The sequence below is a fragment of the Kumtagia ephedrae genome (genome assembly GCF_003012745.1).
GTDB lineage: Bacteria > Pseudomonadota > Alphaproteobacteria > Rhizobiales > Rhizobiaceae > Kumtagia > Kumtagia ephedrae.
Genome location: NZ_PXYK01000005.1, coordinates 115,344 through 170,789, shown reverse-complemented (window position 1 = coordinate 170,789; position 55,446 = coordinate 115,344). Strand labels below are relative to the sequence as shown.

61 protein-coding genes (2 of these 61 running past the window's edge) are annotated in these 55,446 nt (G+C 66.6%); 13 read left to right on the top strand and 48 right to left on the bottom strand.

Annotation, left to right across the window (positions count from 1 at the left end):
* The 3 genes from C7I84_RS06935 to C7I84_RS06925 form a co-directional block, all read right to left on the bottom strand.
* Positions 1-470 carry the 5' portion of a DUF1007 family protein gene (locus C7I84_RS06935; RefSeq protein ID WP_106771426.1) on the bottom strand. 196 nt of this gene lie to the left of the window's left edge, so only the first 470 of its 666 coding nucleotides appear in the window; it begins with the start codon at positions 468-470; its stop codon lies beyond the left edge, outside the window.
* A 115-nt stretch (positions 471-585) separates the two neighbouring features.
* Positions 586-1,485, bottom strand: coding sequence for a LysR family transcriptional regulator (locus C7I84_RS06930; protein ID WP_106771425.1), 900 nt, complete (start codon positions 1,483-1,485; stop codon positions 586-588).
* 181 nt (positions 1,486-1,666) lie between these two features.
* Positions 1,667-2,860 carry an amidase gene (locus tag C7I84_RS06925; RefSeq protein WP_106771424.1) on the bottom strand — a complete coding sequence of 398 codons (1,194 nt, stop codon included), beginning with the start codon at positions 2,858-2,860 and terminating at the stop codon, positions 1,667-1,669.
* A gap of 543 nt (positions 2,861-3,403) precedes the next feature.
* On the opposite strand from C7I84_RS06925, the gene odc2 reads away from it, so the two are divergent.
* Positions 3,404-4,537, top strand: coding sequence for an ornithine/lysine decarboxylase (gene odc2, locus C7I84_RS06920; RefSeq protein ID WP_106771423.1), 1,134 nt, complete (start codon positions 3,404-3,406; stop codon positions 4,535-4,537).
* Positions 4,538-4,639: 102 nt separating this feature from the next.
* On the top strand, positions 4,640-5,326 hold the full coding sequence (locus tag C7I84_RS06915; protein WP_165816008.1) for a GNAT family N-acetyltransferase: 687 nt from the start codon (positions 4,640-4,642) through the stop codon (positions 5,324-5,326).
* A 52-nt stretch (positions 5,327-5,378) separates the two neighbouring features.
* Here C7I84_RS06915 and C7I84_RS06910 read toward each other — a convergent pair whose 3' ends face one another.
* The 34 genes from C7I84_RS06910 to flgB form a co-directional block, all read right to left on the bottom strand.
* Positions 5,379-5,660 carry an SCP2 sterol-binding domain-containing protein gene (locus tag C7I84_RS06910; protein ID WP_106771422.1) on the bottom strand — a complete coding sequence of 94 codons (282 nt, stop codon included), beginning with the start codon at positions 5,658-5,660 and terminating at the stop codon, positions 5,379-5,381.
* Between the two features lie 139 nt (positions 5,661-5,799).
* Positions 5,800-6,354, bottom strand: a complete 555-nt coding sequence (locus C7I84_RS06905) for a hypothetical protein (protein WP_245428336.1) — start codon at positions 6,352-6,354, stop codon at positions 5,800-5,802.
* Complete coding sequence (locus C7I84_RS06900; protein WP_106771421.1) at positions 6,351-6,758, bottom strand: hypothetical protein; 408 nt, start codon at positions 6,756-6,758, stop codon at positions 6,351-6,353. Before C7I84_RS06900 ends, C7I84_RS06905 begins: the two co-directional genes overlap by 4 nt.
* Positions 6,759-6,776: 18 nt before the next feature.
* Complete coding sequence (locus C7I84_RS06895; protein ID WP_106771420.1) at positions 6,777-7,331, bottom strand: rod-binding protein; 555 nt, start codon at positions 7,329-7,331, stop codon at positions 6,777-6,779.
* A 56-nt stretch (positions 7,332-7,387) separates the two neighbouring features.
* Positions 7,388-7,777 carry a hypothetical protein gene (locus C7I84_RS06890; RefSeq protein ID WP_106771419.1) on the bottom strand — a complete coding sequence of 130 codons (390 nt, stop codon included), beginning with the start codon at positions 7,775-7,777 and terminating at the stop codon, positions 7,388-7,390.
* A gap of 3 nt (positions 7,778-7,780) precedes the next feature.
* Entirely contained in the window at positions 7,781-8,533 is a 753-nt protein-coding gene (gene fliR / locus C7I84_RS06885) for a flagellar biosynthetic protein FliR (protein WP_106771418.1), read from the bottom strand.
* Positions 8,530-10,617, bottom strand: a complete 2,088-nt coding sequence (gene flhA, locus C7I84_RS06880) for a flagellar biosynthesis protein FlhA (protein WP_106771534.1) — start codon at positions 10,615-10,617, stop codon at positions 8,530-8,532. The genes fliR and flhA overlap by 4 nt, the downstream gene beginning before the upstream one ends.
* 87 nt (positions 10,618-10,704) lie before the next feature.
* Entirely contained in the window at positions 10,705-10,971 is a 267-nt protein-coding gene (gene fliQ / locus C7I84_RS06875) for a flagellar biosynthesis protein FliQ (protein WP_106771417.1), read from the bottom strand.
* 9 nt (positions 10,972-10,980) lie between these two features.
* Entirely contained in the window at positions 10,981-11,388 is a 408-nt protein-coding gene (gene flgD / locus C7I84_RS06870) for a flagellar hook assembly protein FlgD (protein WP_106771416.1), read from the bottom strand.
* A gap of 4 nt (positions 11,389-11,392) precedes the next feature.
* Positions 11,393-11,830, bottom strand: a complete 438-nt coding sequence (gene flbT / locus C7I84_RS06865) for a flagellar biosynthesis repressor FlbT (RefSeq protein WP_106771415.1) — start codon at positions 11,828-11,830, stop codon at positions 11,393-11,395.
* Entirely contained in the window at positions 11,827-12,174 is a 348-nt protein-coding gene (gene flaF, locus C7I84_RS06860) for a flagellar biosynthesis regulator FlaF (protein ID WP_106771414.1), read from the bottom strand. The genes flbT and flaF overlap by 4 nt, the downstream gene beginning before the upstream one ends.
* Before the next feature lie 20 nt (positions 12,175-12,194).
* Positions 12,195-13,244 (bottom strand): flagellar hook-associated family protein, encoded by a 1,050-nt coding sequence (locus tag C7I84_RS06855; RefSeq protein WP_106771413.1) that lies wholly within the window; start codon positions 13,242-13,244, stop codon positions 12,195-12,197.
* Between the two features lie 2 nt (positions 13,245-13,246).
* Entirely contained in the window at positions 13,247-14,698 is a 1,452-nt protein-coding gene (gene flgK, locus C7I84_RS06850; RefSeq protein WP_106771412.1) for a flagellar hook-associated protein FlgK, read from the bottom strand.
* A gap of 59 nt (positions 14,699-14,757) precedes the next feature.
* Entirely contained in the window at positions 14,758-16,017 is a 1,260-nt protein-coding gene (locus tag C7I84_RS06845) for a flagellar hook protein FlgE (protein ID WP_106771411.1), read from the bottom strand.
* An 88-nt stretch (positions 16,018-16,105) separates the two neighbouring features.
* The gene (locus C7I84_RS06840) at positions 16,106-16,771 is read right to left on the bottom strand and encodes a response regulator transcription factor (protein WP_106771410.1); all 666 of its coding nucleotides are present in this window, start codon (positions 16,769-16,771) and stop codon (positions 16,106-16,108) included.
* Between the two features lie 225 nt (positions 16,772-16,996).
* Entirely contained in the window at positions 16,997-17,590 is a 594-nt protein-coding gene (locus C7I84_RS06835) for a transglycosylase SLT domain-containing protein (protein WP_106771409.1), read from the bottom strand.
* On the bottom strand, positions 17,514-19,103 hold the full coding sequence (gene fliK, locus C7I84_RS06830) for a flagellar hook-length control protein FliK (RefSeq protein WP_106771408.1): 1,590 nt from the start codon (positions 19,101-19,103) through the stop codon (positions 17,514-17,516). Before fliK ends, C7I84_RS06835 begins: the two co-directional genes overlap by 77 nt.
* Positions 19,100-20,461: a chemotaxis protein MotC gene (locus C7I84_RS06825; protein ID WP_106771407.1), complete on the bottom strand. Its 1,362-nt coding sequence runs from the start codon at positions 20,459-20,461 to the stop codon at positions 19,100-19,102. Before C7I84_RS06825 ends, fliK begins: the two co-directional genes overlap by 4 nt.
* A complete protein-coding gene (locus C7I84_RS06820) occupies positions 20,458-21,684 on the bottom strand; it encodes a MotB family protein (RefSeq protein ID WP_106771406.1) in 1,227 nt (408 codons plus the stop codon). The genes C7I84_RS06825 and C7I84_RS06820 overlap by 4 nt, the downstream gene beginning before the upstream one ends.
* Positions 21,681-22,310, bottom strand: a complete 630-nt coding sequence (locus C7I84_RS06815) for a hypothetical protein (protein WP_106771533.1) — start codon at positions 22,308-22,310, stop codon at positions 21,681-21,683. The genes C7I84_RS06820 and C7I84_RS06815 overlap by 4 nt, the downstream gene beginning before the upstream one ends.
* Positions 22,310-23,944 (bottom strand): flagellar basal-body MS-ring/collar protein FliF, encoded by a 1,635-nt coding sequence (fliF, locus tag C7I84_RS06810; protein ID WP_106771405.1) that lies wholly within the window; start codon positions 23,942-23,944, stop codon positions 22,310-22,312. The genes C7I84_RS06815 and fliF overlap by 1 nt, the downstream gene beginning before the upstream one ends.
* A gap of 130 nt (positions 23,945-24,074) precedes the next feature.
* A complete protein-coding gene (locus C7I84_RS06805; protein ID WP_106771532.1) occupies positions 24,075-25,070 on the bottom strand; it encodes a flagellin N-terminal helical domain-containing protein in 996 nt (331 codons plus the stop codon).
* A gap of 206 nt (positions 25,071-25,276) precedes the next feature.
* Entirely contained in the window at positions 25,277-26,266 is a 990-nt protein-coding gene (locus C7I84_RS06800; protein ID WP_106771404.1) for a flagellin N-terminal helical domain-containing protein, read from the bottom strand.
* 301 nt (positions 26,267-26,567) lie between these two features.
* A complete protein-coding gene (locus C7I84_RS06795; RefSeq protein WP_106771403.1) occupies positions 26,568-27,554 on the bottom strand; it encodes a flagellin N-terminal helical domain-containing protein in 987 nt (328 codons plus the stop codon).
* A gap of 181 nt (positions 27,555-27,735) precedes the next feature.
* A complete protein-coding gene (gene fliP / locus C7I84_RS06790; protein WP_106771402.1) occupies positions 27,736-28,467 on the bottom strand; it encodes a flagellar type III secretion system pore protein FliP in 732 nt (243 codons plus the stop codon).
* Positions 28,464-28,964: a flagellar basal body-associated FliL family protein gene (locus tag C7I84_RS06785; protein WP_106771401.1), complete on the bottom strand. Its 501-nt coding sequence runs from the start codon at positions 28,962-28,964 to the stop codon at positions 28,464-28,466. The genes fliP and C7I84_RS06785 overlap by 4 nt, the downstream gene beginning before the upstream one ends.
* Positions 28,965-28,975: 11 nt before the next feature.
* Entirely contained in the window at positions 28,976-29,680 is a 705-nt protein-coding gene (gene flgH / locus C7I84_RS06780) for a flagellar basal body L-ring protein FlgH (protein ID WP_106771400.1), read from the bottom strand.
* Positions 29,677-30,195, bottom strand: a complete 519-nt coding sequence (locus tag C7I84_RS06775) for a MotE family protein (RefSeq protein WP_106771399.1) — start codon at positions 30,193-30,195, stop codon at positions 29,677-29,679. The genes flgH and C7I84_RS06775 overlap by 4 nt, the downstream gene beginning before the upstream one ends.
* A gap of 10 nt (positions 30,196-30,205) precedes the next feature.
* Complete coding sequence (locus C7I84_RS06770) at positions 30,206-31,408, bottom strand: flagellar basal body P-ring protein FlgI (protein ID WP_106771398.1); 1,203 nt, start codon at positions 31,406-31,408, stop codon at positions 30,206-30,208.
* Complete coding sequence (gene flgA, locus C7I84_RS06765; RefSeq protein ID WP_106771397.1) at positions 31,408-31,863, bottom strand: flagellar basal body P-ring formation chaperone FlgA; 456 nt, start codon at positions 31,861-31,863, stop codon at positions 31,408-31,410. Before flgA ends, C7I84_RS06770 begins: the two co-directional genes overlap by 1 nt.
* A gap of 4 nt (positions 31,864-31,867) precedes the next feature.
* Complete coding sequence (flgG, locus tag C7I84_RS06760) at positions 31,868-32,656, bottom strand: flagellar basal-body rod protein FlgG (protein ID WP_106771396.1); 789 nt, start codon at positions 32,654-32,656, stop codon at positions 31,868-31,870.
* A gap of 11 nt (positions 32,657-32,667) precedes the next feature.
* The gene (fliE, locus tag C7I84_RS06755) at positions 32,668-32,976 is read right to left on the bottom strand and encodes a flagellar hook-basal body complex protein FliE (protein ID WP_106771395.1); all 309 of its coding nucleotides are present in this window, start codon (positions 32,974-32,976) and stop codon (positions 32,668-32,670) included.
* Positions 32,973-33,392 (bottom strand): flagellar basal body rod protein FlgC, encoded by a 420-nt coding sequence (flgC, locus tag C7I84_RS06750; protein WP_106771394.1) that lies wholly within the window; start codon positions 33,390-33,392, stop codon positions 32,973-32,975. Before flgC ends, fliE begins: the two co-directional genes overlap by 4 nt.
* 4 nt (positions 33,393-33,396) lie before the next feature.
* Entirely contained in the window at positions 33,397-33,777 is a 381-nt protein-coding gene (flgB, locus tag C7I84_RS06745; protein ID WP_106771393.1) for a flagellar basal body rod protein FlgB, read from the bottom strand.
* A 169-nt stretch (positions 33,778-33,946) separates the two neighbouring features.
* Here flgB and C7I84_RS29640 point away from each other — a divergent pair, with 169 nt between their 5' ends.
* Both C7I84_RS29640 and C7I84_RS06735 read left to right on the top strand, forming a co-directional pair.
* On the top strand, positions 33,947-35,221 hold the full coding sequence (locus tag C7I84_RS29640; RefSeq protein ID WP_133170067.1) for a hypothetical protein: 1,275 nt from the start codon (positions 33,947-33,949) through the stop codon (positions 35,219-35,221).
* A gap of 436 nt (positions 35,222-35,657) precedes the next feature.
* A complete protein-coding gene (locus C7I84_RS06735; RefSeq protein WP_106771391.1) occupies positions 35,658-36,212 on the top strand; it encodes an RES family NAD+ phosphorylase in 555 nt (184 codons plus the stop codon).
* 45 nt (positions 36,213-36,257) lie between these two features.
* On the opposite strand, the gene C7I84_RS06730 is transcribed toward C7I84_RS06735, so the two are convergent.
* The 4 genes from C7I84_RS06730 to C7I84_RS06715 form a co-directional block, all read right to left on the bottom strand.
* A complete protein-coding gene (locus C7I84_RS06730) occupies positions 36,258-36,893 on the bottom strand; it encodes a hypothetical protein (RefSeq protein WP_106771390.1) in 636 nt (211 codons plus the stop codon).
* Positions 36,874-38,238, bottom strand: coding sequence for a flagellar protein export ATPase FliI (gene fliI / locus C7I84_RS06725; RefSeq protein ID WP_106771389.1), 1,365 nt, complete (start codon positions 38,236-38,238; stop codon positions 36,874-36,876). Before fliI ends, C7I84_RS06730 begins: the two co-directional genes overlap by 20 nt.
* 118 nt (positions 38,239-38,356) lie before the next feature.
* The gene (flgF, locus tag C7I84_RS06720) at positions 38,357-39,082 is read right to left on the bottom strand and encodes a flagellar basal-body rod protein FlgF (protein ID WP_106771388.1); all 726 of its coding nucleotides are present in this window, start codon (positions 39,080-39,082) and stop codon (positions 38,357-38,359) included.
* Between the two features lie 3 nt (positions 39,083-39,085).
* The gene (locus C7I84_RS06715; RefSeq protein ID WP_106771387.1) at positions 39,086-40,897 is read right to left on the bottom strand and encodes a DUF1217 domain-containing protein; all 1,812 of its coding nucleotides are present in this window, start codon (positions 40,895-40,897) and stop codon (positions 39,086-39,088) included.
* A 140-nt stretch (positions 40,898-41,037) separates the two neighbouring features.
* Between C7I84_RS06715 and motA the strand changes: the two genes are divergently transcribed.
* From motA to C7I84_RS06685, 6 genes are read left to right on the top strand one after another with little or no spacing between them, the layout of a single operon-like run.
* Entirely contained in the window at positions 41,038-41,919 is an 882-nt protein-coding gene (motA, locus tag C7I84_RS06710) for a flagellar motor stator protein MotA (RefSeq protein WP_106771386.1), read from the top strand.
* Between the two features lie 26 nt (positions 41,920-41,945).
* Entirely contained in the window at positions 41,946-42,881 is a 936-nt protein-coding gene (locus tag C7I84_RS06705; protein ID WP_106771385.1) for a FliM/FliN family flagellar motor switch protein, read from the top strand.
* Between the two features lie 24 nt (positions 42,882-42,905).
* Positions 42,906-43,277, top strand: coding sequence for a flagellar motor switch protein FliN (gene fliN / locus C7I84_RS06700; RefSeq protein ID WP_106771384.1), 372 nt, complete (start codon positions 42,906-42,908; stop codon positions 43,275-43,277).
* Between the two features lie 19 nt (positions 43,278-43,296).
* Positions 43,297-44,298, top strand: coding sequence for a flagellar motor switch protein FliG (locus C7I84_RS06695; protein ID WP_106771383.1), 1,002 nt, complete (start codon positions 43,297-43,299; stop codon positions 44,296-44,298).
* A 17-nt stretch (positions 44,299-44,315) separates the two neighbouring features.
* Positions 44,316-45,395 carry a flagellar biosynthesis protein FlhB gene (flhB, locus tag C7I84_RS06690; RefSeq protein ID WP_106771382.1) on the top strand — a complete coding sequence of 360 codons (1,080 nt, stop codon included), beginning with the start codon at positions 44,316-44,318 and terminating at the stop codon, positions 45,393-45,395.
* Positions 45,392-45,823 (top strand): hypothetical protein, encoded by a 432-nt coding sequence (locus C7I84_RS06685; protein ID WP_106771381.1) that lies wholly within the window; start codon positions 45,392-45,394, stop codon positions 45,821-45,823. Before flhB ends, C7I84_RS06685 begins: the two co-directional genes overlap by 4 nt.
* A gap of 5 nt (positions 45,824-45,828) precedes the next feature.
* Here C7I84_RS06685 and C7I84_RS06680 read toward each other — a convergent pair whose 3' ends face one another.
* Together C7I84_RS06680 and C7I84_RS06675 are read right to left on the bottom strand one after the other, a co-directional pair.
* Entirely contained in the window at positions 45,829-46,578 is a 750-nt protein-coding gene (locus tag C7I84_RS06680; RefSeq protein ID WP_106771380.1) for a helix-turn-helix transcriptional regulator, read from the bottom strand.
* Positions 46,575-47,288, bottom strand: coding sequence for a helix-turn-helix transcriptional regulator (locus tag C7I84_RS06675; protein WP_106771379.1), 714 nt, complete (start codon positions 47,286-47,288; stop codon positions 46,575-46,577). Before C7I84_RS06675 ends, C7I84_RS06680 begins: the two co-directional genes overlap by 4 nt.
* A gap of 379 nt (positions 47,289-47,667) precedes the next feature.
* Between C7I84_RS06675 and C7I84_RS06670 the strand changes: the two genes are divergently transcribed.
* Positions 47,668-48,354 (top strand): D-lyxose/D-mannose family sugar isomerase, encoded by a 687-nt coding sequence (locus tag C7I84_RS06670; protein WP_106771378.1) that lies wholly within the window; start codon positions 47,668-47,670, stop codon positions 48,352-48,354.
* Between the two features lie 131 nt (positions 48,355-48,485).
* Here the strand turns inward: C7I84_RS06670 and C7I84_RS06665 are convergent, their stop codons facing one another.
* The 3 genes from C7I84_RS06665 to C7I84_RS06655 are packed head-to-tail and all read right to left on the bottom strand — an operon-like array spanning position 48,486 to position 50,849.
* Positions 48,486-48,971 (bottom strand): hypothetical protein, encoded by a 486-nt coding sequence (locus C7I84_RS06665; protein ID WP_106771377.1) that lies wholly within the window; start codon positions 48,969-48,971, stop codon positions 48,486-48,488.
* Between the two features lie 24 nt (positions 48,972-48,995).
* Complete coding sequence (locus C7I84_RS06660; RefSeq protein ID WP_106771376.1) at positions 48,996-50,054, bottom strand: D-TA family PLP-dependent enzyme; 1,059 nt, start codon at positions 50,052-50,054, stop codon at positions 48,996-48,998.
* A 39-nt stretch (positions 50,055-50,093) separates the two neighbouring features.
* The gene (locus C7I84_RS06655; RefSeq protein WP_106771375.1) at positions 50,094-50,849 is read right to left on the bottom strand and encodes an SDR family oxidoreductase; all 756 of its coding nucleotides are present in this window, start codon (positions 50,847-50,849) and stop codon (positions 50,094-50,096) included.
* Positions 50,850-51,099: 250 nt separating this feature from the next.
* Between C7I84_RS06655 and C7I84_RS06650 the strand changes: the two genes are divergently transcribed.
* Together C7I84_RS06650 and C7I84_RS06645 are read left to right on the top strand one after the other, a co-directional pair.
* On the top strand, positions 51,100-51,465 hold the full coding sequence (locus C7I84_RS06650) for a RidA family protein (RefSeq protein WP_106771531.1): 366 nt from the start codon (positions 51,100-51,102) through the stop codon (positions 51,463-51,465).
* Between the two features lie 39 nt (positions 51,466-51,504).
* Positions 51,505-52,740, top strand: coding sequence for an amidohydrolase/deacetylase family metallohydrolase (locus tag C7I84_RS06645; RefSeq protein WP_106771374.1), 1,236 nt, complete (start codon positions 51,505-51,507; stop codon positions 52,738-52,740).
* A gap of 896 nt (positions 52,741-53,636) precedes the next feature.
* Here C7I84_RS06645 and C7I84_RS06640 read toward each other — a convergent pair.
* The gene (locus tag C7I84_RS06640) at positions 53,637-54,050 is read right to left on the bottom strand and encodes a MerR family transcriptional regulator (protein ID WP_106771373.1); all 414 of its coding nucleotides are present in this window, start codon (positions 54,048-54,050) and stop codon (positions 53,637-53,639) included.
* Positions 54,051-54,544: 494 nt separating this feature from the next.
* A protein-coding gene (locus C7I84_RS06635) for a heavy metal translocating P-type ATPase (protein ID WP_106771372.1) crosses the window boundary here: on the bottom strand, positions 54,545-55,446 show its 3' portion. 1,360 nt of this gene lie beyond the right edge of the window; 902 of the gene's 2,262 nt are visible here — the last part of the coding sequence; its start codon lies beyond the right edge, outside the window — the gene reads right to left on this strand; the stop codon is at positions 54,545-54,547.

Below are 55,446 nucleotides of genomic sequence, written 5' to 3'. Positions count from 1 at the left end.
AAGTCGATCGCCGTGTAGAAGGTCGGGTCATAGACGCCGAAATCCACCTTGCCGGCGAGCGTGAGCGGCTGTTTCGGCGTGGATTCGAACAGGATGATGAGCTGCTCGCCCTCGAAGCTGGCGATCAGCTTCGGCGGCGGCTGCATCTCGACATCCTTGCCGTCGAGGGTGACGATCTGGAAATATTTGTACTCGGCGAGCGAGGAATAGACCGTGTCGGCGACGTCCTGCAACTCGGCGTCGTCTAGCTGGAGGTCGCCGTTCTTGTCGAACTCCATCAGCACGGTCGAGGAGAACAGGTCGTCGAAGCGCCAGAGATGGCGCAGCGACTTGACCGTACGGTCGGGATTGACCACCACGTCCAGCCGCGCTTCGGCGAAGACGTGCGGATGCACCAGCGCCGGCGCGCTCGAGGCGGCGAGGAACGCAGCCGCGGCCGTTAGCCTTGCGAATTGGCGGAAAAGTCTCATCCTCGATCCGGGCTGATTTGCGATCCCCGAGGATTACCAGAATCGGGGCGAAAATGGGACCGGATGTAGGGTGAGATTGACGCAGGGATGCGCTGCGGCACGCTCGCGGCCCGGCTCAAGCCGCCCCGTTCTTCCTGAACCACTGCACCAGGAAATCGACGAACACGCGCACCTTCGCCGGCAGATAGCGGCGGTGCGGGTAGACGGCGAAGATGCCGCCGCCGCGCGGGATGCGGTCGTCGAGCACCGAGATCAGCCGGCCCGCCGCGATGTCGGGCTCGGCGATGAAGTCGGGCAGCACGGCCCAGCCGAGGCCGGAGACGGCGGCGGCGCACGCCGCCGCCGGGCTGTTGACCTCGATGCGGCCGGTGACCGAGACCGTGAAGGTCTCGCCGCTCTCGCCGACGAAGGGCCAGTTCGACAGCCAGCGGCCGTTGGTGTCGATGACGCAGGGGCGGCTCGCCAGATCCTGCGGCCGCTCCGGCATCCCGTATTTCTCGATCACCTCGGGCGAGGCGCAGAGCCTTATCGAGAAGGGCGACAGCCGGCGGGCGATCAGCGAGGAGCTTTCCAGCCGGGTGATGCGGATGGCGAGGTCGAACCCCTCCTCGACCAGGTCGACGAAGCGGTCGTCGAGCTGGATCTCCAGCACGATCTCCGGATGCGCCTTGGCGAAGTCGATCAGCGATTGGCCGATCGGCGCATCGGCGAAGGTGCGCGGCGCCGACAGCTTTATGCGGCCGCGCACGTCGCCCGAGGATTCGCGCACGGCGTCGGCAAGGCTGTCGATCTCGCGCACGATCTCGGAGGCGCGCTTGTAATAGGTGTGACCGGCCTCGGTCAGCGAGAACTGGCGGGTGGTGCGGTTGAGCAGCAGCGCGCCGAGCTCGTCCTCCAGCTCGCGCACATATTTCGACAGCAGCGCTTTCGAACGGCCGATCTTGCGCGCCGCGGCGGAAAAGCCTTCGGCCTCGACCACGTCGAGGAAGGCGCGCATGCGGGTCAGCGTATCCATTCAGGCGTACCCAAGTGAAGGAATGCACGGCCCCCTCCACCACGCTGCGCGTGGTCCCCCTCCCCCGCTTCGCAGGGGAGGAACTGGCGGCGAGGCCGGCACGGCCTTGATCCTCCCCGTAAACGGGGGAGGGGGACCACGCGCAGCGTGGTGGAGGGGGCGTGCTCGTTGGTCGGTGACATCACTCTGCTCTCATCCCCGCAAGAATCTTCCGCCCCAGCCGGATCAGCCCGATGTCGCTGTCCCTGGGGCCGACAATCGACAGGCCGAACGGCGCGCCGTGGATGCGTCCCAGCGGCAGCGTGATCTGCGGCAGGCCGGCCAGCCCGGCGAGGCAGAGCAGGTGCAGCGCCCGCTCGCGATAGGCCTGCAACTCCTCCGGCGTCGCGTTCTTGAAGGGCGCGGCGCCGGGCACCGTCGGCAGCACCAGCACCCTGCCGTCGGCAAGCAGCGCCTCCATCTCGGCGCGGAACGTCTGCCTGCGCTCGCGCTCCGCCTGGACGGTGGCTTCGCCGATCGTCTCGCCATAGCGGAACCGTTCGCGCGTTCCGGCGCCCAGCGTATTCTCATGCGCGGTGATCCAGGCGCCGTGCGCCTGCCAGGCCTCGTAGGCCTGCAGATTGCGGAAGCAGGAATAGAGTTCATCCGGCGATGCGGAGAAGGGCAGGGCGCTCAGCTTTTCGACATGCAGCCCGACACGCTGCTTCATGCGTCCGTACTCTGCCGCCTCCGGCGGCCCGGCGAGCCAGGTCTCCAGGGGAGCCAGCGTGACGACGCGCGACAGCGGAGCGCGATAGCCGTCGCGGCCCAGAAGAATCTTGCCGACCGCCTCGTAGATCTCGATGTCGGCGGCGAACCAGCCGACAGTGTCGAAGGACGGCGCGAGCGGCATGGTGCCGTCGATCGCGATGCGGCCATGCGTGGTCCTCAGCCCGATCAGGCCGCAGAAGCTCGCGGGCGCGCGCACCGAGCCGCCGGTGTCGGAGCCGAGCGCGATGTCGGCCAGCCCGCCGGCCACCGCGGCGGCCGATCCGCAGGAGGAGCCGCCGGTGTAGCGGTCGGGCGCCGCCGGATTGATCGGCAGCGGAAAGTGCACGTTCTGGCCGAACAGCGAGAAGGCGAGTTCGTCGGTGACGGTCTTGCCGACGAGACGCGCACCCGAATCGACCAGCGCCTGCACGCAGGACGCATGGCGGTCGGCAACCAGCGCTTGCGCCAGCTTCTGCGGGTTGCCGCAGCCGGTGCGATGGCCGGCGACGTCGAATATGTCCTTAACCGCCAGCCGCAGGCCCGCCAGCGTGCCGGATTCCGCAGCGGGAGCTAGAGGTCGCGTCCTCTCCACGAAGGCATGAAACGTATCGGCAGCGACGGCCATCGTTCACCAAATCAGGCTGGTTCGCCCAGCATTGTTCGATGCGCCGTTATTTGCAAGCGGGATGCATTTTTTCGTTGATTGTGACAGCCAAGATTCCTATATCGCGCTTGCCCAAAGTCGCACGTGCCTGTGGGCGTCCCCCGACCCTCGGAATGGCGAGATGTCGGGACGGTACCCGGGAAGTAACGAGCCCGGTCGGTTCAGCGGCCAACCGCCGATCCGAGGACGTCTTGAAGCAACGACGGTGCGGGCCTTTCTGGTCTCTGTCGGCAGTCCAACGCCGACAATTACTGAAGAGGCACACCTTCATTGCCGGCAGTGCGGACGGGTCTCCCATCCAAGCCAAGGCAGACAAAGCGAGCGCGGACCGCAAGGTCTCAGCAAGCCGACGCGCGTGACGCGTTTTCGTGGTTCCGGGGTCTCCACCGGCTGGCGCCACGAGAAGACGTCTCGCCCCTTTGTCCACCGCGGATGAACGCCCAGAGGGCGGTCCGCACCTTGCAATGAAGCGCGGGACAGCACCCGCGCGACTGGAGAGATCCGATGGCCACGCAGCGCATCCTCGATTTCCTCGCGACCCGACGTCCGAACGGGCCTTGCCTCGTCGTCGACCTCGACGTCGTGCGCGACAATTTCCGCGCCTTCGAGAAGGCGCTGCCTGATTCCAGGATCTACTACGCGGTGAAGGCAAACCCGGCGCCGGAGATCCTGCGCCTGCTTGCCGCGATGGGCTCGTCCTTCGACACCGCGTCCGTTGCCGAAGTCGAGATGGCCATGGACGCGGGCGCGCCCGCCGACCGCATCTCCTTCGGCAACACCATCAAGAAGGAGCGCGACATTCTTCGCGCCTATGAGCTCGGCATCCGCCTGTTCGCGGTGGACTGCGTCGAGGAGGTGGAGAAGGTCGCGCGCGCCGCTCCCGGCAGCCGCGTGTTTTGCCGCGTGCTCACCGACGGCGAGGGCGCCGAATGGCCGCTGTCGCGCAAGTTCGGCTGCGTGCCGGCGATGGCGGTCGACGTGCTGCGCCATGCGAGGAAGCTCGGGCTCGACGCCTATGGCGTGTCCTTCCATGTCGGTTCGCAGCAGTGCGACCTGACGGCGTGGGACCGCGCGCTGGGCGACGCCAAGCGCGTCTTCGAGACGCTCGCCGAGGAAGGCATCATGCTCAGGATGGTCAACATGGGCGGCGGCTTCCCGACCCGCTATCTCAAGGACGTGCCGGTGGCGCAGGCCTATGGCCAGGCGATCTTCGCGGCGCTGCGCAAGCATTTCGGCAACCGCATCCCGGAGACCATCATCGAGCCGGGCCGCGGCATGGTCGGCAATGCCGGCGTCATCAAGTCGGAAGTCGTGCTGATCTCGAAGAAGGCCGACAACGACAATGTGCGCTGGGTCTATCTCGACATCGGCAAGTTCGGCGGGCTGGCCGAGACGATGGACGAGGCGATCCGCTACCCGATCGTGACCGCGCGGGACGAGGATGAGAAGTCTCCGTGCGTCCTCGCCGGCCCGACCTGCGATTCGGCCGACGTGCTCTACGAGAAGACGCCGTACCCGCTGCCGCTGTCGCTGACCATCGGCGACGACGTGCTGATCGAGGGCACCGGCGCCTACACGACCACCTATTCGGCGGTCGCCTTCAACGGCTTCGAGCCTCTCCGATCCTACGTGATCTGACGGGCTCACAGCCCCTCAGATCACTTCCCGATCGCCGGCGCCATCTCGCCGGCGACGGGTTCGCTTGTGGAACAGACCTCCGCTTGTGAAGGATTTTTCGAAATGAACGCCGTCGATACCGATATTCTGAACTACACGATCGTCGCCGAGCAGGCCGTCGACGCCTTGGCACGCGAAGCGCTGCTCGACCGCGCCATGGGGCCGGGCCGCAGGCGCAAGTCGTCGGAGAAGCTGCGCCGCGGCCGCAGACCGTCGCAAGGCCTGGCGTTGGTGGCCAAGGACGAGAGAGGTCGCATCGTCGGCACGGTGCGGCTGTGGGATGTGGCGCTGGGAATCTCCCCCCTCGAGGGGGAGATGGTCGCGAAGCGGCCAGAGGGGGCAATCTCGGAAGGCACCGCCGGGGCGCCGAGCGCTGCCGCGGCAACCCCCGCCGCCGCCTTCGGCGGCACCTCCCCCTCGAGGGGGGAGGGGGTGCTGTTGCTCGGCCCGCTGGCCGTCGATCCGTCGATGAAAGCCGCCGGCATCGGATCGGCTCTGATGCGGAACGCCATCGCCGAGGCGAAGCGGCTCGGCCACAAGGCGGTCCTGCTCGTCGGCGACGCGCTCTATTACGGCCGCTTCGGCTTCTCGGCGGAGAAGACGGGATCGCTGGCGATGCCGGGACCCTATGAGAAGCACCGCCTGCTGGCGCTTGAGCTCGTGCCCGGCGCGCTCGACGGCGCCGGCGGCGTGCTGCGCCCGGCCGGCCGGAAAGCCAACGCCGCCACGCGTCTGCCGCGGGCGGCGTGAGAGTAGGCAGTAGGATTGGGTGCCTACTGCCTACTGCCGATTGCCTACTGCCTCAAAGCAACTGACTCAGCGCCATGGCGACCGACATGTCGCCCTGGACCTTGATGCGCCCGGTCATGAAAGCCATGGTCGGGCTGAGGTCGCCGGAGAGCAGCGCCTCCAGATCGTCGAGCGTCAGCGAGATCGTGCAGTCGGTCGGGGCGTCGGCGGTCGAGATCGTCGTGCCGTCGATGACGATGACCCCGTCGCCTCCGGTGTCGAACTTCACGGACTTGCCGAAATCCGAGCTTTCGACCCGCGGCCGCAACTGTTCCACGATTTGCTGAACGCCCATTCCGTCCTCCTGGTTGTCGCGATCGGCCGGCCATGCCTGCCCAGGGCAGCCGCCGTGGTTCGGCGCATGGCTGTCAAACTGGCTGACGGTTACGTCATCGGCATGACGCCGGTCAACTGCCAGTCCGTCTGCCGCCGGGTCAATCGGCGGAAGCGGCCTCGTCCGGCGCGCCGGTCTCCTCGCGCTTTCCGAAGGTGACGATCTTGTCGCCGCCCGGCTTTCGCCGCTTCGCCGCGTTGGCGCGGATCTCGTCCTTGGTGAGATAGTCGACCTGCTCGATCAACACATCTTGAACGAGGTTCTGTCCGACGCGCTTGTTGATCCCGTCGCGGATGCCGGCGCGGAAAGCCTCGAGATCGAGCGTCTTCTGCTTCCGCAGGTCGAGGAGGGGACTGGAGTAGATGTAGGAATAGACGGCGTCGGTGATGAGCGCCTCGGCGGGCACCACCAGCTTGCGCAGTTCCGCCGGCTCGACCGTATAGACCAGGCGCGCGAGGAAGTAGCCGTGCACGACCGAGTCGCGGACCAGCGGTACGGAGATCACCTCCGTCTTGACGTAGTCGAGCCCGCCCATGATCGAGGCCGGGCGGGAGGCCGCATCGGCGGACTTCGCGCCGGCGGCCTGAAACGCGTAGAAGACCGCGCCGAGCGTCGCCAGGCAGATCCAGGCCGCGGCGAGGACGAATTTGATCACGTGCCGTATCCGAATTCGCTGGCCGAATAGGTGCCGTCGGCCTCGGCTTTGCGGATGACGTCGCGCATCAGCGTGGCAACTTCGTTGACGGCGCTGAGATGCGCCCGGATCGTCGCCTCGTTGCGCGCGAGCTTGTCGCGCAGGCGTGTCAGGCCGTCGCGATGCTCGGCGAGAGCCTCGGCTTCGCCGACGCCCTTCATGGCGCGGGTGAGTTCATAGAGATGGCGGCTCTTGCGCGCATTGGAGGAGGCCAGGTCGAAATCGCGGTCGCTCCGGAGCCCTGCGGTCTCGGCATCCACCGCCTCTTCGATGCGCGCGATGATGGTGGCCAGGCTGGCCGGGCGGCCGGGCGAGCCGGCATCGTTGGCGCCGGTGCGCAGGGCGGGCGAGGGGTGATTGCTCATGGGTCGATTTCCGTACGCTTACGATTGGCTGCTGCCGGGCGCGTCGTCGCGGCTGCCGGTCAGCGACTGCGCCGCCTTGCGCTGCAGGTCATGGACGAGCGCAGTCGAAAGCGCCGACTGGCGGTCGCTTTCCGATTGTTCCGGCCCGTGCGAGACGGGACCGAGCGGCAGCCGCTTCTCGTTCTCGACATAGTGGTCGGCCAGCAGCCGCGAGGCGATGCCGATGCCGCCGCGCTCGGTCACGGCGTCGGCCATCTTCTCGGCCATCAACGACTTCCACATGTCGCCGGCAAGGCCCTTGCCGTACACCTGCTCGGCGTCCTTGGGCAGCATGGTCTGGATGAAGGTCTTCAGCACGACGGCCTCGAAGCGCTTGAAGGCATCGGCCTGCGCCACCGGCTCGCCGCGCCGCGCCGTGCCGGACGCTTCCGCCAGCGAGAACGCGGCGTCCACGCCGGCCGGCGCCGCCGCGCCGGTCCGCTGCGCCAGCGCCGTGCGCGCGGCTTCGAGACCCGCCGGCTCGACCGCGCGGGCAACGTCGAGCACGATGTCGCTCGGTGGGGAAATCGCCAAGGGCAGGCTTCTCCGGTTGTCTGTGCCCACTGTGGACGCGAAAGCTTGTGGGAGCCTTACTTGGCGTCGTCGCCGGTCTTGCGGCCCAGCAGTTCCAGCAATTCGCGCTCGGTGTTCGCGCGCTCGTCCAGTCGCGCCGCGTCGCGCCAGGCGCGCTCGACCATGTTGGTGCGGGCGGTGGCGGTGGCGATGCGCTGCGCCTCGGTCTCGGCCAGCCTGAGATTCGCCTGTGCCTTGCCCAGCGCCGTCGAGATGCGCCGGTTGTAGATCTCCGGGAAGAGGCCGGCGAGCGAGCCTTCCGCGCCGAAGCGGGCGGCGAGTTCCTGCGCGTCGGCGCTGGCGGCGGCGGCGGCGACGACATAGCCGGCATGGCGCGTCTCGTGCAGCGACTTCAACTGCTCCTGCACCACCACCAGCTTGCGCAGCCTTTCCCGGCGGCTGGTCATGCTTCACACTCCCAGGACCGTCGGCAGGAAACCGTCGGCGAACAGTCTGAGCATGGTCGCGACGGCGAAGTAGAAGAGGATGAGCCCGCCGGCGATCACCATCGGCAGGGAGATGAAGTAGACCGGTATCTGCGGCGTCAGCTTGTTGACGAAGCCTATGCTCAGGTTGACCAGGATGGCATAGGCGACGAACGGGCTGCCCAGCCGCAGGGCGATGAGGAAGGATTCGCCAAGGGTGTCGGTGACATCGACCAGCGCCCGGCGCGGGTCGAAGAAGACATTGACCGGAGCGATCTCGTAGGACCGCACCAGCGCCCGGACGATGTCGTGGTGGAAATCGAAGACGAACAGGAGCAGCAGCGCGGACAGCGAGATGATGTCGCCCAGCGCGCTTTGCGGCTCGCCGCTTTCGATGCCCGGCGCCGCGCCGCCGCCGAGCCCGATCAGCATGGTGATGCCCGAGCCGATGAACTGCAGTGCCAGCATGTAGAGACGCGCCACCAAGCCGATCAGCCCCCCGGTCAGCAGTTCGGATATCACCATGGGAACGAGGATCGCCGGCTCGCGGCTGGCGAAGGGCAGGATCTGGTCCCACAGATGCATGAGCAGCGCGCCCGTCGCGGCGATCGCGACGAACAGCCTGACCTGCGTCGGCACGCGCGCGCTGGAAAGGCCCGGCATGATCATGAAGCAGCCGCCGATACGGCAGAAGGCGAGGAACGCCGCGACGACGAAGCTTTCGGTCAGTCCGCTCACGATATGGTGCCGAGAATGCGGATCTCCACCCCCTTGGCGATCTCGACATGGCTGAGCACGGGCAGCGTGGTGAACAGGCGCTCGATGATCATGCGCACATAGGGGCGTGCGTCCGGCGCGGTGACGATGGCGAAGCGCTCGCCGGCCTCCATATGGGTGCGGATCGCCTTGGTCGCCTCCTGGCCGAATTCCTCGAGCTGGCGCGGATCGATGTCGAATTCGCGGATTTCGCCCTTGGCGTCGCGCTTGAGGGCCTGGTGGAAGGCGAGGTCCCAGCGGTTGCCGAGCCGCAGCACCTTGAGCACGCCGGCCTCCGACAGGTCGCCGCAGATCTGCTGGGCCATGCGCACCCGCACATGCTCGACGATCTGCTCGGTGCGGCGCACATGCGGTGCGATCTCGGCGATCGCCTCGATGATCAGATGCAGGTTGCGGATCGACACGCGCTCGGCGAGCAGCAGCTTCAGCACCGCCTGCAGGCCGGGATAGGAGATGTGCGAGGTGCAGATCTCGTCGGCGAGCTTCTTGTATTCCGCGTCCTGGCGCTCGAGCAGCGCCTTCATGTCCTTGTAGGAGAGAAGCTGCGGCAGGTTGTTGCGGATGACCTCGGAGAGATGCGTGAGCAGCACCGACATGTTGTCGGCATAGGCGTATTGCTCGCGCTTCAGATCCTCGGCGAACATCTCCGGCACCGAATAGGCGCGCATGCCGAAAGCCGGCTCGCGCACCTCCTCGCCGGGGATTTCCGGCACGTCGCGCTTGCCCAGCAGCACCATGAGCTCGCCGACGCGCATCTGGTGCTCGGCCACGACCGTGCCGTGGATCTTGATCTGATAGCTCTTGCTCTGCAGGGCCAGATCGTCGGTCAGCCTCACCTCGGGAACGACGAAGCCGTATTGCGAGGCGAACTTCTTGCGCATCTTGGCCATGCGGAAGGCGAGCTCTTGGTGCGAGACCAGCAGCTTGGTGGAGAGCTGCTTGCCGATCAGCAACTCGATCTCGGCGGTCCTCAGCGAGGCCTTGACCGAGTTCTTCTCCTCGTCCTCCTTGGCGACCGTTTCCTGCTGCGCGATCGCCGCCTCTTCCTCCATCCGGCGCCTGTGGCGGAGCGGGATGAGGTAGCCGATGGCCGCCATCGCGACGGCGAAGAAGAGGAACGGGAACATCGGCAGGCCGGGCATCAGCGCCAGCAGCACCAGCAGGCCGGCGGCGACATAGAGCGCGCGCGGATAGGCGCCGAGCTGGCCGAACACGGCCTGGTCGGCCGAGCCGCGGGTGCCGCCCTTGGAGACCAGCAGGCCGGCGGCGAGCGAGACGATGAGCGCCGGGATCTGGGTGACCAGGCCGTCGCCGACCGACAGTTTTATGAACACGTCGGACGCTTCCGCCATGCCCATGTCGTGACGGAAATAGCCGATGGCGATGCCGCCGACGATGTTGACGGCGGTGATGATCAGGCCGGCGATGGCGTCGCCGCGCACGAATTTCGAGGCGCCGTCCATGGAGCCGAAGAAGGAGCTTTCCTCTTCCAGCTCGCGCCGGCGCAACTGCGCGGTCTTGTCGTCGATGACGCCGGCCGAGAGATCCGCGTCGATGGACATCTGCTTCCCGGGAATGGCGTCCAGCGTGAAGCGGGCGCCGACCTCGGCGATGCGCGTCGCACCCTTGGTGATGACGATGAAATTGACGACGATCAGGATCAGGAAGACGATCAGGCCGATGACGAAATCGCCGCTCATGACGAGCTGCGAGAAGCCGCTGATGATGTAGCCGGCCGCATGCGTGCCCTCGCTGCCATGCGACAGGATCATGCGGGTGGTCGCGATGTTGAGCGACAGCCGCAGCATGGTGGCGATCAGCAGGATCGTCGGGAAGGACGTGAAGTCGAGCGGCCGCTGGATCCACAATGCCACCATCAGGATCAGCACCGACAGCGCGATCGAGAAGGCCAGGCCGATGTCGATCAGGAAGGCCGGGATCGGCAGGAACAGCACCGCCAGGATGACGACGATGCCGAGCGCGAAGAAGATGTCGCGGCTGTTTCGCGCCGGCGTGCCCGCCGTCAGGGTGTCGGTGACTGCCATGCCGCCTTCCGCTTCGATCCGATGCCGGAGCATCGCCCGGCGGGATCAGGCTAGACGGTCAAGCTTGTGCGAGGGTGGGCAGTCCCGTCAGAACCCCGTCTCGATGCGCTCGAAGATCACGTTGGCGAAGGCCGAGATCTGGCCGCCGATGAAAGGCCCGGTCAGCGCGATCACCAGCAGGATGGCGACGATCTTGGGAACGAAGGTGAGCGTGATCTCCTGAATCTGCGTCAGCGCCTGGACGAGCGCGATGCCCATGCCGACGACCATGGCGACGCCGACGGCCGGGCCGCAGGCCGTCAGCACGGTCCAGATGGCGAACTGGACGATGTCGAGCGCGTCGGCCTCGTTCACGCGTGCGGCTCACGAACCTTGCGAAATGACGATGCCGGGGCCGACGGTGACCTGCTTGCCGCCTTCCAGCACGGCGACGGCGCCGTTGGAGGTCAGGCGAACTTCCTGCACGACGCCGCTGGTCTTGCCGTCCGCGGAGGTGACGGTCCTGCCGATCAGGGCGTCGGCCTGGGCAAGCGTGGACGCCTGCAGCAACTGGTCGAGGCGGTTGTTGATCTGCACGGACTGCTCGACCTGCGAGAACGCGGCGAGCTGGGCTACGTACTGGGTAGAGTCCATCGGATTGGTCGGATCCTGGTTCTTCATCTCGGCGACGAGCAGCCGCAGGAAGGACTGGTAGTCGACCGCCGTCTTCGACGCCGAATCGGTTGTGGTCGTCGTGCTGTTCTGCTGAACGGAGTTGACCGCCGTGACCATCGCCTCAACCTCCCGCCGCGACCAGCCGCAGGGGCTGCCCGACGTCGTTGGTGTTTCCCATCGCGGCGGCTTCCAGGCCGTAGAGCGAGCGGATCGTCTTCAGCGCCTCGAACACCGAGCCTTCGCTGACCAGCGCATCCACCTGCTTGAGGGCGGACGAGATGCGCGCATCGTCGAAGCTGGCGATCAGCAGCGGCAGCGACTTGCGGAACATGTCGCGGGCCTGCTGCGCACCGCTGGGGTCCATCAGCATGACCTGCACCATGAAGTAGAGCTGGCGCAGCGGCGTCGAGGCCTCCGAGACCTGAAGCACGTGGCTTTCGAGCAGGAACTGCACGTCGTTGAGAAGTTCGATCGTCACCTTGCGATCGGCGCGGATCACCGCGCCGTTCAGATAGATCTTCTCGTTAGCCTTGAGCGAGAGCTTCAGTGTCGGTTTCATCGTATCCCGTCCCGAATGATCTGCGACACCTCGATCAGCCCGTCGAAATTGTCCGAGCGCCCCTGACGCACTTCCTCGGCCTCGCGCAGCACCCACAAGCCTATGGAGATCAGGTTGGCGCGCAGGTCCTTGGGAAGGGCGTTCTCGGCGCTGCCGAGGTCCTCGACGAGGGTCGTCCAGAGGCGGTTGGTGAAGTGCAGGGCCTCGATGGCCTTGATCGAATCGGAACCGGCCTGGCGCGCCTCGTCGAGCAGGACGATGCAACGGTCCAGCAACTGCCGTTCCCGGTCCCGCGCGTCGGCGACCGAGTCGGTCTGTATGTCGGCATAGGAGAATTGGTACATCTTCTGTCCGTGTTCCGTTCCTAGCTGAGGAAGCGCAGGAGGCTGAGTTGCTGGAAGCGGGCCGTCAGGGCGTAGGACACCTCGACCTGGCCGAGCAGGGCGTCCACGCGGGTCTTGGCTTCGTAGGGATCGACGCTGACCAGGTTGCCGATCTGGCGTTCGAACAGGTCGATCTGCACGTTCAGCCGCGCCGTCGCGTCGCTTACGCGCTTCTCGATGAGGCCGGTCGTGGCCTGCAGGTCGGCGATGCTGCCGACCGCCTCCGACACGAGAGTGAAGGCGCGGTCGATCAGCGCCTGCCGTGCGCCCGGGCCGAGATTGCCGTCGAACAGGTCGGTGATGGTGGCGGCCGCCATGGCGAGCTTGCGCATGCCGACGTCGTTGGCGCTCACGGAGGTCTCTGTCGTCTCGGTCAGCGTCACCCGGCTGACGATCTTCTGGTCCGTGGCGGACGACCAGTTGGCTTCCCAGCCGCTGCCGAGAAACTGCGGCTCCACGGCGCTGGCGAGGAAGCCGTCCATCTCGGCCGCGGTGATCGAGGCCGCGGCCGGATCGGTTTTCGAGAAGCCGAAATGCGCCTGGAAGGCGGCGTCGAAGGCGGCCTTGGCGCCCGAGCCCGGGGCGGTGAAGTCGTCGATCGGCGTCACGTCGGTATTGGTGCCGGCGAAGATGTGCTCGCCATTGTAGCTGGTGTTCAGGATGCCGGTGAGCTGATCCAGCATCGTCCGGGCGCTGGCCTGCGTGACATTGCCGAGCGCGTCGCCCGAACTGCTGGTGGTCAGCGTCGACAGGAAGGTCTGGGAGGCCTCGGCGATCTGCTTCAGCGCATCCTGGGTTATCTTCAGCCGGCCGGAGATCAGGCTGTTGGAATCGACGATGCCCTGCATGCGTTCGAAGTCGCGCGTCAGCGATACCGTCCGGGCGGTTCCCGCGCCGAGGGCAAGGCCGGTGTCGGCGACCTTGCCGGTCTGCAGTTCCTTCTGCGCCCGGGTCAGCTCCATCTGCGCCCGGACCAGCGAGAAGCGCAGGGACTGAGAAAGGGCGGCGGTGGAGACGGAGGTCGTCTTCATGGTTATCTCACCGCCGCAAGGAGCGAGGCCAGCATGTCGTCGATCACCTTCATCAGCCGGGCGGAGGCATCGAAGGAATGCTCCAGCTCGAGCAGCAGCGCCATTTCGGTGTTGACGTCGACGGCGGTGGCGTTGGAGAGGGCTTCACGCGTGCGGACGGCCAGCGCCTCCTTCTGCTCGGCTGCTGCCGAGGCGTCCTGCCGGACGGCCTGGAACCAGCCGACCGCGGCGGTCGAGAAACTGCTGAGGCTGAGCGTCGTCGCCAGCCCGGCGGCGCTGTCGAACTGCATCGGCCGGTCCATGCGGTCGCCATAGTCGATCAGCAGGTCGGCGTAGCCGGCGCCGCCGGAGGTGTTGACGATATAAGCCGCGCCGTTGGCGCCGCCGTCGCGCAGCAGTTCCGGATTGCCGCCGGCGCTGGAATCGAAGGCCGCGTTGATGCGGATCGCGCCGGCGAGCCCGTCGACCAGCGTTCCTTCGGCCGGCACGGCGGGGGCTCCGGACCAGGTGAACAGGCCGGCGGCGGCCGGCACGCCCGTTCCGGTCTCGGCGAAGGCGGTGATCAGGCCGCGCGCCATCTCGTCGAGCTGGGCCTGCATCAGCGGCGCCACGCCGTCGCGCAACTGGACGAGGCCGGCGATCTTGCCGGACGCGTCGGTATTGCCGCCGGCGCCGAGGTTGATCGGCACGCCGTCGATATAGACCGGGTTTCCGGCAGAACCGGCGCCGTAAGAGGTGGCCGGCTCGAAGGAGACGGTGCGCGGCACCTTCTCGAACAGGGTCGCGCCGTCCCTGGTCATCAGCACCATGTCGTTGTCGTTGCGCGACAGGGTGGAGAGCGGCACGTAGTCGGAAATCTTCTTCAGCAGCGCATCGCGCCGGTCGAGGGCGTCGGCCACGTCGCGCCCGGCGCGCGTGCCGATGACCACCGTGTCGTTGGCTTCCTTGAACTGCGCCAGCAATCCGTTCAACTCGTTCACCGCGCCGGCGATCTGGCCGTCGACGTCGACCCGGAAAGCCTGGATCGAAGCGGTGCCGGCATTCAGCGTGCGCACGACCTGCCGCGCGGCGTCGACGGCGTTCTCGCCGATGCTGCGGTTGGACGGCGAGGCCGAGTAGGTCTGCAGCGCTTCCTGGAACTTGCCCAGGACGGTCGCCGCGGAGGAGCCGTTGTCGACCCCGTTGATCGCGATCTCGAGGCGCTCGAGCCCGTCATAGAGCGTGCCCTGGGCGCTCCATGCCGACAGGGCGGCAAGGTTCTGCTTGAACAGCTGCTCGTTGGTGGCGCGCTGGACGTCGACGCGCGATCCGGGGGCGAGGCTGGAAAGCGTCGCCACGCGGCGCGTGTAGTCCGGATTGTTCTGCTCCTGGATGTTCCGCGAAACGACGCTCGTCTGGCGCCCGGTGTTGAGCAGGGAGGATTGTGCGATGTTGAGGGCGGTGGAAAGCGACATACCTGCTGACTTTCAGGCGACCGGAGCGGCGTTCGCGGCGACGCCCCTCGCGGCCGGCCTTACCTCTTGAGATTGACGAGAACGTCCATCAGATCGGCGCCCGTCTGGAACACCTTGGAATTCGCGGTGTAGCTGCGCTGCGACTCGATCATGTTGGTCAGCTCCTCGGCGATGTCGACGTTCGAGCTTTCGAGCGCGCCCGAAACGATCGAGCCGCGCGAGCTCTCGCCGGGGAAACCGACTTCCGGCGTGCCGGAGAGCGGGCTTTCGGCGAACACGTTGCCGGCGAGAACCTGCAACTGGTCCGGACTCTGCACCGTCGCCACGGGGATGCGGTAGAGCTGCTTGATCGAGCCGTCGCCGTACTGGGCGTAGACGATGCCGTCGTTGCCGATCTGGACCGTGTCGATCGCGCTCGGCGCCGAGCCGTCGAGCTTCGCGGTGCTGACCGAGTACTGCTGGCCGAGCTGCTTCATGCCCGACAGGTCGATGGCGAGGCTGGCGCCGCCGGGAACGTCGAGCGTGATGCTCGTCTGGCTGGTGCCTGTCAGCTTGCCGGTGGTGCCGTCGAAGGTGAGCGTCTGTGTCGCCAGAGCCGGCTGGCCGTAAGGGAACGAGGTGTTCGCCGCGGCATCCGCCTGGTTGTAGATGGCGACCTCCCATGTGTTCTCGCCGGTCCTGGTGCTGTAGACGTCGAGCAGCACCTCCCGCCCGAGATTGTCATAGGCGAGCAGCGAGGACTTCGCGGTATGTTTCGCGCCGCTGCCATTCTCCGAGGGCAGGTCGTCCGGATCGACGATGTCGGCACTGGCCGGCAGGGTGGCGCTGAATATCCCGGTGCGGCTGGGGCTCGCCGTGATCTCGTTGAGCTTTACGTTCACCGGCTCGAGGCCGCCGAACCCGTTGGCGTTGGCGCTCGGCGTGCCGTTGGCGTAGCTGTAGCCCATCAGGACGAAACCGGCCGCATTGACCAGCCGGCCCTGGTCGTCCGGGGTGAAGGCGCCGGCCCGCGTCATGAAGGACTGGCCCGAGTCGTCCTGGACGATGAAGAAGCCGTTGCCGTTGATGGCAAGGTCGGTTCCCGAATTGGTGAAGCGCAGATCCCCCTGCTGCGAGACGGCGTTGCGCACCACCGTGGTCACGCCGCCGGAGGCGTAGTTGCCGCCGGCCGTGGGGATGACCAGCGACGAGAATTCCGTGCTCGAACGCTTGTAGCCGGTGGTGTTGGCATTGGCGATGTTGTCGGCTACCGAGGAGAGGCGGTTGGCCTGCGCGTTCATTCCCGACACGCCGGTCCGCATCATTCCGTAGAGGCTCATCGGAAGGTCTCCTCAAGGTTCAGGCTTCGGGCAGAGGCTAACCGCGTTGTCTTGCGCGAGGCTGTCGGCGCGGCCCGGGCCGATGCCGTCAGGCGACCAGCCGGTAGCCGAGGAAGCGCTTGGAATCGATCGGATCGAAGCCGAGCCTCTCGCGCAGCTTCTTGCGCAGCTTGCTGATGTGGCTCTCCACGACGTTCTCCTCGACGTCGTCGTCGAACAGCCCGTAAATGGCGTTGAACACCTGCGTCTTGGTGACCCGGCGGCCGTTGTTGGAGGCCAGGTATTCGAGGATGCGCCGCTCGCGGCGCGGCAGCGGCATCGGCTCGCCGTCGATCTCGGGATCGCGCCCATCCATGAAGATGCGCATGCGGCCGGCCACTTCCGGCTCCTTCTCGTCCTCGGCGCGGCGGCGGATGGCGGCGATGCGCGCCAGGATCTCGCGGATATGGACCGGCTTGCGGACCACGTCGTCGACACCCGACTCGAAGAGTCGCAGCGTGTTCTCCAGCGAATGCTGATCGCTGAGCGCGATCACCGGCGCGCGGGTGCGGTCGCGGATCGATCGCGGCGACACCGGTTGTCCGCAATCGCCGATGAGGACGGCCCGTACCGACCTCAGATCCTCATCCGCGGCGCTGGAGACCCATTCCCCGAACTCGCTCGATCTGAACCCCGTTGTGGCAACGCCTTCGCGGTAGAACAGCGAAGAATAGCCCTCAGTGACGAGCTTCCGCTCGTCCACAATCACGATCATCGGCCCGCCTCCGAATCATTCGTAGTGAACTGGTGAACGAGGGGTAAACGCGACGGCGTCGCCCGAAAAACCATGATTTCTTGTGGATGGTTTCTTGGGAGTCGGAACGCGCGAAAGTTGTACCCTGCGGTCGAGGGTTGCGGGAGAGAGGATGGCGGCCGCGGTGGTGGCCGGCAGTCCGCGACGTCAGGGTCGGCGCGACATGTCGGCCAGTATGCACTACTACTAGTTGCAGAATGTCCGGGCGTTCGGCGTCCACTTTCCGAAGCCGGTGGCGACCATGTTGGCGATGACCCGACAGACATAGCGCTTCTGCGCGGGGTCGTTGTCGGGGCCGGCATGATAGCGGGCGACGGCCATAGACCAGGTCCGATGGCGCGCATGAAGGCTGACCAGGAAGCGCGCGGCGTAGTCGACGTTCTTGCGCGGATCGAGCATGTCGCGGGTGCCGGCGAAGTGCTGCGAATGATAGTGATGATTGATCTGCATGCAGCCGAGATCGATGAGTTTCGCGCCGCCCCGGCGGGCTTCCTCCACGGCGGCGACGGCCTGTTCGCGGCTGCCGGGAAAGACGGCTTTTCCTTCTATGTTCAATGCGTTGGGCTGAAGGCTGCCCTTGTTGCCGGTCTCGGTGAGGCCGACAGCGTAGAGGATGCCGACCGGTACGCCGTAGCGGTCCGCCGCCCGCAGGATCTCGGGTTCGCAGGCATTGGCCGGAGCGGCGGCGGCGGGAAGGCAGGCGCTAGATGTAAAGACCGCGGCCGCCGCCAGGATCGGCCGCAAGCTTGCCGCCAGCCTGGCCGGAACGCTCCGCTCCATGGTCTCCTCCTTGCCGGGAGTTCGATTGCCCGCCGCTACCCGACGACGGGCCTGCATCGGTCGACGGCTGGTCGCGCGCTGGCCCGGACGACACGGTGATGTCCGTCCGGGAATGCGTGGCGATCACAACTGAAGATTGTATTACGGAAACCTGGCCGACGTCGTAACCCAAGGCTCTGATAGCCTTCTCGATGACGTGTTCCTCGCCCTTGAGATGCTCGCGCGCTTCGGCGCTGGAGGCGGCCAGCTCGATCGTCAGTTGTGCTCCGGATAGGCGCAGGGTGGCCGTCACGACGCCAAGGCGGCTCGGATTGAGCTGTATCTGCAGCACTCTCGGCGACACATAAGCGTGAACGGCCTGTGACTGTGTCGCGGACGCAACAGCCGCGGACTGCCAACTCGGCTCGGCGGCGAGAATGGAAGCCACCAGGGATGCCGGAGACGTGGCCTGCGGCGGTCGCCCGGCGAGCATGGCCACCGGCGACCACTGCAATGAGGGAGCGGGGGAGACGTCGGAACCATGTTCCCTAGAGGCGGGAAGGGTATAGTTCGCGGCGGCCGCGGTCAGTTCGGCGGCGAAGGTCGCCCGGCCGGGCTGGGATCGTGCGGGGACGGGATCGGCGGATGGCTGGCCCGGCTCGCGGTCGGCGGTAGTGCTGTTGTGACTGGCGGACCCTTCGACGAGCAGGATTTCCCGGCGAGTTTCCGTCGGCAGGCTTCCGGTCCGTTCCAGACCCTTCCTGTGTTCCGGGGCGGCACCGTCGCGGCCCGATTGCGGTTCGGTGACGCGCGTGGCGGTCGTCCTGACATGCCGCGTGCTCGCGGCGGCGACATCCGCCGGTATCGCCGCTGCGGAGACTGCCGTCGACGATGCGATGGCTTGCACCGCCGCCGCAATCGGAGGAACGTCCTTCGGTGCGGTTTTGCCGGATTGTTCCAAATCCTGCCGGGACTGCGTTTCGCCGCTGTCGGACGGCCGAGCTGCGGTTCGCCTCGGCGTGTCCGCCGGACCACCCGCCACGGTCTCGTCGCCCTGCCGTTGCTGGATAGCGGTGTTACCCGTTTCCGGCCTTGGCAATGCCGAACTCCCTTCTTCGGCGGCTGACGGCTCGGCGGGGGCTGCTTCGTCCCGCAAATCGGTCGACTGCCGTGGCTGATCGATACCGTCCGCCAAGACGCCGACATTTTGGCTTGAAGGCGGAGTCGCGGACATGGCCGGCATCGGCCAGCCAGTCGTCAAGTCGTCTCGCGGCAGGGTTCTGTCCTGCGGCTCGGACCCGTCGGCACGGTCCCTGCGAGCGACACGCCGCTCCAGCGAGGTATTTTCCTGCCGACCGGAGCCTGCCGCCGGTGAAGGCTCGCTATCCGCGCGGGTGGCCTTGCGGGGCTCGGGCTTGGCCGCGTCGCCTGCTTCCAGAAGGTCGCGAAAACCGTCGCCGCGTGCCAGGGCAGCGGCGCGATGCGCCGGCTTCGGCGGCGGCAACCTGGCGTCGAGCGTTTCCGTCGTTCTCAATCCGTGGCTCCCGCCAGCAAGGCATCGATCTCCGCCAATCTCTTGCGTCCTTCGGCAAGGGTCGGATCGGCTGGTTCTTCCGGTGCGACCGCGGTCGCCGGTGCTTCGGCCGCCATTGTCGGTGCCGGTGCAGGTGTGGGCGCTTCGACAGCGCGCGGCATATCGGAGACGGGCGGCATCGTGGGCTCCTGGTCCGCCACGGCGGCCGCAACCGGTATGTCGGGGTCCGGTTCGGCGAGCTCCGCCGGTGCGGATATCTGAGCCGTTCCCTCGGCGGCTGGCGGCTTGGCCGCTTTCGTTGCCGCGGGCTTTTGCGGCGCCGGCTTGCCGACGATCTCGTCGCTGACGGCAAGCACGGCTTCCAGGAGCTTGCGGTCTCCATCGGAAAGCTTGCCGCGATCTATGCCGGCAAGCCTCGCCCTGATGGTTTCGGCCGGCTCGCTGGCTACGCCGGTCAGGCTCGAATAGAGGAGCAGGCGCGGGTCCTGAGGCTCCTCGGTGGGCACGTCGATGGCGGCCGCTTTGGCGGCGGCGAAGTTGGAAAGCTCCACCAGCCCGTCGATGGCGGCGCGGCGCGCGATCCTGAGATAGACCACCTTGCGCTGTTCCGGATTCATGAACGCCGCCACGGCCTCGACCGCGTCGAGATCGACGGTGTCGTGCAGCGTGACGACGCCCGAGACGAAGGCATCGGCGAACTGGCTGGCGTAGGGGGAGCGGATGTAGCCGCGCACATATTGGCCGGCGGCCTGGACGAACCGGCCGGAGTCTCCCGTTGTCGCCGCCAGTGCGACGGAACGGCGCAGCGCCGCTTCCTCGACCAGCGTGCCCGGAGACAGCAGCCGTGCCTGGTCGAACAGCCCGAGGGCGCTGCGCGGATCTTCCAGCGACGTCAGCGAGCCCTTCAGCAGCGCCAGGAAGGCGCCGATCTCGGCCGGCTCGCGCATCGGCTCGATCGGCTTCAGCGCCGCCGCGGCGGAGCGGGTGCCGCCGTTGAGATAGCCGATGATGCCGGCAGCGATGCGGCCGTCCCGCTCGCCGAGATGCAGCCGCTCCAGGATGGACTGCAACGTCGCCGGATTGCCGCCGCTCATCGCGTAGATCAGCATGGCCTGGACGTTGACGGGCTGCATCAGTTCGGCCGCGATCGCCGTGCGCAGGCGCCGGTCGATCATCTCGAGCAGGCGGCGCTGGATCGGCAGCGCCGCATGGTCGCCGGTCGCGACGCGGTCCTGCACATGCTGGAGCGAACGCACCATCTGGTACGGCTCGAGCTCGCCCGCCGGGGCTGCGCCGGCGGCGCCCGACAGATGCGCGGCCGCGAGCAGCGCTGCCGCGAAAGCCGGCGCCGCCTTCATCCGCCGATCTCGAGCAGTATCTCGATGCGGCGGTTGGCGGCCGCGAGCGGTGTGGACGGGTCCTTCGGCTTGCGGTCGGCGAAGCCGGCCACCTCGGTGATGCGCTTCTCGTCGAGGCCGGCGCGCACAAGCATGTAATAGGCCGAATGGGCGCGCGCGGTGGACAGCCGCCAGTTGTCGTAGCCGCTTCCCCTGTAGGGGCGGGCGTCGGTATGGCCGGCGATGGTCACCCGGCCGGCCTGGTTGCCGATCGCCTTGCCGATCTTCTCCATGGCGAGCACAAGCTCGCGGCGCGGCATCGCCGAGCCGATCTCGAACATGCCGAAATCGAGCTGGTCGGTGACCGAGACCTGCACACCCCTGTCGGTCGCCACCACCGTGATGCCGTCCTTCATCTTGTCGCCCGGCAGCAGCGCCCGGGCGAGCTCCTGGCGGATGCGGTCGGCGGTCGCGCGCGCCTCCGCCGTGGGAGCCGGCGGCAGTTCGGGCTTGTCGGTCTTTCCCTGCCCTTCGACCTTGGCTTGTTCAGCCTGATCGGGCGTAGCGGGCGAATGCGGCTGCGCGTCTGCCGCTCCTGCTTCGCTCAGGCCGTCGCCGGCGCTTTCTCCGGTGCCGCCTTCGACCGTCCGCTCCGGTTCGGCGCTCGCCTCGGCCTCGCTCGGCAGGGCCACCTGCTGCGACCAGAAATCCGGCGCGAAAGGGTCGCGATAGGCTTCGCCGCCGGAAGCGCCGGTGGCCGGGCCGGCAAGCTGCGCGCCGCCGTCGCCCTTGTCGCTGATGTTCTGCTTGATGCCGGTGTCGGACGCGATCTCCGCCAGCACCGCATAGGGATCGGCGAAGAGTTTCTCGTCCGCCTCCTTCTTGATGTCGGAACTGTCGACGGTGCCCTCGTTGGAGGACGGGCCGGACTTCGCGGCGCCGCCCTTGGTCTCCGGCTTCTCCGTCTCGGGCGCCGTCTGCTCCGAACCTTCGCCGACCTCCTCCAGGCTCTTGCGGGTGGCGTTGCGGTCGACCAGCTTGACAGGGTTGAAGTAGCTGGCGACCGCCGCCTTGGTCTGCTCGTTCGAGGCGTTGATCAGCCACATGACCAGGAAGAAGCACATCATCGCCGTCATGAAGTCGGCGAAGGCGATCTTCCAGACGCCGCCGTGGTGATCGTCGTCGTGGTCGCCATGCGCACGGCGCACGATGACGATCTCGCGATTGGGTTCGCCGGCGCTCACGACAGCACCTCCGACAGGATCGCCGACCACTCGGACAGGCGGGTTTCGAAGACGGTGCCGTCGATGGTGACGGAAAGGTCGAAGCCGTCGGCCTCGACGTGGTGGAGGCTGGCGGCATGGCCGGCGAGTGCCGTGCTCAGGCCGGAGAACAGAGACTGCGGGCCGCGGACCTCGATGCGCACCGCATCCGCGTCGTCGACCGCCGCCGCGATCGTCTTGGCGAGGCTGTCGAGCGACCGGCGCTGGAGGTCGTCGCTGAGGATGCCGCCGAGCAGCCTGGCGACCGCCGCCGAGACGTGCTCGCCGACGCCGCGCTCGATCTCGGCGAGCCTGGCGGAGATGGTTGCACCGGCTTCCTCCCCGAAGGATCTTGCCAGAGCCTGAAGGTCGTCGGCGTGGCGCTGGCGTTCCGCCTGCAGGGCCGTCTCGTGCTCGACGGCAAGCCGCGCCGCCAGCGCCCCCTCCGCGCGCGCCACCGCGGCGCGGATCATCCCCTCGATGTCGACAGCCGGAGGCTGCGGCGGCGAGGCGGGCCTGTGCACCGTATCGGGCGTGCGTGCCTCGCGTTCGGCGTGAACCGGCGCGCCGAAGTCCGGCAGCGCGTCTATGAGCCTCAGCGCCGCCATCAGCCCGCCGCTTCCGGGTTGGCCCATTTGCGCAGGATGAGGGCCGTGCGCTCCTCATTGAGATCGACCATGCGGGCCAGCCGCTCCTGCGGCGCGGGTTTCAGCTTCTGGCGCAGGTCGTCGAGCGGCGTCGACCCGCCGCCGCGGCCGGGCAGTGCCGCGACGGCCTCTCCCTGCTCGGGATTGGGAAGCGATCGCTGCACCTCCTCGAAGGACGGGCCGGCGATCGCGGCTGCCGCTCCGGACTTCTGCAGCGCCGAGATCATCGGGCGCAGGCCGAAGAAGGCGAGCAGGAAAACCACGACGATGAAGGCCGCGGCGTTGATCAGCGTGCCGACATGCTGGCCCGCTTTGTCGAGAAGGCCCGGCATGGCGATCTCGCTGCCGTCCAGCCCGTCGATGAACTCGACGGCGGAGACGTTCAGCCTGTCGCCGCGCGCGTCCTCGACGCCGGCGGCGGAGGCCACCAGCTTCTCGATCTCGGCTATGCGCGCGCCGATCCGCTCCGGCGTGGCGCCTTCGCCGAGGACGGCGGCCAGCCGCTGCTGGTTGACGACGACGGCGATCGACAGCCTGGTCAGCGTGTAGCCGTTGCTGGTGGTCGAGATGCGCTTGGAGTTCATCTCGTAGTTGGTGGTCTCTTCCCGGCGCTCGCTCTGTCCCGAGGACTGCGGGCCCTGGGTCGTCGGCGCCTCCGTCTCTGGCAGGTTCTGGTCGACCGAGGCCGGCGCCGCGGCGGACTGCTGGCTGGTGTTCTCGTTCGAGCGCACGACCTGGACCGAGCGCTCGACCCGCGACTCCGGATCGAAGATCGTCTCCTCGGACTGGCGCAGGTCGGTGTTGACGTCGGCCTTGACGCTGGCGCGGAAGTTGTCGGGGCCGAGATAGGGAGCGAGCGCCCGGCGGATGTTCTCCTCGACCTGCATCTCGACGTCGCGTGCCACCCCCATCGAGCGGCTGACGCTGGAATTCGTCGGATCGTCGCCGACGGCGAGCAGCGTTCCGCTGGAGTCGAGCACGGTGACCTTGTCGACGCCCAGTCCCGGCACGGCCGCGGCCACCAGATGGCGGATGGCGCCGGCGCTGCGCGAGGCGATCAGGTCGGTGGCGCGGATGACCACGGAGGCGGAGGGCTGCTGCTCGTCGCGGCGGAAGCTGGCGCGTTCCGACATGACGATGTGGACGCGTGCCGCCTTGATGCCGCTGATCGACTGGATGGTGCGGGCGATCTCGCCCTCCAGGGCGCGCACGCGCGTCACCTGCTGCATGAAGGAGGTGAGGCCGAGAGAGCCGACATTGTCGAACAGCTCGTAGCCGGCATTGGCGCTGGTCGGCAGGCCCTTCTCGGCAAGCAGCATGCGTGCCGCTGCCGTCCGGCCCGCCGGCACGAGCACGGTGGTGCCGTCGGAGGCGACGTCGAAGCCGATGCCGGCCTCGCCGAGCACCAGCCCGATCTGGTTCACGTCGGAGCGCTCGAGGCCGACATAGAGCGTCTCGTAGGCGGGCCGGTTGAGATAGACGGAGGCGAGGCCGAGGACGGCCATGATGAGGACGGCGACGCCCGCCATGATGGCGAGGCGGCGCGGGCCGAACTCCTGCAGGTTGACGACGATCTTCTGGATTTGCTCCGGCACGGATCAAGGGCTCCACACGGCTTTCGCTGGAGGCTAGCCGCCGAAGCTTGTGCGAAAATGAAAAGGCCGCGTCGGGAGCCCGAAGCGGCCTTGCAAAGACGAAATGTGACCGCGTGGCGGCCGATCGCCGCTACTGCTGGAAGAGCGACAGCACGCGCTGGGCGTTGGAGTTGGCGATCGACAGCGCCTGGATGCCGAGCTGCTGCTGCACCTGCAGGGCCTGGAGCCTGGTCGATTCCTTGTTCATGTCAGCATCGACGAGCTGGCCGACGCCGCGCTCGATCGAATCCATCAGGCTGGTGGTGAAGGATTTCTGCTGGTCGATCTGCTTCTTGGCGGCGCCGAGGATGACGGCCGCGTCCTGCATCTCGGCGAGCGTCTTGTCGGCCACCTTGATCATCTGGGTGACCTGCGTGTCGGTGAAGCCGACGACGGTCAGGGTCGAGACGGAGTAGCCGTCATTGGCGTTTATCGTACCGGCCGTGGCCGCCGTGGCGGTGTTGGCGCGAACCCCGGTGGTGCCGAGGCGGAGGCCCTCGAGGATGCCCTTGTTGACGTTGGTGGTGGCCCCGGCATCGTAGAGCTTGATGTTCTGGACCTGGATCTTGATGGTTCCGAGCGTCACGTTGCCGGAGGCGTCGCGGTTGAAGGCGGACACGATCTGCGCGTCGCTGTGGACGCCGGCCGCCGAATGACCGCCGGCCACGGTGGCGTTCACCGACAGCCAGTTGGCGCCGGAGAAGGTCGCGGCGTCGGCGTAGCTCTTGAGCTGGCCCTGCAGCACGCCGATCTCGGTCTGCAGCTTCTCCTTGTCGGCGGCCGTCGCGCCGGTGGCCGCGACGATCTTGACCTTGATGTCGTTGACGAGATCGATCGCCTTGTTCATGGCCGTGTAGGCGGTATCCACCTTGGAGGCGCCGAGGCCCAGCGCATCCTGCACGGTCGACATGGCGTTGTTGTCCGAGCGCATGGTCGTGGCGATCGACCAGTAGGCGGCGTTGTCGGCGGCCTCGGCGACGCGGAAGCCCGTCGAGATGCGCGCCTGGATGGTCTCGAGCGTCTTGTTGGTCGCATTCAGGCTCTGCAGCGCCGTCAGCGCCGAAGCGTTGGTCATGATGCTCGTCACGAAAGCCACCCCATTTAAACAGCCATCCGAATCAGCATGTTAGCGTATGTGCCGGACGGCCGTAAGGTTCGATTAACCATGATTAATGCGAACATGGTTAATACGGTGTTAAGACGCCGGGCCAGTCGGCTGGGGGAGGCGGAAAACGAAAAGGCCGCGCTCCGGAGGAGCGCGGCCAGCCGATGGTTCGGCGTTTTGGAAGAGCGTCAGCCGCGGAACAGCGACAGGATGGTCTGCGAGTTGCCGTTGGCGATCGACAGCGCCTGAATGCCGAGCTGCTGCTGCACCTGAAGCGCCTGCAGCCTGGTCGATTCCCGGTTCATGTCGGCGTCGACGAGCTGGCCGATGCCGCGGTCGATGGAGTCCATCAGGCTGGCGGTGAAGGTCTTCTGCAGGTCGACGCGGGTCTTGGCGGCGCCGAGATTGGTGGCCGCCGTCGTCATCTCCTTCAGCGCCGCCTCGACCACCGTCAGCATCTTGGTGATCTGCGCGTCGCTGAAATCCTTCACCGACAGGGTCGAGACCGTGTAGGTGTCGGTGGCGGCGTCGGTGCCGGCGGTCGGCGCCGAGGCCGCCGCCTGGCGGGCGCCGGTGGTGCCGAGACGAACGGCGTCGAGGATGCCGTCGGTGGTGCCGTCGGTCGAGCCGGCGTCATAGAGCTTGATGTCCTGCACCTTGACGTCGATGGTCGAGATCGCGGCCGCGCCGGATGCATTGCGGTTGAAGGAGGCCACGATCTTGACGTCGTCGAAGGTGCCGGCGGCGGCGTGGCCGGAGGTGGTGTCGACCGACAGCCAGTTGGCGCCCGAGAAGGTCGCGGAATCGGCGTAGCTCTTGAGCTGGCCCTGCAGCGACTTGATCTCGGTGTCGTACTTCTCCTTGTCGGCGTCCGAGGCGCCGTTGGCGGCGACCAGCTTGGTCTTGATGTCGTTGACCAGCTCGATCGCCTTGTTCATGCCGGTGTAGGTGGTGTCGATCTTGGAGGCGCCGAGACCGAGCGCATCCTGGACGGTGGACAGCGCCTTGTTGTCGGAGCGCATGGTGGTGGCGATCGACCAATAGGCGGCGTTGTCGGCGGCTTCGGATACGCGCAGGCCGGTGGCGATGCGGGCCTGGGTGGTCTGGAGGTTCTTGTTGGTCGCGCTGAGCGTCTGCAGCGCGGTCATCGCCGAGACGTTGGTGTTGATGCTGGACATGGATACTCACCTGTTCGTAAGCATACGGAACTTGCATACCGGCTCGACCGGTATGACGGTGCGGCATCATGCCAATGATCGTTTCGTGGAGATCAATCCGCCATTTCTGACGTTAACTATGATGGGCGATGGCTACCAAAGTCCTAACCGGTATGGTTAATTTTTGGTCACCGTGCCGGCCGGAGAAGGACCGTCAGACGCGCTCATCCGCAGGCTATTCTGCGGCGGCGATAAAACTCACCAAAAGAGAAAGGCCGCGCCCGGAAGCGCGGCCCCGCTCATGTTGCCTGAGCGGTTCGGTTTAACGGAACAGCGACAGGATGGTCTGCGAGTTGCCGTTGGCGATCGACAGCGCCTGAATGCCGAGCTGCTGCTGCACCTGGAGGGCCTGGAGGCGGGTCGACTCCTTGTTCATGTCGGCGTCGACGAGCTGGCCGATGCCGCGGTCGATGGAGTCCATCAGGCTGGTGGTGAAGGTCTTCTGCAGGTCGACGCGGGTCTTTGCGGCGCCGAGATTGGTGGCGGCGTTGGTCATCTCCTTCAGCGCCGCTTCGGTCACCGTCAGCATCTTGGTGATCTGGGCGTCGCTGAAACCCTTCACCGACAGGGTCGAGACCGAATAGGTGTCGGTGGCGGCGTCGGTGCCGGCGGTCGGTGCCGAGGCCGCCGCCTGGCGGGCGCCGGTGGTGCCGAGACGAACGGCGTCGAGGATGCCGTCGGTGGTGCCGTCGGTCGAGCCGGCGTCATAGAGCTTGATGTCCTGCACCTTGACGTCGATGGTCGAGATCGACGCCGCGCCGGATGCGTTGCGGTTGAAGGAGGCCACGATCTTGACGTCGTCGAAGGTGCCGGCGGCGGCGTGGCCGGAGGTCGTGTCGGTCGACAGCCAGTTGGCGCCGGAGAAGGTCGCGGAATCGGCATAGCTCTTGAGCTGGCCCTGCAGCGCCTTGATCTCGGTGTCGTACTTCTCCTTGTCGGCGTCCGAGGCGCCGTTGGCCGCGACCAGCTTGGTCTTGATGTCGTTGACCAGCTCGATCGACTTGTTCATGCCGGTGTAGGCGGTGTCGATCTTGGAGGCGCCGAGACCGAGCGCGTCCTGGACTGTGGACAGCGCCTTGTTGTCGGAGCGCATGGTGGTGGCGATCGACCAGTAGGCGGCGTTGTCCGAAGCTTCGGCGACGCGCAGGCCGGTCGAGATGCGGCCCTGGGTGGCCTGGAGGTTCTTGTTGGTCGCGTTGAGCGTCTGCAGCGCGGTCATCGCCGAGACGTTGGTATTGATACTGGACATGAAGGTTTACCTTACTCGTACACAGCACTGAACTTGCATACCGGGGTCGACCGGTATGACGGTGCGGCATCATGCCCATGACCAAAGAAGAAAGATCACCCCGCCATCCCGGAGGGACGATGGCAGGGAGTCCCTACCAAACGCGTAAGCCGGACGGTAAACGCGCGGTAAATGGTTAACGTCAGGTGAAGGATCGGACCAGGCTGCCGACCAGCAGGTTCCAGCCGTCGATCAGCACGAAGAACAGCAGCTTGAAGGGCAGCGATATCACGGTCGGCGGCAGCATCATCATGCCCATGGCCATGGTGATGGTGGCGACGATCAGATCGATCACCAGGAACGGCAGCACGATCAGGAAACCGATCTCGAAGCCGCGCCGGATCTCCGAGATCATGAAGGCGGGGATGAGCACGCGCAGGTCGATGTTCTCGACGTCGACCGTCTGGCCGCGCTCGCGCGCCAGGTCGGCGAACAGGTCGAGGTCCTTGTCGCGGACGTTGCGCACCATGAAGTCGCGGAAGGGCGACGAGATGCGTTCGAACGCCACCGTCTCGTCGATCTCGTTGTTCATCAGCGGCCGGACGCCGTTGTTCCACGCCTGGTCGAAGGTCGGGGCCATCACATAGAAGGTCATGAACAGCGACAGGCTGATCAGGATCAGGTTGGCCGGCGTCGTCTGCAGCCCGATGCCGGCGCGCAGGATGGAAAAGGCGATCACGAAGCGGGTGAAGCTGGTGACCATGATCAGCAGGCCGGGCGCCACCGACAGCACGGTGATCAGCCCGAACATCTGGATGATGTAGCCGATCGTGGTGCCGTCCGCCTGGCCGATGGCGCCGAGGTCGAGCTGCTGCGCGCCGGCCGCGCCGGTCGAGGCGGCGAGCGCCGCGAATATCCAGAACAGACGGGTCATTCGAACAACAGGGTGCGGATCAGGATCTGCCGGACCTGTCCGCCGCTGCGGATGCGGGCGCGTTCCTCGAGGTCGGCCTTCAGGTGCTGGTAGCCGCTGGCGCCCTCGACCTGGTGCATCTTCAGCGTGCGCATGTAGGCGAACAGGTCCTGGTGGATCGCCTCGATGACTTCCGGCGGCGGCTGCGGCGCATCGACGACGAGCGCCAGCTCCATCTGGACCCATACGCTGCTGGGCGCGGCGAGGTTGGTGGTCATGGGTGCAAGCGGCATCAGCACCGGCCTTGCCGGCACGCCCTTGTCGTCAGCGCCTTCCGCGTCCGCATGCGGCGCGGCGGGAGCGCCGGCCGTCTCCTCGTGAGTGGTCGTGGCACCGAGATAGTCGCCGGCAAACCAGCCGCCGCCGATCGCCGTCGCGGTCATCAGCAGCAGGGCGCCAAGCTGCGCCACCAGGGATGGACCCTTGGCCGGCGGAGGACTCTGTTCGATGACCGCCATAGTCGTTCCCGTCAGAAGGGCAGGATCTGGTCGGCGACCTGCTGACCCCAGGCCGGCTGCTGCACTTCCGTCAGGCGGCCGCGGCCGCCATAGGAGATGCGGGCCTCGGCGATGCGTTCGTAGGAGATGGTGTTCTCCGGCCCGATGTCCTTCGGCCGCACGATGCCGGCGATGGTGAGCACCCTGAGCTCGGCGTTGACCCTGACCTCCTGCGAGCCGCGGATGAGCAGGTTGCCGTTCGGCATGACGTCGGTCACCACGGCGGCGACGTTGAGCACCATGTCCTCCGAGCGCGCGGTCGCGCCGGTGCTGTCCGTGGACGTGGTGGATTCGACGCTCCCCGTCCCGGCGACCGCGCCGCTGACGCCGTTCCAGTCGCCGGCCAGTCCGATGTCCATGGATCGCTCGGCCCTGCGGCTGCGGTCGGACTCGTTCTTGAAACGTGCGCGGTCGTTGATGCGGATGTTGACCGTCAGGACGTCGCCGACATCGATCGCCCGCGGATCGGTGAAGAAGCGGCTCTGCCTGTCGTTCCACAGGGAAAAACGCTTGGCCGGCGGCGGCGCGGGCTTGGCGTAGCTGTAGGCCGACTGCGGCGCCACCGCGACGCCGGCGCCGACCGGCGACAGCGCGGGCTCCCGCCCGAGCTCCTTCATATTGTTGGCGCAGCCGGCAAGCAGAACGACGGCGCCGAGGACGGACAATCTTGTCATCATGAGGGATCTTCCCGGCGGGCGGCGCTCGCCATGATGGCGGTGAGCGTCGCCGCGGCCTTGCTGTTCATCTCGTTCATGATGACGCCCGCCTTGCGCGAATCGAGCTTCATCAGGATGCCGGCCGCCAGGCGCGCGTCGAGCTCGGCAAGCCGCTCGGCGGCGGCGTCCGGCTTCATCGTGGCGTAGATCTTCACGACGTCCTCCTGCGCCCTGGCGAGGAAGGTCTCGCGCCGCTTCATCCAGTCCTCGTATTCGCGCCGCTTCTCTTCGAGCCGCCTGATGCGCTCGTCGATGTCGTCCTTGAGCTTCTTCAATTCCATTGCCTGCAGCGAGTAGCGGCGGTCGCGCGCGGCGTCGGCGATGCCGGTGCAGAACTTTTCGATCTCAGAGGCGGATTCCGTGCCCGAGAGCGGGATCGTCTCGGTTGTGGCGGGCACGCTGGCCGCCAGCAGCAGCGCGGCGGCAAGCGCGGCGTTGCGGAGGCCTGCGGTGCGAGGGCGATGCGGTAGGGTCATGGCGCTCCTCCTATTGCAGCACCAGGTCGGCCTGCAGCGCGCCGGCCGACTTGATGCCCTGCAGGATGGCGATGATGCCGTCCGGCTTGACGCCGAGGCGGTTGAGGCCGGCGACCAGGGTCTGCAGGTCCGGCCCGTCCAGCACCGCCACCTGCGCGTCGGGCTGGCCGGCCTCGATGGCGGTGAAGGGTTCGACCGCCGTCTCGCCCTCCGAGAACGGCTCCGGCTGGACGATGCGCGGCGCCTCGGTGATGCGCACGGTAAGCGCACCGTGGCTGACGGCGACCCGCGCGATCCTCACCTGGTTGCCGATGACGATCGTGCCTGTCCGCTCGTCGACGACGACGCGCGCCGGAGCGTCGGCGTCGACGACGAGGTTTTCCAGCTCGGCGAAGAAGCGGGCTGCGGAAATCTTGTCCGGCTTCTTGATGACGACGGTGCGCGAATCCTGCTCGGCGGCGACGCGCCGGCCGAAACGCTCCATCGAGTAGTCGTTGATGGTGTCGGTCATGCGCACCGCCGTCGAGAAGTCGGCGTTGCGCAGCTGCAGGATCAGCGTGCCGAGGCTGGCGAACGCCGCCTCGACCGCGCGCTCGACGATGGCGCCGTTGGGCACGCGTCCGGCGGTCGGCACCCCTTGCGTCAAAGTCTCGGCCTGCCCCTGCGCGGTGAAGCCGGAGATGAATACCGGGCCCTGCGCCACCGCGTAGATCTCGCCGTTGGGCGCCTTGAGGGGCGTCATCACCAGGGTGCCGCCCTGCAGCGAGGTGGCGTCGCCGAGCGACGACACCGACACGTCGATGCGCGCGCCGGGCTGGACGAAAGGCGGCAGGTTGGCGGTGACGATGACGGCCGCCACATTCTTGGCGCGCGAGCGCTCGCCCTCGCTGGCGATGCCGAGGTTTTCGAGCATGGCGCGGATCGACTGCTCGGTGAAGGGTGCGTTGCGCAGCCCGTCGCCCGAGCCGTTCAGCCCGATCACCAGGCCGTAGCCGACCAGCTGGTTGTCGCGGCTGCTCTGCAGCTGGGCGATGTCCTTGATGCGTACCGTGGTCAGGCCGCGGCCGTCATAGAGCACGGCCTGGTCGCCCACGCCGCTGTCGGTACCGTCATCGCCGCCCGGCCCGAGCCGGCGGCCGGCCCGGCTGTCGTCTGCCGTCGCCGCCTGGCAGGCGAGCAGCGCCGCGAGCGCCAGCGCGAACAGCCGCCGCATCAGCCGCCGACCCTGACGGTGCCGTCGGCCATGACGATGCCCGACACGATCTTGCCGCTGTCGGCATTGCGCAGCTTGACCATGTCGCCGGCCGCGCCCGCCTGCAGGCTTACCGCGGTCGCCGAAATGCTGAGCCCGCCGGAGACGAACACCATCTCCACCGGCACGCCCTTCTCGACCAGATAGGCTTCGCGCAGGGCGTTCACCTTGACGTAGCGGCCAGGAAGCAGCGTGCGCCTGGCGACCTTGCCCTCGAGGTCGGTCAGCGCCACCACCGCGCCTTCCGGCGCTACCTTGCCCTCGGCGAGGATCACCGTCTTCAAGGCCTCGGCTTCGACCGTCTCGCCGGGATAGATGACGCGGTTCGGCACCAGCACGGCTTCGCCCGCCACGGCTTGCGCGGCGGCGAGCAGCAGTGCCGTGGCAGCGAGAGCGGGAAGCAGGCGGCCGCGCATCGTCTCACCTCAGGTTCTTGGAGACCGTGGCAGCCATCTCGTCGGCGGCCTGGATCACCTTCGAGTTCATCTCATAGGCGCGCTGCGCCGAGATCAGCTCGGTGATCTCCTTGACCGGGTCGACGTTCGAGGCTTCCAGATAGCCTTGCTCGACGGTGGCGAAGCCGGGATCGCCGGGCACGCCGACGATGGCCGCGCCGGAAGCAGGCGTCTCGCGGAAAAGGTTGTCGCCGAGCGCGGCCAGTCCCGACTCGTTGGCGAAATTCGCCAGCGTGAGCTGGCCGAGCAGCTGCAGCTCGATCTGGCCGTCGATGCGCGCGAACACCTGGCCGGACTTGTTGACGATGACGTCGACGGCGTCCGGCGGGACGGTGATCGCCGGCTGCACGGTATAGCCGTCGAGCGTCACCAGCTGCCCGGTGGCGTTGGTGTTGAAGGCGCCGGCGCGGGTGTAGAGCGTCTCGCCGTCGGCGCCGTCGATCTGGAACCAGCCGCTGCCGGTCAGCGCCAGATCGTATCTGTTGCCGGTGTTGGTGAGGCTGCCCTGGATGTGGAGGTTGCGCACCGCCGCGGTCTTGACCCCGAGGCCGATGTTCACCCCCTCCGGCACGATGCTGGCATTGGCGCGGCTCGGCACGCCCTGCAGCCGGTCGACCTGGTAGAGCAGGTCGGTGAACTCGGCGCGGGCGCGCTTGAAGCCGGTGGTGTTGATGTTGGCGATGTTGTTGGCGATGACCTCGAGATTGGTCTGCTGGGCGTTCATGCCGGTGGCGGCGATGGAGAGTGCTCTCATCTTTTCTGCTCCTAGATCGCCATGCGGCTGACTTCGAGATAGGCGGCGACGATCTTGTCGCGGATCGCCACCGCCGCCTGAAACGACTGTTCGGCGCTCATCACCGCGTCGGCGACCTGGCGCATGTCGCCCTTGCCCTGCAGGGCCTCCACCGAAAGCTGCTCGGCCTCGCGCATGCGGTTGACGGTGCGGCCGGCGGTGTCCGAAACCATTTCCGCGAAGGAGACGCCGCCTTCCGCCGTGGTATCGCCGGACGGGCCGGGACCACCCGTAGTGCCTACCGGGGCGATGAGGCCGAGCGGGCCGATGCCGGTGATCACGATTGCGGCCTCATCAGGTCGATGGTGAGCGAGATGAGCTGGCGCGCCTGCTTGATGACCTGCAGGTTCGCCTCGTAGGAGCGGTTGGCCTCGGTCATGTCGGCCATCTCGATCATGACGTTGACGTTCGGCATCTTGACGTAGCCGCCGTCGTCGGCCGCCTCGTGGCCGGGCATGAACTCGACGGGAAAGTCCGCCTGATCGCGATCGATCTTCACCACCTCGACCAGCGAGCCGCCGCTGGCGCGGTCGAGTTCGGCCGCGAAGCTGATGGTCTTGCGCCGATAGGGGTCGGCACCCGGCGCCTGGCCGGTGGACTGGGCGTTGGCGAGGTTTTCGGAGACGACGCGCAGACGCTCGGACTGCGCGCCAAGGCCGGACGCGGCGACTTTCAGGGTGGCGGTGAGCGCATCCATGCGGTCAGCCCCTCGCGCTCATCAGCATCATGCGGTGGAAGGCCTTGACGATCGCCGTGTTGAGCTCGAAGGAGCGCGCGACCTCTCCGCCCTTCATCAGCTCCTGCTCGAGAACCACCGTGTTGTTGGAGGGCAGGACGGCGGTGCTGCGGTCGTCGTCGCGCAGCTTGAAGCTCGCCTGCTCGGCGCCCAGGCCGAAATGACCCTGCTGGGTCGCCGTCAGGCTGACGCCGGTGCGGTCGAGCACCTTGTCGAAGGTTTCGACGTCGACGGCGCGGTAGCCCGGCGTGTTGACGTTGGCGATGTTGCCGGCGACCGCCGCCTGGCGCGCCGAGAGCCATTCGGCTTGCCGGGTGGCGAGGCTGAAGAGATTGACGGGCTGCATGCACGATATTCCGGATTCCGGGCGGTTGTCCGGAACTCTAGGAGGCCAGTCTTGCGCGGGGCTTGTGTGGGAGGGCAGGGATAGAGGTGCACCAAGATGATTGTTTCCTTGACAGTTCCGTATCCGTTTCATATTTTTGTATGGTGAAACCGAAATGGAACTTAGGCCGATGGCCGGTAACGTTGTCCCGTTTCCCTATCTTAATTCACACACCACTCCGATTGGGCAGTTCTATCGGTTGGGGGACGATGGTTCACGCGCTCTTGCGGATTTATTTGCTTCCGGTGATTTCCGCCCTGACCGCGTGGTTGTGGATGCGTCGCGCATCGACAAACAGCTGGAGTTGATTACAGCCCTCAGGAAGCGCAGCGTTGAGATTGTTCTTGATCCCAAGACGGCGGAACTTGCGGCATTAGGTCGTTTCGAGGGGCGTGTTCAACAGGCTCCCTGGGCGGCTTTGACTAGCGGTGGTGTGCTCGGTCCAGATTATTTTGGCCATTCCCCTAAAGCCGACGTTATTGGTGCCATCGCAAGGTTTGCAGCGTCTCGCCCGATCGATGCAGTTCTCGCGCCGACTCATTGGTTGGGCGACCCTAATTTCCCGAAATGGCTAGAGGTTGATTTTGGGTCTTGTATACGTTTGCGCGAAGCTCTTGACCGTGAGGGCGGCAAGCATATCGCAATAGACTATCTTCTCATAGCGCCACATACTTTTTTGCAAAGCACTGAAGGACGAAACCAAATAGTTCAACGGCTGCGCGATGCGCCTTTCGACAGCTTGTGGGTTAGAGCTTCCGGTCTTAAGAACAATGCCGCTCCTCTTACGACGCGCTGGCATATTGAAGCACTGTGTGGGTTACACGAAATAGAACGTCCAATCATCGCCGACTATTTGGGAGGTATGACAGGTGCCGCAATGCTCGCCTTCGGTGCGGCGTCGGCCATTGCACACGGTATTGCTAAACTTGAAGGTTTTGATGCGAGTGACTGGCGTTTTAATACTCCACGACGTGTTGAGGGTGAGAGTCTACACAAATCGCAGACGAGAATTTCCTTAGTTGACATGAATCGCTCATTGACTGTGAAGGAGCTTCAGTGGCTTGCCAATGCTCGTGGGGCACGGAAGCATATCGCCTGCGGGGATAGAGAGTGTTGCCCAAATGGGTTCGAGGATATGTTGCGATACCCCCGAAGACATTTTGTTCGCCAAAGTCGAAAACTTGTAGACGCACTGATGCGCGTTCCTGATCTTAAACGCGCTGAACATTTTCTTGATCACCAATTAACTGAAATTGAGAGAAGAGCACGTTTTGTGACCAAGCTGAAGCCTGACAGTAACGCTTTTCCGGAAGCGGCGGACAATATTAAAAAACTAGGAAAGCGCTTGTTTAATCATGCCGAAAATATAGAGAAGGTGCATTCAGCGCTTGAGAATTTCCGCTAGGAGGGTGGGATTGACATGTCGCGAGCAAAACCTTTGCCCGAACGTCAGGCGCAGCCCGATATGTTCTCTTCTGTGGGGCGCCGATAATCATGCCCGGTCAGAATGCAGTAGCGCGAATTATTGGGGAACTCGAAACCAATGGCGGACTTCGAGGAACAGACATCGCGAATATAACTGATGTGTCGAAAGCGACGGTATCCCGCTGGCGGAGTGGCGCTGCAAAACCGCAGCCGAGCAATGAGCTTCGGATTTCTGATTTGCATTACGTTGTGGGACGCCTGCAGGAATATTATTCTGGGGATGAGATCAGAATTTGGCTATATGCGCGTCATCCACAACTGGACGGAGCGAGGGCGATTGATTTAATCTATGCTAATAGGACGGATGAGGTTCTTCAAATTCTAAATCGATTGGACGCGGGGGCATATCTCTAGGAATGTCTGTTCGTCCGCGCGACATACGCCTGATCGATGCTCTGGATGGCCGCGAAGGGATATCGCTCGACGAGGTAGTATGGAGAGTGGCTCGCGAGGGCCGCGATCCGACCGATTGCGGTTCGGCAGGCGGGCGATGGGACGATACGACCTTCGAGGTTCTCTATACCTCCCGTACGCGGGACGGCGCCCTGGCCGAGATGCTGTTTCACCTGAGGGCAGGCCAGCCGGTCGTACCCTCCCGTCTCCGCTTTGGACTCCATGAGCTACGGGTCCGGTTGCGGAATGTCCTCGACTTGTCATCCTTGCCGGTCCTGGAGGCTCTTGGCTTGGATACGAGGCAATACGGGCGGATGTCCTATCTTGAGCGAACTGCCGAGTATCCGCGTACGCAGGAGATCGCGGAAGTGGCTCATTTTCACGGACATGACGGACTCATTGTCCCGAGCGCGCGTTCGGGCGCCTCGAACCTGATTGTCTTTTGCGGCCGCATCGATCCTGATCAGGTGGAAACCATCAGGGATCATGGAATTGTCGACTGGAACTCGCTTCCATAGCGGGCGGCATGAAGGCCGCCCGCTCCAGATCTCCTCCTGCAGGCCTCACATCCCGGACAACTCCACCACCCTTTCCCGCGACGTCACCAGCACCCATTTGCCGCCGCGCTGCTCGATCGACGCCACCTTGCTGTTGTCGGGAAGCAGCGAGCCGCGCTGCACCACCCACATGCCGGTCTCGTCGGCGATCATGGCGCGGCCGGCAGCGGCATAGACCAGCCGGTAGTCGACCGTGGCTTCCGGAAACGGCTGCTCGGCAAATTGCTCGGGCGGGCCGTCGTCCTCATCGTCGTCGTCGCCGGGCGACACCGTTCCGGTCGCGAACAGGTCGAGCTGCATCGGCGGAATGTCGTCCGCCGACATCGGCGCGCCGACGCGCTCGCCGCCCGAGCCGAGCATGATCGGCGCGGTGCGCTCGCCGCCGCCCTCGAACTTCAGCGCGCGGATGCCGAATTTCTCCTGGTTGAAGAAGATGTACCAGGGGAACACGGCGCAGCCGAAGCCGAGCGCGATGCCGAGGCCGGCCACGACCAGGTCGCTGCGCTTGCGCCTGAAGGGCGGCTTTCGCGCCTTCGGCTGCCGCCGGCGGAACAGCCGCGCGACGCTCCACCGGCGTGCCGGCGCGGCGCGTGCCGCTTCGGCCGAACGGTGTGGCGATTCCTCAGCCCGGCTGGACAACATTCGGCTTCTCCCTGGCTTTGAGGTGACGGGCGAGGTCGGCGAACGGATCGGCCGAGGGCGGATCACCGGGCGACTGGTTGAGCGCCTCGTAAATCACCGGCACCTGGCGGACCGCGATGTCGAGATCGGGGTCGGCGCCGGCCTGGTAGGCGCCGAGCAGGCGGATGTCGCGCGTGTCCTCGAAACGCGCGATCATCGCCTTCAGCCGCGCCACCAGCGCGCGCTGGTCGCCGCTCCAGGCTTTTTGCGCCAGGCGCGAGATCGACGACAGCGGATTGACGGCGGGGAAGCGACCCTGCTCGGCGATCGTCCGGTCGAGCACGACATGGCCGTCGAGGATGCCGCGCACCGCGTCGGAGATCGGGTCGTTGTGGTCGTCGCCGTCGACCAGCACCGAGATGATAGCGGTTATCGAGCCGCTTCCGTCGGCACCGGGTCCGGCGCGCTCCAGCAGCTTCGGCAGGTCGGTGAAGACCGAGGGCGGATAGCCGCGCGAGATCGGGGGCTCGCCGGTGCCGATCGCCACCTCGCGCAGCGCATGGGCGAAGCGGGTGATGGAATCCAGCACCAGCAGCACGCGATGGCCCTGGTCGCGAAAATGTTCGGCGACGCGCATGGCCGTGTCCGGCGCGCGCTTGCGCATCATGGCGCTCTCGTCGCTGGTGGCGACGACGGCCACCGTCTTCCTCATGTTGCGCTCGCCAAGCGTGTCCTCCAGGAACTCGCGCACCTCGCGGCCGCGCTCTCCCACCAGCGCGACGATGACGGTGTCGAAGGCTCCCGCCGAAGCCAGCATGGCCAGCAGCGTCGACTTGCCGACGCCCGAGCCGGCGAAGACGCCGAGGCGCTGGCCGAAGCAGATGGGCGTGAAGATGTCGACGACGCGAACGCCGGTGCGGAAGCCGGTCTCGACGCGCTGGCGCGACAGCGCCGACGGCGGCGCCGTGTCGGCGGCCCGACGCGGGTCGCCCTCGACCAGCGTGGCGCCATTGTCGATGGCGCGGCCGAGCGCGTCGATCACGCGGCCGCGCCAGCTCGCATGCGGGGTAACCGCGAACGGTCCGTGCACCATGACCAGGTCGCCGATGCCGGCGTCCGAGGTGCGGTCGAAGGGCGCGACCAGGACCTCGTCCGCGCCGATCTGCACGACCTCGCCGCGGCGGGCCGCGCCATGGCCGCGCAATTCCACCATGTCGCCCAGCCGCGCCGCCGCCGAAAGCCCGCGCACGCGATAGTGCGTCGGCGAGACCTCGACGACCTTGCCGCCGCGCCGCACCAGCGTGCGCTCGTCGCGGAAGCGCAGCCAGCTCCGTTCCAGAAGGTCGAGAGGGTCAGGCATCGGCATGGCCGAGAGGCCTGGCTGAGGGGTTGCTGTCACCGTAAGCGACCGACCGGCTGTAGGTTCATGATTTTGCGCATGTCTTTATCCCGCCGCCGCTGCACGCTTTCGAGAGACGTCCGTTCTAGGTTTTCGATCCCAGCGTGGTGATCGCCTCGCTGAGCGTCCGGTCGGTGCCGCGGATTGCCGCCGCGACATTCTCGAAGGCGCGCTGGACCATGATCAGGCGCGCCATCTCCTGCATCGGATTGACGTTGGATTCTTCCAGGAAGCCCTGAGCCACGCCGATGTCGTTGCGATCGATCACCGGCTCGGGCGCGCCGGACGGCACGATGCCGGAATTGCCGTAGCGGACGAAATTCTCGCCGGGATCGAAATTGAACAGGCCGATGGCGCCGACCGGCTGGCCGTTCTGGGTAAGCCCGCCGTCGGCACCGGAGCTCGGCGTTCCGTTCTGCGGATCGAGCTGGATCGGCGCGCCGCCGGCATCGAGCACGGGATGGCCCTGCAAGGTGACGAGCTCGCCGGTGTCGAGCATGGTGAAGCGGCCGTCGCGCGTCATGACGATGCCGGCAGGCGTCTCGATGCCGAACCAGGCGTCCCCCTGGATGGCGAAGTCGAATGGATTGCCGGTTTCGCGCAGCGCGCCGACCTGCGTCGACATGAAGGTATCGCCGGAAGAGCTGAAGGAGACCGCCTTCTGGCCGATGCCGGTGACCATGTCCTCGAACTTGACGCCGGTGGCGCGGAAGCCGACCGTGCCGGCATTGGCGACGTTGTCGGCGATCGTGTTCAGGCGGCGCTCCAGCGCAACCTGCGAGGACAGCGCGACATAAAGGGCGTCCTGCACGGCCTATCTCCGCATGCTCTGGATGGAAAACAGCAGGTTGGTGGAGATGCCGTACTCGACCGGCTGGCTGAACAGGATCGAGGTCGCCGCCTGCGCCGGAGAGGTCGGATTTGCGATTTCCCAGAGGCTGGTGAAGCGGGTGAGGAATTTTTCGAGCGCTTGCGGGTCGCTGAAATCCTTGATGTCCAGCTTCTCCTCGAAGAACTTGACCTGGCGGTCGATGTCGGCGGAGGCGAAGGAATCGGGCAGCGACAGGGCGGTCCGCACCACCTGAGCCAGGGCGGGATCGGCCAGCACCTGATAGAAGTTGGTGATGCCGGACGCCTTGCGTTCGAAATAGAGGGCTAGGCGGACGCCTTCGTTGCGATTGCCCGCATCCTCCTCGAGCGTCTGGCGCATGAACTTGTCGATCGCCGGCAGCTGCGCGGGGGTGATGGTGGTCGCCTTCTCGCCGTATTCGGCGAAGTTGAAGGCCGCGACAAAACCGGCGTAACGCTTGTCGGTCAGCTTGTTGGCGGGGCTGGCCGGATCGCTGACGCCGCCCTCCAGCATCTGGCGGATGCGCTGCGGCGTCTCGACCGCCGGATCGAGGCCGTAGGACGACAGCGCGAAATTCAGCAGGCGCCTGTCGGCCATCATGTCGTCGATGGATTCGAGCTTGCCGACATTAGCCAGGTAATAGGCCGTCTCGGCCTTGACGTAGTCGGCGCCCGGCCTGACCAGTCCCAGTTCCGACAGCGCGCCGTGGAGGCGAGGCGTCTCCTTCGTCACCGCGTCGCGCGTCGTCGTCTGCGTTCCGTGTTCGACGAAGTCGAAGGCGCCGACGAAGGCGGCGTAGCGCTTGTCGGCCAGCAGGTTCGCCGGACTGTCCGCATCGGTGACGCCGCCTTCCAGCATCTCGCGGATCGTCGCCGGCTTTTCGGTGGCGGCGTCGAGCCCGTAGGCGGCCATCGCGTAGGTGAGCAGCCTGGTGTCGCGCATCAGGCCGTCGATCGACGTCACCTTGCCGATATTGGCCGCGTAGTAGGCGGCCTCGGCCTTGACGTGGTCGGCATGCGGCCTGATCAGCACCATTTCGGTGAGGGCGACGTATTGCTGCGGGACGGTCTTCTGCACGGCGTCGCGCGCCGTCGTCCCGGCGCCGTGCTCGGCGAAGTTGAAGGCGCCCACAAAGGCCGCCCAGCTCTTGTCCGCCAGCCTGTTGGCGGGGCTCTGCGGGTCGGCGACGCCGCCTTCGAGCATCTCGCGGATCCGCGCCGGGGTCTCGGTCGTGGCGCTCAGCCCGAACGTCGCCATCGCATAGGTGAGCAGCCGCTGGTCGCCGAGAAGGTCGTCGATCGACTTTATGCTGCCGATGTTGGCCACATAGTTCGCCGTTTCGGCCTGATAGAAGCGGAACCCTTCCTGCCCCATCGCCAGGTCGACCTGCAGGCCGAAATTCTTCGGCACCTCGTGCTGGGCCCTGTTGTAGATGGTGGCCTGCTCGCCGAGCTTCTCGAAATTGTAGGTGGCCGCGAATTCCGCGTAGCGCTTGTCGGTCAGCTTGTTGGCGAAGCTGTCGGGATCGCTGACGCCCTCCTTCAGCACCTTGACCATGAACGCCTTGGCGTAGGCCATGTCGCTGAGGCCGTGCGCCTTCATGGCATAGCGGAACAGCCGGTCGTTGTTGACGAACTCCTCGACGGTTTTCACCTTGCCGATGTTGTCGAGGTAGTAGGCCGTCTCGCGCTCGACCTGAGGCTGCCGCTCGACGCGGTCGATGGCCTTGCCCATGTCCCTGGCGATCAGCCGATAGTCCAGATAGGTGTTTATCACGCGCCCCGACTCCGCAGCCTATTGTCGCCACGATAGGTCAAGTTGCTTGCGCGAAGCTGAATCGCGCCGCGTTTTCAAGCCTCACGCAAGGCAGGTCGGCTAGCCCTAGAGGCTGGCATCATGATGCGAAGGGTTTTCGCGTGGGCATTCTGATCGGATTGGTGGTGACGCTGGGTTGCGTCCTCGGCGGCTTCATGGCCATGGGCGGCCATATCGACGTCCTGATGCAGCCCTGGGAGCTCGTCATCATCGGCGGCGCGGCGGTCGGCACCTTCCTGGTCGCCAACCCGATGTCGACGGTCAAGGACACCGGCACGGCCATGCTGGAGGCCTTCAAGCAGGCCGTACCGAAGGAGAAGGATTACCTCGAGACGCTGGGCGTGCTGCACAGCCTGATGCGTGAGCTGCGCACGAAATCGCGCAGCGAGGTCGAGGCGCATATCGATGATCCCGACAACTCCGCGATCTTCCAGGCATTCCCCTCGGTGCTGAAGCGCTACGACCTCACGCATTTCATCTGCGACTACTGCCGGCTGATCATCATCGGCAATGCCCGTTCGCACGAGATCGAGGCGCTGATGGACGAGGAGATCCAGACGATCCGCTCCGACAAGCTGAAATCCTATCACGCCATGGTGCAGATCGGCGACGGCCTGCCGGCGCTGGGCATCGTCGCGGCGGTGCTGGGGGTGGTCAAGGCGATGGGCGCGCTCGACCAGTCGCCGGAAATCCTCGGCGCGTTGATCGGCGCCGCACTCGTCGGCACCTTTCTCGGCATCTTTCTCTCCTATGCGGTGGTCGGGCCGATCGCCACCAAGATCAAGATCGTGCGCGAGAAGAACAACCGCCTCTACATCATCGTCAAGCAGACGCTGCTCGCCTACATGAACGGCTCGCTGCCGCAGGTCGCCATCGAGTTCGGCCGCAAGACCATCTCGTCCTACGACCGGCCTTCCATCGACGCGGTCGAGCAGAGCACGCTGAACACGGGCGCCATCGACATGACCAAGAAGGCCGCCTGAGCGATGCCGGCGCAGGCGGAACGCAGATGACCGGCTCCCTCAACCCCGCCGACATGCGCGCCTATATCGTCGAGCGGCTCGTCGGCGCCACCGGCGAGACGGGTCACGTCATCACCACGGCGCGGGCGCTCGCCGAGCGGGTGCTGCCGGGAATCCGCAAGGGATTGGCAGGCAGCCTGTCGGCGCCGGTGAGCGTCGAGATCGGCAGCGTGGACGTGACGCGCCTCACGGCGGCGCGGCCTGCGCAGGAGGACAACGGTGCGATGACCGTCGTCGCCTCGCCGAGTTCGCCCGACGCCCTGGTGCTCGTCGCCGATTCGCGCGCGATCGCGATCCTAGTGTCGGCGCTGTTCGGCGGCGATCCGGATATTCCCGTCGCGCCGATCGAGCGGCCGCTGTCGCCGACCGAGATCGAGGTGGCGACGATGACGTTCGAGGAGGTGGCGAAGGCCGTCAACGGGTCCGGCCCGCGCGCCTTCGGCCTCAAGCTGCCGGTGCCCGCGGCCGCCGCCGGGGCCGATCTCGACACCCGCGTCATGCGCGACGGTCCGGCGGTCCGCATCGACCTCGCGGTCGCCGCCGGTCCCAGTTCGGGCCGCATTTCGCTGTTCATGCCGCAGCGGGTCCTGCTCAAGCATCGCGGCGGTCCCGTGGCGCCCGGCCCGGCTGCCGGAAGCGAGCGCGATTGGGGCGAGCGCTTCGGCGAGGAGATCATGCGCTCCTCCGTGACGCTGGAAGCGACCATGCCGCTCGCCCGCATGACGCTTGCCGAGGTCGCCTGCCTGCGCCCGGGCCAGGTGATCGAACTCGGCGACGACGCCCATCATGCGGCAAAGCTGTCAGCCCGGCACAAGACTCTTTTCGTATGCGAGTTCGGCAAGCTCGGCCAGAACTACACCGTGCGGGTCCGGCAGGCATTCGATGTCCGGCAGGATCTCATCGACGGACTGGCGCAGGGCTGAGCAGGGGTAGTGAAGGAGGCTTCGATGAGCGACGGCGGCAAGGCGGCGGTGCAGGACCAGGGCGAGGAGCAGCTCAACCGCGCGATCGAGGAGCTGCGCGGCGTTCTCAACGAGGATGCGGGTGCCCAGCGGCCCGCCGCCGCGCCCAACGCCGGCATCATCATGAACATCCCGGTCGAGGTGCAGATCGTGCTCGGCAGCACCGACATGGCGGTGTCGGAGCTGATGGCCTTGCAGAAGGGCTCGACGGTCGCGCTCAACCGGCGCGTCGGCGAGCCGGTCGACGTCACCGTCAACGGCCGCCGCATCGCCCGCGGCGAGATCACCGTGCTCGACAGCGACCCGTCGCGGTTCGGCATCCGCCTGACCGAGATCATCGCCACAGGCTCGGTGTGAGTTCGGAGCCAGCATCGCCATGACCTCGCTCAATCTCACGCGCGCGCAGAAGGCCGCGGCTATCCTCGTCGCCATGGGCAAGCCGTCGGCCAGCCGCCTGCTGAAATTCTTCAAGCAGGAAGAACTCAAGGCGCTGATCGAAGGCGCCCGGCTTCTCAAGACTATCCCGCAAGGCGAGCTCGAGCGCATCGTCGCGGAGTTCGAGGCCGAGTTCATGGAGGGTGCCGGCCAGCTCGATTCGGCCGACCAGATCGACGACATCCTCAACGATACGCTGTCGCCGGAGGAGGTGCAGGCGATCATGGGGCAGGGCAAGACGGCGGCGAATCAGCCGCCTCCGGTCTGGAGCGAGCTCGACAAGCTCGAGCCCGCGCGCATCGCCGCGTTCCTCGCCGGCGAGCATTCACAGACCTCGGCCCTGATCCTGTCGAAGGTGGCGCCGGGGACGGCCGCCAACGCGCTGCTTGCTCTTGACAAGCCGCTGCGCGGCGAGGTCGTCAAGCGCATGATGTCGATCTCCAACATTCCCGAGGCGGCGACACGCCTCATCGAGACGCAGTTGCGCAGCCGCGTGCTCGGCGAAAGCAACGTCAAGGATACCTCCGCCGGCCAGAGCCGGGTCGCCAACCTGCTCAACGAGATGGACAAGCCCCAGCTCGACGAGGTGATGCAGGATCTGGAGGCGGCGGGCACGCCCGACCTGGAGGCGGTGCGCGCCCGTCTGTTCTCCTTCGAGGACATTCCGTTGCTGGCGCAGCGGGCCCGCGTCACCCTTTTCGACGGCCTGTCGACGGAGCTGGTCACGCTCTGCCTGCGGCAGGCGCCGCCGCATCTGGCGGAAGCCGTGCTCTCGGCGATCGGCGCCCGCTCCCGCCGCATGATCGAGGCCGAGCTGAGCCAGGGACCGGAAGGCATCCAGACGGCGGACATCCTGCGGGCCCGCAAGACGGTCGCGGCGACGGCGCTGCGGCTGTCGCGCGACGGCGTGATCGAGCTTCCCTCCATGCAGGCCGCGGCCTGATCGTCGGTTGAGCCGTCATGTCCGAGGCCGCCGACAAGGACAGCAAGACAGAGGAAGCGACCGAGAAGAAGATCCGCGACACGATCGAGAAGGGCAAGCTGCCGGTCTCGCGCGAAACGCCGCTGCTCGCCTCCTTCCTCGCCATCCTCGTCTTCTTCGTCTTCTTCGCCCAGCAGAAGGCCGGCGAGCTCGGCAGCTTCCTGGCGCTGTTCCTCGAACGGCCGGAGGCATGGCCGCTCGACACGGCGGCGGACGTCGCGACGCTCTACGGCGTGGTGCTGATCGAAATCGGCAAGGCCATCGTCGCGCTGGTGCTGATGCTGATGGCCGCCGGCTTCGCCGCCTCCGCGCTGCAGAACCTGCCGCAGTTCGTCGGCGAGCGCATCCGGCCGCAGGCCTCCCGGATTTCGCTGAGCGAAGGCTGGAAACGGCTCTTCGGCATCCAGGGCTTCGTCGAATTCGCCAAGTCGCTCGGCAAGCTGGTGCTGGTCACGCTGGTGCTGGTCTTCATCCTGCGCGGGGACGTCGTCACGCTGCTGTCGGGCATGATCACGCAGCCGGTGGCGTTCGGCCTGGTGATCCGCGGCATCGCCATCGACATCGTCGTCGCCATCGTCGCCGTCATGGCCGTGATCGCCGCGGTCGACCTCGTCTGGTCGCGCTTCCACTGGCGGCAGGAGCTGCGGATGACGCGGCAGGAGGTGAAGGACGAGCACAAGCAGTCGGAAGGCGACCCGATCGTCAAGTCGCGGCGGCGCTCGCTGGCGCGCGACCGGGCGCGGCGGCGCATGATGATTTCGGTGCCGAGCGCGACGCTGGTGATCGCCAACCCGACCCACTATGCGATCGCGCTGCGCTACGTGCGCGAGGAGAACTCGGCACCGGTGGTGCTCGCCAAGGGACAGGACCTGATCGCGCTGAAGATCCGCGAGATCGCGGCCCAGAACAACATACCCGTCTTCGAAGACGTCGCGCTCGCCCGCTCCATGTACAAGCAAGTTTCGATCGATAGCGTGATACCGCAGCAGTTCTACCAGGCGGTCGCCGAGTTGATCCGCATCGTCTACGCCAAGCAGGCTCCGAAAAAGGTACCATGATCCGACAGTCGCATGCATCGTCCCGCGAGATCATCGTCGCCGAGGCCATCGCGGACATCGTCCGCGAATTGCGGATGGTCGACGTGGCCGACTACATCGCCTTCATCCGGCTCGAACACTTCGCCTGTATTTCGGACCTGGTCGATTCCGCGGCGGAGCTGTTCTTCCTGCCGCGTACCTTCCGGCTCGGCAATGGCGGCCAGGCCCATGTCGACTGGTCGACGATACCGCGCATCGAGCTTGACCTGGAACTCAGGCCGCGCGGCGCTGCGGTCTATTTCACCCTGACGCTCTGCGACGCCGATGCGTCGGTGGAGGTGAACTACGTCGCTTTCGACGATCCGGACCCGGATCCGGAGAAAAATACGGCCTTCCTGGTCACCGCGATCGAGGCGGCGCGCATCCGGCGCTCGGAGCCGGCGGTCTGACGGTACTATTCGAACAGGCCGAGCTTGAGCGCCTTGGCGACCGCATGCGTGCGGTTGGCGGCGTTCAGCTTCTGCGTCGAGTTGGTCAGGTATTGGTTCGCGGTGTGAACCGACAGCTTCAGCGACGCCGCGATCTGCTCGCTGGTCATTCCGTTGGCGCTGAGCTTTAGGCATTCGAGCTCGCGCTTGGAGACGGCTGGCGCCTTGCGCGATTTGTCCGGCCTGATCCGCATCGCGGCTCCGAACAGCGAGTAGCAGCGCGCGTGTACATCGAGGCATTGATCGTCCGATAGCGCGATCTCGGATCCGAGGAAGGCCACCAGCCCGCATCGGCCCCGATCGGCCGACACCGGGAAGGCGATGCCGGCAGGCGAGGGGCCGTTCAGGCGCTTCGCCATCGGAAGCTGCAGGAAGGCGTCGGCGGACGCGCTGCCGTCGGCGGCCCACCACAGCGGCAGCGCCGACGTGCGCGCATGCCGGACGATCTCTTCGCTGATGTCGTCCCACATCCGGATGGTTGCGGAGGAATCGGAAGGATGATCGGGATCGAGGAGGGGCACCAGGCCGTTGCGCTCGCCCGCCGGGCCGACGACGAAAAGGCTGAAGGCGGCGGCGTTGATATCGAGCGCGATCCAGCGGCAGTGGCCGATCACGTCCGCGATGGTGGGCGTGCGCTTGGCTTCGCTGTCGGGTCCGGCAGCGCCGAAGGGATTCCTGTGTTCCTCCACAGGCGCGCGTGCGAGCGACCGCGTCAAATGATGCCGCTCCGTATGGCTGTGGCGACCGCCATGACCCGGTTGGTGGCCGCGAACTTCTGGATCGCGTGGGTGACGTAGCCGTTCACCGTATTGGACGAGACGCCGAGGATGACCGCCACCTCGTCGGTCGTCTTGCCCTCCGAGACCCAGTGCAGGCACTCGCGCTCGCGGTCGGAAAGCGGATCGTGCTGGGTGGTGGCCGCGAGCAGGTCCGGCACCTGCGACAGGGCGTGGCAGCAGCGCATCTGCGCCCGCGTCAATTCGGCAGGATCGAGGCGATCGGCTTCCTCGGTCGAGAACAGCAGGTAGAGCTGCTGGCGGCCGACATTGAGGCGGAGCGGGAAGATCTCGCCGTGGCCGAGCACGTCGAGCATTCTGCACTGCTCGCCGTCCAGGACCCTGGCAATCCCCATTGCCCGCGACGGGACGACGGCTTGGGGGCGTGTGCCCGGCGGCGCCGCCAGGCTGCTTTCGGCGATCGCCGCTATGGTGCGATGGCCGATGACCTGGATCGCGTCATACACCCAGTTGGAGGCGACGATGCGGACGTCGCTTCTGTGCTGATCGTGCAACACGGCAACCAGCATGTAGCTGTCGGCTCCGATCCGCTGGCACAACGCCATCAGGAACGCGGTCAGGTCGCCGCGCGAAGCAAGCGGTTTCCCGGATGCCGCCGGAAACGCAGTCTGATAGCCAAGCCCCGTCATTTCGCCCGCGAGAAGCCCGAATCGCCCCAACTGCCCGGACCCGGAGACCGGGATCGGACATGAAAACGCATCACTTGTTACGAGAAGCGCGCTTCCGCCGATGGACGGAAGGCGAACCCACCCCGAACCCCATGCCCCCGAGCCTCCTGGGAGACCCGCTTGCCTGTCGAGCACGCTGGTGTTGCGGCCACCGCGCCCGACTGATTCGCATTTAATTTAACTGCTCGCGAATCGGACATCAAACGCCGAAATCACAAAAAAACCGCAAAATGAAACCGGCTTGCCGAAGCTGCGGCCACCTGCCTCCACCACGAATCCCGGTCTTGCGGGACGGCCGATTCCGGGGCATGACCTAGTCTCGCGCATCCGGGAGGACAGAATGAAGCGCTCGCGTATCAACGAGATCATCCGCGAAGGCGATGCCTTCATCCGCTCCTTCGGCTATGTGATGCCGCCCTTCGCCTACTGGACGCCCGAACAGCTCAGGGAGCGCCGGCCGGAAGGCATCATCGGCGCCCGGCTCGGCTGGGACATCACCGACTACGGCCAGGAGAAATTCGACGAGCTCGGCCTGTTCCTGTTCACGGTGCGCAACGGCCGCGCCGAGGATCTGGCGAAGGGCACGGGCATGCTCTACGCCGAGAAGATCATGATCTCGCGCAAGGACCAGCTTTCGCCCATGCACCGCCATGTCGTGAAGGCGGAGGACATCATCAACCGGGGCGGCGGCAGGCTGGTGCTCGAACTGTTCATGCCCGCCGAGGACGGCGGCGTGGACCGCCACCGGGAGGTCGAGGTGCCGACCGACGGCGTGATGCGCAAGCTGCCGGCCGGCGGCCTGCTGACGCTCGATCCCGGCGAGAGCGTGACGCTGCTGCCCGGCGTCTGGCACGCCTTCTGGGGCGAGGGCGGCGACGTGCTGATCGGCGAGGTGTCTACGGTCAACGACGACCTCACCGACAACATCTTCACCCAGCCGATCGGCCGTTTTTCGACGATCGAGGAGGACGAGGCGCCGCTGCACCTTTTGGTGTCCGATTACGACAGCCACATCCTGTCGCGGTGAAGATGGACGAAAAGAACGTCTGATTTTCCGGCCGAACCTCCTGGTTTTCAGTCGATTCGACGCGTTCCGTTCGGCATTTGGCCGGTTTTTCGCTTCGACAGACGCGTTTTTCGGCCTTGCCCGCGCGTCTCCTAACGTCCCAGCGGGTGCGGCATGTAGCCGACGAAGCCGGCGATCCTCCAGCGGCCGTCGACCCTGCGGCAGAAATACAGCGTCTGCCAGTTGAGCCGGTCGGCCTGGCCGCCGGGTTTGGCGACCGAGCCGTTGAACTTCTTGTGCAGCACGGCACGGTCGCCCTGGACGTCGATGTCGCGCATGTTGGTGATGCGGAACAGCGCGTCGCGCAGCGGCTCGGCGAATTCGCTCGCCGCCGTCTCGCGCGCCTGCCGCAGCCATTCGTCGCGATAGGCCTCCAGCGTGGGGAATTGCAGGCGCCAGGCGTCGGCGTCGTCGAGGAAATGCGCGTGCATGCCGAAAAAACTGTCGGCGATGAAGTCTTCCTCCACCATCGACCAGTCGGCGGCCAGGAAAGCGTCGATGTCGCGCCGCACCAGCATCTCCCACAACGCGTGACGGTCCGGGTCACCGGCCGGAAACGGGTTCTTGTCGAAGGTCATCGTGCTCTCCGCTCGATCAAGCCGTCAGCCCATGCGGCCGCGCGCCGCCACCGGCAACTGCTCGACGACCTCGCCGTCCTCCACCAGGTTGACGGTGTCGAACAGGTTGGAGACGACGCAGACGTGGTTGGGGATGATTTTGAGCTTGTCGCCGATCGCCGGCCGCGCCGCGCAGCCGGAAAAATCGGCGATGGCATGCTCCTCGTTGAGCGTCGTGATGACGGCTTCCGGGTATTCGACGATGTAGCCGTGGCCCGGCGAGGGCGAGAGGTCGGCGGCGAGCGCCTTCGAGCCGGCGTCGAGGATCACCCTGTCCGGCGTCGGCCGGCTGACCACGGTGACCAGCACCGTCAGCGCGCAATCGGCCAGCGTGCCGTGGCCGAAGGCCGCCTGCATGCGATCCGAATAGATGTAGGTGCCGGGCCGGAGCTCGGTCGCGGCGGTGAAGGCCTGGTCGGCGTAGAAATCCGGGGAATTGCCGACTGAGACCCGGGGCACGTCCATCCCCTCCGACCGGAACAGCGCCAGCGCATCGTGCAGCCAGGCGTCGACCTCGGCCACCTTGCCGCGCGGCGGGTAGGTCATCAGGCCGCCGAAGCGCAGGCCGGGATGGGAGGCGATGCGGCGCGCCAGCGCCAACGCATCCGCCGGCGACTGCACGCCGCAGCGGCCGCCGCCGGTGTCGCATTCCACAAGCACGGTCAACGGCCGCGAAGGATCGGTGAAGACGCCGCCATAACCTTCCACCGTGTCGGCGCTGTCCGCCACCACCGACAGCGTCACCCGGCGGTGCAGCGCCAGCAGGCGCTCGAGCTTCTGCCGGCCGACGATGTTGAAGGTAATGAAGATGTCGGAAATCCCGGCATCCGCCATCACCTCGGCCTCGCCGATCTTCTGGCAGGTGACGCCTGCCGCACCGAACTCCACCTGCCGCATGGCGAAGAGCGGCAGCTTGTGCGTCTTGATGTGCGGCCGCAGCCTCACGCCCAGGGCGTCGGCGCGTTTCTGCGCCCGCCGCAGATTTGCTTCCGCAATCCGCCGGTCGATCACCACCGCCGGCGTGTCCAGATCCTCTACGCGCATCGCCTTGTCTCCCGTCCCGAACAGAGCGTCTCGACCATGCTACGAAATCTGCTCGAGGAATGGCAGGTTGCCGGCCATCAGCCCGGCATCGACGTTCAATGCGACGCCGGTGATGCCGCTCGCGGCCGGCGACGCCAGGAAGACGGCGGCGCGCGCCACCTCGTCCGGCTCCACCAGCCGTCCGAGCGGGTATAGTTTTCCGACCAAGGCGAGGATTTGCGGGTTCTCGGCTATGCGGTGGTCCCAGGCGCCGGTGCGGATCGAGCCGGGGACGACGGCGTTGGCGCGGATGCCGTTGCGGCCTTCCTCGGTGGCGATGGCGCGCATCCAGGCGATCAGCCCGGCCTTCGCGGCGGAATAGGCGGGGTTGCCGAAATGCGCCTGCGCATTGACCGAGGCGATGAAGACGAAGGCGGCGCCACCTGGCTGGTTACGCATCGACGGCAGCAGCGCCTGCGACAGAAGGGCGGCGCTGCGGAAATTCAAGCTCATCTCGCGGTCGAGCGCCTCGGCGGTGACCGCCTCCAGCGTCTCGGCGCGGGTCCAGCCGGCATTGGAGATCACGGCCGCCGGCGGCTCGCCGGCGCTGATGCGTGCCGCGAAATCGGAAACCGCGCGGTCGTCCAGCAGGTCGAAACGATGCGCCTCGGCGATCCCCTCGGCGGAGAGGTCCATGCCTTCCAGGTCGCAGGCCACCACCCGCGCTCCGCTGGTGGCCAGGACCGCGACAAGCGCCTTGCCCAAGCCGCCGCCGGCGCCGGTGACGACCACATTGCGGCCGCCGAAATCGATCATGCGGCACTCCTTCCCTTGTGGCCCGCCTGCCGGCCGCGCAGGCCGGCGGCAGGATGCTCGCGGTTGTGTAATAAAGCAACATGGAATCCAAAAACATGTTGCTTTCCAACAAGACTTGCATGACGATCCCTCCATTCTGGCATGGAATGCGCCGTCGGGAGCGGCTAAAGGCAAGCCGGTGTTCAGGCGGGACGTGGCCCGGCTTTCTCCGGCGGTCGCCGACCGGCATCCGGTCGAACAGGAGGATGACTTGTCCAAGCAGTGTTTCGGAACCTCGCATGTGCCGCTGTCGCCGGCGGTGAGGGCAGGGGATTTTGTCTATGTGTCCGGCCAGGTTCCGGTTGACGGCGACGGCAAGGTGGTCAAGGGCGGGATCGACGAGCAGGCGGAGCAGGTGCTGCGGAACGTCAAGGCGGCGCTGGCGCTTGCCGGCTGCGGCATGGACGACGTGGTGAAGACGACGGTATGGCTCGAGGACAAGCGGGATTTTGCCGCCTTCAACGCCGTCTATGCCCGGCACTTTCCAAAAAATCCGCCGGCGCGGACCACGGTCCAGTCGCCGCTGATGATCGACATCAAGATCGAAATCGAAGCCGTCGCGTATCGACCGGCCTGACGCCGGCGCGACCACGGCAGCAACGGAGGCCCAGCGCCCATGCCCTACGATCTGCTCCTGCGCGGCGGGCGTGTGGTCGACCCCGCGTCCGGCCTGGATGCGCCGCGCGACATAGCGATCGCCGGCGACCGCATCGCCGCCATCGAAACGGACATTCCGGCCGAGCGCGCTGACCACGTCATCGACGCGTCCGGCTGCCTGGTCACGCCGGGCCTGGTCGACCTGCACAGCCACGTCTACTGGGGCGGCACCTCGCTCGGCGTCGACGCGGACCGCCTGGCGGCGAAGAGCGGGACGACGACCTTCGTCGACGCAGGCAGCGCCGGCGCAGGCAATTTCCTCGGCTTCCGCCGCCATGTCATGGAGCGCTCGAAAGTCCGCATCCTCGCCTATGTGAACATCTCGTTTGCCGGCATCTTCGGCTTCGCCAGGACGGTGATGGTGGGCGAATGCGGGGATCTCAGGCTGTGCGATCCGCGCGAGACGGTGGCCTGCGTGCGCGAGCACGGCGAAGTCATCGTCGGCGTCAAGGTGCGGGCGGGCAAGCATGCCAGCGGCAGCAGCGGCATCGCGCCGGTCGATCTCGCGCTTGAAGCCGCCGACCGGGTCGGCCTGCCAGTCATGGCGCATATCGACGAGCCGCCGCCCGGCCGGTCCGAAGTGCTGCCGCGCCTGCGCCGCGGCGACGTGCTCACCCATTGCTTCCGGCCGTTCCCCAACGCGCCGGTGTTCGCCTCGGGGGCGGTGCGGCCGGACATGCGGCTGGCGCGCGAGCGCGGCGTGATCTTCGACATCGGCCACGGCATGGGCTCGTTCGACTTCGAGGTGGCGCGCGCCATGCTCAAGGAAGGCCTGACGCCGGACGTGATCAGCAGCGACCTGCATCTCTATTGCGTCGACGGGCCGGCCTTCGACATTCTTGTGTGCATGTCGAAGCTGATGGCGCTCGGCATGCCGCTGGCCGAGGTGCTGCGCGCCGCGACGGCGCGGCCGGCCGAGGTGATCGCGCGCCCCGACCTCGGCAGGCTGACCGTCGGCGGACCGGCCGACGTGGCGGTGCTGAAGCTGCATTCCGGCCGCTTCCCCTTTGTGGATTCGGTCGGGACGAAGCTCGAGGCGGAGCAGCGGCTGGTTTCGCAGGGCATCGTCGCCGGCGGCGTCTGGTGGCCCAACGAGTCGGCCGGCGATCTCACCGACATCGAGCGCTACACGCCCAACCGTCCGCACAGCCATGTCGAGGTCGCCGCGCGGCATTTCGGCTGCTCGCACGACTGACATCATAAGCTGCGCCCTCCAGCCGCGCCTCATCCTCGCCACGCTCGGCCTTTGCCGCCTGGCCATTGAGAAAGTGCGGGAAGCGGGGCGCGGGGCCGAGCCTCTCTAATAAAATACGTGGCGCGGTGACCCGCGCCCCGCCGGCGTTCTTGCCCGTCCGCTAGCCCGCATTCGCGCGACCTTCGCGGCTGGGGCCCGGGTCTCCAGCTCTCGCCAGCCGTGCTACCGATTGCACGACCGACCCGGCGCCGACGCTCCCTCCTGATACCCGGTGCGCACCAGATTCCCGCAAGGGAGCGGCTTTCAGGCGCAAGTATAGGCCAAGCGAGAAGGGAGGGGATAAAGTCGCTGCCGTAAGCCTGTTCGCCCGAGCCAGCGGAAACGGCCAAGTGACGGGGAGATTTCGCTTTTCTGGTTCGCGTCGGCTTCGAACGAGCATCGTTTTTCGGCGGGAGGAAAGAAAACTATCCCCTTTTTCCAGGTCGTGTCCGTCGTAGAGCGAGCCGAAATGCGGCGGAGATGCGGGCTTCTGCACCGCCGGAGCACTTCGCCGCCGGCACGGCATGGATCCTAGGGTCTGCGCCTCCGCTTCGCTCCGGCTCCGCCCTAGGATGACGAAGGCAAAAGGGGTTTACCGCTAGTCTCCGACGCCGGCGATTGGCGGAGACGTCCGACGAATTCGTCATCCTAGGGCGGAGCCGGAGCGAAGCGGAGGCGGAGACCCTAGGATCCATGCCGTACCAGTGGCGAAATGCTCCGGCCGAGCCGAACAGATGATGATCCGAACGGCGGTAAGTGCCGGGACAGTTTACTTTTTTCCGCCCGCGCCAGCCTTGAAGCGCCACCGCTTTTCTGCGGAAAGAAAGTAAACTGTCCCCTGCGGTTCCGCCTGCCTGTCAATGCTCGCTGCCGCAGAGATCGTGGTCGGCGAGCGCGCGGATGACGTAGCAGTCGCGAACGGTGTCGCCGCCGCAATGGGTGGCGATGCGCTCCAGCTCGTTCTCCAGCCGGCGCAGTTTGGCGATCTTCTCGCGCACGGCGTCGAGCTGCTCGGCGGCGATGCGGTCGGCCTCGCCGCAAGGCCGCTCGGGATGGCGGCTGAGATCGATCAGCTCGCGGATCGCCTCGATGGTCAGCCCGAGTTCGCGCGCATGTTTTATGAAGGACAGGCGCTCCCGCTCCGTGCGGGTGTAGCGCCGCTGGTTGCCCTCCGAGCGTTCCGGCTCGGTCATCAGCCCCATCTGCTCGTAATAGCGGATGGTCGGAACCTTGACGCCGGTCGCGCGGGACAGATCGCCGATCGTCAGCATGGCGAAAACTCCATTGCTCTAGAGACTAGAGATTGGTGCGGCGGCGGGTGGCCGTCAAGATGTGTCCGCGTGACGATCCGGGCAATCGCTTGAGGCAGCCGGTAAGGAATTGGGTGGCCTCGCACCCCCACTTCTAGCCGCTCCCCACAAGGGCATGGCAATCGCATATGCCGATGAGGATCGTCATTCCGGGGCCGCGCAGCGGAACCCGGAATCCAGAGCGTTGGTGTCGAAGGAGAAGCGAGACCTCGCAAATATCCAGGAATCTCGAGCAGCGTCGGCACTCTGGATTCCGGGTTCCGCTGCGCGGCCCCGGAATGACGACGCAGAGCTGCCTGCCGCTCCGATACAACCCAGCACGTCCCCCTCCCCCTTGTGGGGAGGGGCTAGGGGTGGGGGTAAACTGATATGCGATAGCCCTCCCGTTTACGGGAGGAGGGCTGGGATAAGGGGCAGCACCAACTGTCAGGCGATTGCCTTGCCATTGACCTCGTTCACCTCAGCCCCCGCCAGCCGAGCAGCCGCATGGCGTTGGCGGTGACGATCACGGTGGCGCCGGTGTCGGCGAGGATGGCGGGCCACAGGCCGGTGACGCCGATCACGGTGGTGACCAGGAACACCGCCTTCAGGCCGAGCGAGATGGCGATGTTCTGGCGGATGTTGGCCATCGTCGCGCGGGAGAGGGCGACCATGGCGGCGACGTCCGTCACCCGGCCGTGCAGGATGGCGGCGTCGGCCGTCTCCAGCGCGACGTCGGTGCCGCCGCTCATGGCGATGCCGACATCGGCGGCGGCGAGCGCCGGCGCGTCGTTGATGCCGTCGCCGACCTTGGCGACACGCTCGCCGGCCCGGCGCAACTCGCCGACGATGCGCTGCTTGTCCCGCGGCAGCAGCTCGGCGCGCGGCTCCAGCCCCAGGCCCGAGGCGATCGCCGCTGCGGTGCGCCTGTTGTCGCCGGTGAGCATGAGCGCGCCGACGCCGAGCCGGCCGAGCGCTTCTATGCCCTGGCGGGCATCGTCGCGCGGCTCGTCGCGCATGGCGATGGCGCCGGCGACGGCGCCGCCGGCGAGCAGCACCGACACCGACTTGCCCTCGTCGTTCAGCCGGCTGATGGCTTCACGAAGCTGCCGCGGCAGCCCTGCGCGCTTCTCTGCCGCCTGCGGCGAGCCGAGGAAGAGTTCGACGTCCCCGACGGTGCCGGCCACGCCTTCGCCGCCGATCGCGGTGGCGTCGGTGGCCGCGCTCGGCTCGACGGCGCGCCGGCGCGCCTCGGCCAGGATCGCCTGCGCCAGCGGATGGCTGGAGCCGACCTCCAGGCCGGCGGCAAGCCGCAGCGTCTCGGCCTCGGAATGCCCGGCGGCGACGATGTCGGTCACTTTCGGCTTGCCCTCCGTGA

Coding starts and splice junctions, on each gene's coding strand:
- C7I84_RS06900 (WP_106771421.1), bottom strand. CDS start 6,758: ATGAGCAATCACCCCTCGCCCGCCCTGCGCACCGGCGCCAACGATGCC.
- flhA (WP_106771534.1), bottom strand. CDS start 10,617: ATGGCAGTCACCGACACCCTGACGGCGGGCACGCCGGCGCGAAACAGC.
- C7I84_RS06730 (WP_106771390.1), bottom strand. CDS start 36,893: ATGTTGTCCAGCCGGGCTGAGGAATCGCCACACCGTTCGGCCGAAGCG.
- fliP (WP_106771402.1), bottom strand. CDS start 28,467: ATGACCCGTCTGTTCTGGATATTCGCGGCGCTCGCCGCCTCGACCGGC.
- flgK (WP_106771412.1), bottom strand. CDS start 14,698: ATGTCGCTTTCCACCGCCCTCAACATCGCACAATCCTCCCTGCTCAAC.
- C7I84_RS06685 (WP_106771381.1), top strand. CDS start 45,392: ATGATCCGACAGTCGCATGCATCGTCCCGCGAGATCATCGTCGCCGAG.
- C7I84_RS06770 (WP_106771398.1), bottom strand. CDS start 31,408: ATGCGGCGGCTGTTCGCGCTGGCGCTCGCGGCGCTGCTCGCCTGCCAG.
- C7I84_RS06890 (WP_106771419.1), bottom strand. CDS start 7,777: ATGACCAGCCGCCGGGAAAGGCTGCGCAAGCTGGTGGTGGTGCAGGAG.
- flgG (WP_106771396.1), bottom strand. CDS start 32,656: ATGAGAGCACTCTCCATCGCCGCCACCGGCATGAACGCCCAGCAGACC.
- C7I84_RS06670 (WP_106771378.1), top strand. CDS start 47,668: ATGAAGCGCTCGCGTATCAACGAGATCATCCGCGAAGGCGATGCCTTC.
- fliI (WP_106771389.1), bottom strand. CDS start 38,238: ATGCCGATGCCTGACCCTCTCGACCTTCTGGAACGGAGCTGGCTGCGC.
- flhB (WP_106771382.1), top strand. CDS start 44,316: ATGTCCGAGGCCGCCGACAAGGACAGCAAGACAGAGGAAGCGACCGAG.
- flbT (WP_106771415.1), bottom strand. CDS start 11,830: ATGAAACCGACACTGAAGCTCTCGCTCAAGGCTAACGAGAAGATCTAT.
- C7I84_RS06835 (WP_106771409.1), bottom strand. CDS start 17,590: ATGGAGCGGAGCGTTCCGGCCAGGCTGGCGGCAAGCTTGCGGCCGATC.
- C7I84_RS06845 (WP_106771411.1), bottom strand. CDS start 16,017: ATGAGCCTCTACGGAATGATGCGGACCGGCGTGTCGGGAATGAACGCG.
- flgH (WP_106771400.1), bottom strand. CDS start 29,680: ATGATGACAAGATTGTCCGTCCTCGGCGCCGTCGTTCTGCTTGCCGGC.
- C7I84_RS06775 (WP_106771399.1), bottom strand. CDS start 30,195: ATGACCCTACCGCATCGCCCTCGCACCGCAGGCCTCCGCAACGCCGCG.
- C7I84_RS06925 (WP_106771424.1), bottom strand. CDS start 2,860: ATGGCCGTCGCTGCCGATACGTTTCATGCCTTCGTGGAGAGGACGCGA.
- C7I84_RS06675 (WP_106771379.1), bottom strand. CDS start 47,288: ATGACGGGGCTTGGCTATCAGACTGCGTTTCCGGCGGCATCCGGGAAA.
- C7I84_RS29640 (WP_133170067.1), top strand. CDS start 33,947: ATGGCCGGTAACGTTGTCCCGTTTCCCTATCTTAATTCACACACCACT.
- C7I84_RS06915 (WP_165816008.1), top strand. CDS start 4,640: ATGAACGCCGTCGATACCGATATTCTGAACTACACGATCGTCGCCGAG.
- flgC (WP_106771394.1), bottom strand. CDS start 33,392: ATGGATGCGCTCACCGCCACCCTGAAAGTCGCCGCGTCCGGCCTTGGC.
- C7I84_RS06855 (WP_106771413.1), bottom strand. CDS start 13,244: ATGAAGACGACCTCCGTCTCCACCGCCGCCCTTTCTCAGTCCCTGCGC.
- C7I84_RS06695 (WP_106771383.1), top strand. CDS start 43,297: ATGACCTCGCTCAATCTCACGCGCGCGCAGAAGGCCGCGGCTATCCTC.
- C7I84_RS06645 (WP_106771374.1), top strand. CDS start 51,505: ATGCCCTACGATCTGCTCCTGCGCGGCGGGCGTGTGGTCGACCCCGCG.
- C7I84_RS06785 (WP_106771401.1), bottom strand. CDS start 28,964: ATGGCGGTCATCGAACAGAGTCCTCCGCCGGCCAAGGGTCCATCCCTG.
- C7I84_RS06815 (WP_106771533.1), bottom strand. CDS start 22,310: ATGGCGGCGCTGAGGCTCATAGACGCGCTGCCGGACTTCGGCGCGCCG.
- C7I84_RS06660 (WP_106771376.1), bottom strand. CDS start 50,054: ATGCGCGTAGAGGATCTGGACACGCCGGCGGTGGTGATCGACCGGCGG.
- C7I84_RS06825 (WP_106771407.1), bottom strand. CDS start 20,461: ATGAAGGCGGCGCCGGCTTTCGCGGCAGCGCTGCTCGCGGCCGCGCAT.
- C7I84_RS06640 (WP_106771373.1), bottom strand. CDS start 54,050: ATGCTGACGATCGGCGATCTGTCCCGCGCGACCGGCGTCAAGGTTCCG.
- C7I84_RS06840 (WP_106771410.1), bottom strand. CDS start 16,771: ATGATCGTGATTGTGGACGAGCGGAAGCTCGTCACTGAGGGCTATTCT.
- flgB (WP_106771393.1), bottom strand. CDS start 33,777: ATGCAGCCCGTCAATCTCTTCAGCCTCGCCACCCGGCAAGCCGAATGG.
- C7I84_RS06800 (WP_106771404.1), bottom strand. CDS start 26,266: ATGTCCAGCATCAACACCAACGTCTCGGCGATGACCGCGCTGCAGACG.
- C7I84_RS06795 (WP_106771403.1), bottom strand. CDS start 27,554: ATGTCCAGTATCAATACCAACGTCTCGGCGATGACCGCGCTGCAGACG.
- C7I84_RS06930 (WP_106771425.1), bottom strand. CDS start 1,485: ATGGATACGCTGACCCGCATGCGCGCCTTCCTCGACGTGGTCGAGGCC.
- flaF (WP_106771414.1), bottom strand. CDS start 12,174: ATGTACCAATTCTCCTATGCCGACATACAGACCGACTCGGTCGCCGAC.
- C7I84_RS06735 (WP_106771391.1), top strand. CDS start 35,658: ATGTCTGTTCGTCCGCGCGACATACGCCTGATCGATGCTCTGGATGGC.
- C7I84_RS06910 (WP_106771422.1), bottom strand. CDS start 5,660: ATGGGCGTTCAGCAAATCGTGGAACAGTTGCGGCCGCGGGTCGAAAGC.
- flgA (WP_106771397.1), bottom strand. CDS start 31,863: ATGCGCGGCCGCCTGCTTCCCGCTCTCGCTGCCACGGCACTGCTGCTC.
- C7I84_RS06705 (WP_106771385.1), top strand. CDS start 41,946: ATGACCGGCTCCCTCAACCCCGCCGACATGCGCGCCTATATCGTCGAG.
- fliN (WP_106771384.1), top strand. CDS start 42,906: ATGAGCGACGGCGGCAAGGCGGCGGTGCAGGACCAGGGCGAGGAGCAG.
- odc2 (WP_106771423.1), top strand. CDS start 3,404: ATGGCCACGCAGCGCATCCTCGATTTCCTCGCGACCCGACGTCCGAAC.
- C7I84_RS06665 (WP_106771377.1), bottom strand. CDS start 48,971: ATGACCTTCGACAAGAACCCGTTTCCGGCCGGTGACCCGGACCGTCAC.
- C7I84_RS06655 (WP_106771375.1), bottom strand. CDS start 50,849: ATGATCGATTTCGGCGGCCGCAATGTGGTCGTCACCGGCGCCGGCGGC.
- flgD (WP_106771416.1), bottom strand. CDS start 11,388: ATGGTCACGGCGGTCAACTCCGTTCAGCAGAACAGCACGACGACCACA.